Source organism: Mycolicibacterium nivoides, assembly GCF_003855255.1.
GTDB lineage: Bacteria > Actinomycetota > Actinomycetes > Mycobacteriales > Mycobacteriaceae > Mycobacterium > Mycobacterium nivoides.
In genome coordinates, this window is sequence record NZ_CP034072.1 from 5,808,366 (window position 1) to 5,866,036 (window position 57,671).

48 protein-coding genes (2 of these 48 cut by a window edge) are annotated in these 57,671 nt (G+C 64.9%); 23 read left to right on the forward strand and 25 right to left on the reverse strand.

What is annotated here, in order from left to right; genetic code table 11:
- Both EH231_RS28435 and EH231_RS28440 read left to right on the forward strand, forming a co-directional pair.
- Window positions 1-391, forward strand: the 3' portion of a protein-coding gene (locus tag EH231_RS28435) for a 2OG-Fe(II) oxygenase (protein WP_090423988.1). 329 nt of this gene lie to the left of the window's left edge; 391 of the gene's 720 nt are visible here — the last part of the coding sequence; the start codon falls outside the window, past its left edge; its stop codon occupies window positions 389-391.
- A complete protein-coding gene (locus EH231_RS28440; protein WP_124713786.1) occupies window positions 388-654 on the forward strand; it encodes an Ada metal-binding domain-containing protein in 267 nt (88 codons plus the stop codon). The genes EH231_RS28435 and EH231_RS28440 overlap by 4 nt, the downstream gene beginning before the upstream one ends.
- Here the strand turns inward: EH231_RS28440 and EH231_RS28445 are convergent.
- On the reverse strand, window positions 651-3,560 hold the full coding sequence (locus EH231_RS28445) for an MMPL/RND family transporter (RefSeq protein WP_164481051.1): 2,910 nt from the start codon (window positions 3,558-3,560) through the stop codon (window positions 651-653). The genes EH231_RS28440 and EH231_RS28445 overlap by 4 nt on opposite strands.
- Window positions 3,557-3,970 (reverse strand): MmpS family transport accessory protein, encoded by a 414-nt coding sequence (locus tag EH231_RS28450; protein WP_164481052.1) that lies wholly within the window; start codon window positions 3,968-3,970, stop codon window positions 3,557-3,559. Before EH231_RS28450 ends, EH231_RS28445 begins: the two co-directional genes overlap by 4 nt.
- Window positions 3,971-4,293: 323 nt before the next feature.
- Between EH231_RS28450 and EH231_RS28455 the strand changes: the two genes are divergently transcribed.
- On the forward strand, window positions 4,294-4,920 hold the full coding sequence (locus EH231_RS28455; protein WP_234927381.1) for a sigma-70 family RNA polymerase sigma factor: 627 nt from the start codon (window positions 4,294-4,296) through the stop codon (window positions 4,918-4,920).
- Here EH231_RS28455 and EH231_RS28460 read toward each other — a convergent pair.
- From EH231_RS28460 to EH231_RS28485, 6 genes are read right to left on the reverse strand one after another with little or no spacing between them, the layout of a single operon-like run.
- The gene (locus tag EH231_RS28460; protein ID WP_090423983.1) at window positions 4,868-6,247 is read right to left on the reverse strand and encodes an aspartate ammonia-lyase; all 1,380 of its coding nucleotides are present in this window, start codon (window positions 6,245-6,247) and stop codon (window positions 4,868-4,870) included. The two genes, EH231_RS28455 and EH231_RS28460, sit on opposite strands and share 53 nt — an antisense overlap.
- Window positions 6,244-7,386 carry a M20 family metallopeptidase gene (locus EH231_RS28465; protein WP_170856145.1) on the reverse strand — a complete coding sequence of 381 codons (1,143 nt, stop codon included), beginning with the start codon at window positions 7,384-7,386 and terminating at the stop codon, window positions 6,244-6,246. The genes EH231_RS28460 and EH231_RS28465 overlap by 4 nt, the downstream gene beginning before the upstream one ends.
- The gene (locus EH231_RS28470; protein ID WP_090423981.1) at window positions 7,376-8,050 is read right to left on the reverse strand and encodes a DUF1028 domain-containing protein; all 675 of its coding nucleotides are present in this window, start codon (window positions 8,048-8,050) and stop codon (window positions 7,376-7,378) included. The genes EH231_RS28465 and EH231_RS28470 overlap by 11 nt, the downstream gene beginning before the upstream one ends.
- Window positions 8,047-8,493 (reverse strand): RidA family protein, encoded by a 447-nt coding sequence (locus tag EH231_RS28475; RefSeq protein ID WP_124713787.1) that lies wholly within the window; start codon window positions 8,491-8,493, stop codon window positions 8,047-8,049. The genes EH231_RS28470 and EH231_RS28475 overlap by 4 nt, the downstream gene beginning before the upstream one ends.
- The gene (locus tag EH231_RS28480) at window positions 8,493-9,944 is read right to left on the reverse strand and encodes a 4-hydroxyphenylacetate 3-hydroxylase family protein (protein WP_090423979.1); all 1,452 of its coding nucleotides are present in this window, start codon (window positions 9,942-9,944) and stop codon (window positions 8,493-8,495) included. The genes EH231_RS28475 and EH231_RS28480 overlap by 1 nt, the downstream gene beginning before the upstream one ends.
- 27 nt (window positions 9,945-9,971) lie before the next feature.
- Window positions 9,972-11,378 carry an amino acid permease gene (locus EH231_RS28485; protein ID WP_234927379.1) on the reverse strand — a complete coding sequence of 469 codons (1,407 nt, stop codon included), beginning with the start codon at window positions 11,376-11,378 and terminating at the stop codon, window positions 9,972-9,974.
- A 147-nt stretch (window positions 11,379-11,525) separates the two neighbouring features.
- Here EH231_RS28485 and EH231_RS28490 point away from each other — a divergent pair, with 147 nt between their 5' ends.
- Entirely contained in the window at window positions 11,526-12,431 is a 906-nt protein-coding gene (locus tag EH231_RS28490; RefSeq protein WP_090423977.1) for a LysR family transcriptional regulator, read from the forward strand.
- A gap of 26 nt (window positions 12,432-12,457) precedes the next feature.
- Here the strand turns inward: EH231_RS28490 and EH231_RS28495 are convergent, their stop codons facing one another.
- Window positions 12,458-13,048, reverse strand: coding sequence for a sigma-70 family RNA polymerase sigma factor (locus EH231_RS28495; RefSeq protein ID WP_124713788.1), 591 nt, complete (start codon window positions 13,046-13,048; stop codon window positions 12,458-12,460).
- A gap of 407 nt (window positions 13,049-13,455) precedes the next feature.
- Here EH231_RS28495 and EH231_RS28500 point away from each other — a divergent pair, with 407 nt between their 5' ends.
- From EH231_RS28500 to EH231_RS28510, 3 genes are all read left to right on the forward strand, one after another.
- On the forward strand, window positions 13,456-14,868 hold the full coding sequence (locus tag EH231_RS28500) for an NCS2 family permease (protein ID WP_124713789.1): 1,413 nt from the start codon (window positions 13,456-13,458) through the stop codon (window positions 14,866-14,868).
- Between the two features lie 35 nt (window positions 14,869-14,903).
- Window positions 14,904-15,866, forward strand: a complete 963-nt coding sequence (locus EH231_RS28505; protein ID WP_090423974.1) for a DUF808 domain-containing protein — start codon at window positions 14,904-14,906, stop codon at window positions 15,864-15,866.
- Between the two features lie 280 nt (window positions 15,867-16,146).
- A complete protein-coding gene (locus tag EH231_RS28510) occupies window positions 16,147-16,350 on the forward strand; it encodes a cold-shock protein (RefSeq protein WP_044515104.1) in 204 nt (67 codons plus the stop codon).
- Between the two features lie 54 nt (window positions 16,351-16,404).
- On the opposite strand, the gene EH231_RS28515 is transcribed toward EH231_RS28510, so the two are convergent.
- From EH231_RS28515 to EH231_RS28535, 5 genes are all read right to left on the reverse strand, one after another.
- On the reverse strand, window positions 16,405-16,911 hold the full coding sequence (locus tag EH231_RS28515; protein ID WP_124713790.1) for a DUF5994 family protein: 507 nt from the start codon (window positions 16,909-16,911) through the stop codon (window positions 16,405-16,407).
- Window positions 16,912-17,248: 337 nt separating this feature from the next.
- Window positions 17,249-17,875, reverse strand: a complete 627-nt coding sequence (locus tag EH231_RS28520; RefSeq protein ID WP_090424784.1) for a TetR/AcrR family transcriptional regulator — start codon at window positions 17,873-17,875, stop codon at window positions 17,249-17,251.
- Between the two features lie 5 nt (window positions 17,876-17,880).
- Window positions 17,881-20,778 (reverse strand): MMPL/RND family transporter, encoded by a 2,898-nt coding sequence (locus EH231_RS28525; protein WP_124713791.1) that lies wholly within the window; start codon window positions 20,776-20,778, stop codon window positions 17,881-17,883.
- The gene (locus EH231_RS28530; RefSeq protein WP_090423971.1) at window positions 20,775-21,203 is read right to left on the reverse strand and encodes an MmpS family transport accessory protein; all 429 of its coding nucleotides are present in this window, start codon (window positions 21,201-21,203) and stop codon (window positions 20,775-20,777) included. The genes EH231_RS28525 and EH231_RS28530 overlap by 4 nt, the downstream gene beginning before the upstream one ends.
- Before the next feature lie 112 nt (window positions 21,204-21,315).
- A complete protein-coding gene (locus EH231_RS28535; protein ID WP_124713792.1) occupies window positions 21,316-21,984 on the reverse strand; it encodes a TetR/AcrR family transcriptional regulator C-terminal domain-containing protein in 669 nt (222 codons plus the stop codon).
- A 101-nt stretch (window positions 21,985-22,085) separates the two neighbouring features.
- Here EH231_RS28535 and EH231_RS28540 point away from each other — a divergent pair, with 101 nt between their 5' ends.
- The gene (locus tag EH231_RS28540; protein ID WP_124713793.1) at window positions 22,086-23,150 is read left to right on the forward strand and encodes an NAD(P)H-dependent amine dehydrogenase family protein; all 1,065 of its coding nucleotides are present in this window, start codon (window positions 22,086-22,088) and stop codon (window positions 23,148-23,150) included.
- Between the two features lie 316 nt (window positions 23,151-23,466).
- A complete protein-coding gene (locus tag EH231_RS28545; protein WP_478354272.1) occupies window positions 23,467-26,709 on the forward strand; it encodes an NAD-glutamate dehydrogenase domain-containing protein in 3,243 nt (1,080 codons plus the stop codon).
- Window positions 26,710-26,716: 7 nt separating this feature from the next.
- On the opposite strand, the gene EH231_RS28550 is transcribed toward EH231_RS28545, so the two are convergent.
- Window positions 26,717-27,199 carry an OsmC family protein gene (locus EH231_RS28550; protein WP_124713794.1) on the reverse strand — a complete coding sequence of 161 codons (483 nt, stop codon included), beginning with the start codon at window positions 27,197-27,199 and terminating at the stop codon, window positions 26,717-26,719.
- 81 nt (window positions 27,200-27,280) lie between these two features.
- Here EH231_RS28550 and EH231_RS28555 point away from each other — a divergent pair, with 81 nt between their 5' ends.
- Together EH231_RS28555 and EH231_RS28560 are read left to right on the forward strand one after the other, a co-directional pair.
- Complete coding sequence (locus tag EH231_RS28555; protein ID WP_124713795.1) at window positions 27,281-28,225, forward strand: oxygenase MpaB family protein; 945 nt, start codon at window positions 27,281-27,283, stop codon at window positions 28,223-28,225.
- A gap of 13 nt (window positions 28,226-28,238) precedes the next feature.
- Window positions 28,239-28,820: a TetR/AcrR family transcriptional regulator gene (locus tag EH231_RS28560; RefSeq protein ID WP_124713796.1), complete on the forward strand. Its 582-nt coding sequence runs from the start codon at window positions 28,239-28,241 to the stop codon at window positions 28,818-28,820.
- Window positions 28,821-28,827: 7 nt separating this feature from the next.
- On the opposite strand, the gene EH231_RS28565 is transcribed toward EH231_RS28560, so the two are convergent.
- Both EH231_RS28565 and EH231_RS28570 read right to left on the reverse strand, forming a co-directional pair.
- Window positions 28,828-29,697, reverse strand: coding sequence for a LysR family transcriptional regulator ArgP (locus EH231_RS28565; RefSeq protein WP_090423967.1), 870 nt, complete (start codon window positions 29,695-29,697; stop codon window positions 28,828-28,830).
- A 9-nt stretch (window positions 29,698-29,706) separates the two neighbouring features.
- Entirely contained in the window at window positions 29,707-30,372 is a 666-nt protein-coding gene (locus tag EH231_RS28570) for a TetR/AcrR family transcriptional regulator (RefSeq protein WP_124713797.1), read from the reverse strand.
- A 171-nt stretch (window positions 30,373-30,543) separates the two neighbouring features.
- Here EH231_RS28570 and EH231_RS28575 point away from each other — a divergent pair, with 171 nt between their 5' ends.
- The 3 genes from EH231_RS28575 (at window position 30,544) to EH231_RS28585 (ending at window position 32,736) form a co-directional block, all read left to right on the forward strand.
- A complete protein-coding gene (locus EH231_RS28575; RefSeq protein WP_090423965.1) occupies window positions 30,544-30,786 on the forward strand; it encodes a hypothetical protein in 243 nt (80 codons plus the stop codon).
- A 76-nt stretch (window positions 30,787-30,862) separates the two neighbouring features.
- A complete protein-coding gene (locus EH231_RS28580; RefSeq protein ID WP_090423964.1) occupies window positions 30,863-32,080 on the forward strand; it encodes a sensor histidine kinase in 1,218 nt (405 codons plus the stop codon).
- A complete protein-coding gene (locus EH231_RS28585; RefSeq protein ID WP_090423963.1) occupies window positions 32,077-32,736 on the forward strand; it encodes a response regulator transcription factor in 660 nt (219 codons plus the stop codon). The genes EH231_RS28580 and EH231_RS28585 overlap by 4 nt, the downstream gene beginning before the upstream one ends.
- Window positions 32,737-32,804: 68 nt before the next feature.
- Here EH231_RS28585 and ctaD read toward each other — a convergent pair whose 3' ends face one another.
- Window positions 32,805-34,538, reverse strand: coding sequence for an aa3-type cytochrome oxidase subunit I (gene ctaD / locus EH231_RS28590; protein ID WP_124713798.1), 1,734 nt, complete (start codon window positions 34,536-34,538; stop codon window positions 32,805-32,807).
- A 290-nt stretch (window positions 34,539-34,828) separates the two neighbouring features.
- On the opposite strand from ctaD, the gene EH231_RS28595 reads away from it, so the two are divergent.
- The 8 genes from EH231_RS28595 to EH231_RS28630 all read left to right on the forward strand — a co-directional run bounded on the left by EH231_RS28595 (window position 34,829) and on the right by EH231_RS28630 (window position 42,604).
- Window positions 34,829-36,289, forward strand: coding sequence for a bifunctional aminoglycoside phosphotransferase/ATP-binding protein (locus tag EH231_RS28595; protein WP_124713799.1), 1,461 nt, complete (start codon window positions 34,829-34,831; stop codon window positions 36,287-36,289).
- 161 nt (window positions 36,290-36,450) lie between these two features.
- Window positions 36,451-37,125 carry a cAMP-activated global transcriptional regulator CRP gene (gene crp, locus EH231_RS28600; protein ID WP_090423961.1) on the forward strand — a complete coding sequence of 225 codons (675 nt, stop codon included), beginning with the start codon at window positions 36,451-36,453 and terminating at the stop codon, window positions 37,123-37,125.
- Between the two features lie 63 nt (window positions 37,126-37,188).
- A complete protein-coding gene (locus EH231_RS28605) occupies window positions 37,189-37,689 on the forward strand; it encodes a MarR family winged helix-turn-helix transcriptional regulator (RefSeq protein WP_090423960.1) in 501 nt (166 codons plus the stop codon).
- Between the two features lie 15 nt (window positions 37,690-37,704).
- Window positions 37,705-38,121, forward strand: coding sequence for a DUF5313 domain-containing protein (locus tag EH231_RS28610; protein ID WP_044515079.1), 417 nt, complete (start codon window positions 37,705-37,707; stop codon window positions 38,119-38,121).
- A 62-nt stretch (window positions 38,122-38,183) separates the two neighbouring features.
- The gene (locus EH231_RS28615) at window positions 38,184-38,831 is read left to right on the forward strand and encodes a GntR family transcriptional regulator (RefSeq protein ID WP_241177820.1); all 648 of its coding nucleotides are present in this window, start codon (window positions 38,184-38,186) and stop codon (window positions 38,829-38,831) included.
- Window positions 38,828-40,087, forward strand: a complete 1,260-nt coding sequence (locus EH231_RS28620) for an MFS transporter (RefSeq protein WP_124713800.1) — start codon at window positions 38,828-38,830, stop codon at window positions 40,085-40,087. The genes EH231_RS28615 and EH231_RS28620 overlap by 4 nt, the downstream gene beginning before the upstream one ends.
- A gap of 483 nt (window positions 40,088-40,570) precedes the next feature.
- A complete protein-coding gene (locus tag EH231_RS34135) occupies window positions 40,571-41,026 on the forward strand; it encodes a hypothetical protein (RefSeq protein ID WP_206429619.1) in 456 nt (151 codons plus the stop codon).
- Window positions 41,027-41,083: 57 nt separating this feature from the next.
- Window positions 41,084-42,604 carry a serine hydrolase domain-containing protein gene (locus tag EH231_RS28630; protein ID WP_164481053.1) on the forward strand — a complete coding sequence of 507 codons (1,521 nt, stop codon included), beginning with the start codon at window positions 41,084-41,086 and terminating at the stop codon, window positions 42,602-42,604.
- Here EH231_RS28630 and EH231_RS28635 read toward each other — a convergent pair.
- Genes EH231_RS28635 through EH231_RS28650 form a run of 4 tightly spaced genes read right to left on the reverse strand, consistent with a single transcriptional unit; the run spans window position 42,601 to window position 44,977 of the window.
- On the reverse strand, window positions 42,601-42,897 hold the full coding sequence (locus EH231_RS28635; RefSeq protein ID WP_124713801.1) for a cytochrome C oxidase subunit IV family protein: 297 nt from the start codon (window positions 42,895-42,897) through the stop codon (window positions 42,601-42,603). The genes EH231_RS28630 and EH231_RS28635 overlap by 4 nt on opposite strands.
- Before the next feature lie 3 nt (window positions 42,898-42,900).
- Window positions 42,901-43,476 carry a cytochrome c oxidase subunit 3 gene (locus EH231_RS28640; RefSeq protein WP_090423956.1) on the reverse strand — a complete coding sequence of 192 codons (576 nt, stop codon included), beginning with the start codon at window positions 43,474-43,476 and terminating at the stop codon, window positions 42,901-42,903.
- A complete protein-coding gene (locus tag EH231_RS28645; protein WP_090423955.1) occupies window positions 43,473-44,273 on the reverse strand; it encodes a hypothetical protein in 801 nt (266 codons plus the stop codon). The genes EH231_RS28640 and EH231_RS28645 overlap by 4 nt, the downstream gene beginning before the upstream one ends.
- The gene (locus EH231_RS28650) at window positions 44,270-44,977 is read right to left on the reverse strand and encodes a hypothetical protein (RefSeq protein ID WP_124713802.1); all 708 of its coding nucleotides are present in this window, start codon (window positions 44,975-44,977) and stop codon (window positions 44,270-44,272) included. Before EH231_RS28650 ends, EH231_RS28645 begins: the two co-directional genes overlap by 4 nt.
- A gap of 165 nt (window positions 44,978-45,142) precedes the next feature.
- Here EH231_RS28650 and EH231_RS28655 point away from each other — a divergent pair, with 165 nt between their 5' ends.
- Window positions 45,143-45,661, forward strand: a complete 519-nt coding sequence (locus EH231_RS28655; protein WP_234941025.1) for a TetR/AcrR family transcriptional regulator — start codon at window positions 45,143-45,145, stop codon at window positions 45,659-45,661.
- Window positions 45,662-45,690: 29 nt separating this feature from the next.
- On the opposite strand, the gene EH231_RS28660 is transcribed toward EH231_RS28655, so the two are convergent.
- The 3 genes in view from EH231_RS28660 to EH231_RS28670 are tightly spaced (at most 8 nt apart) and all read right to left on the reverse strand, a layout consistent with a single transcriptional unit that may run on beyond the window.
- The gene (locus EH231_RS28660) at window positions 45,691-46,494 is read right to left on the reverse strand and encodes a GAP family protein (RefSeq protein ID WP_124713804.1); all 804 of its coding nucleotides are present in this window, start codon (window positions 46,492-46,494) and stop codon (window positions 45,691-45,693) included.
- Between the two features lie 8 nt (window positions 46,495-46,502).
- Window positions 46,503-54,239, reverse strand: a complete 7,737-nt coding sequence (locus EH231_RS28665) for a non-ribosomal peptide synthetase (protein WP_124713805.1) — start codon at window positions 54,237-54,239, stop codon at window positions 46,503-46,505.
- A protein-coding gene (locus EH231_RS28670; RefSeq protein ID WP_124713806.1) for a non-ribosomal peptide synthetase crosses the window boundary here: on the reverse strand, window positions 54,236-57,671 show its end. It continues 6,899 nt past the right edge of the window; the window shows 3,436 of its 10,335 coding nt (coding positions 6,900-10,335); its start codon lies off the right edge, out of view — the gene reads right to left on this strand; the stop codon is at window positions 54,236-54,238. Before EH231_RS28670 ends, EH231_RS28665 begins: the two co-directional genes overlap by 4 nt.

The following is a 57,671-nucleotide window of genomic DNA, read 5'->3' on the forward strand; positions in this document are numbered from 1 at the left end:
TGACTTCGACGACTGGCTGCACATGTGCCACGACGCCGGTCAGACCAAGACGACGGCGATCCTGCTGAAATACGGCGCCGGGGACTGGAATGCGCTACACCGCGACCTCTACGGCGAGTTGATCTTTCCGCTGCAGGTCGTGGTCAACCTGACCGACCCGGACGTCGACTACACCGGCGGCGAGTTCCTGCTCTACGAGCAACGAGCCCGCGCGCAATCGCGCGGTACCGCCACGGTCATCCCCCACGGGCACGGATTGGTTTTCACCACGCGCGACCGGCCGACCAAGTCGGTACGGGGTTGGTCGGCGGCACCCATCCGGCACGGTGTCTCCACAGTCCGTTCCGGGACCAGGTTCACCCTGGGCCTGGTGTTCCACGACGCCACATGAAGGCCTACACCCTGATCGGCGCCGACGGTCGCCCACATCGCAGCGGCACACCGGGAACCCTTGGGGGACACCACCGCAGCAAGATCTACGGCCGCCTCGACTGCCCGTCGGCCCAACGAGCCATCGCCGCCGGCGGCTATGTCGGCCACCGGGTGTTCTTCGCCGATGCGCAGACCGCCGTATCCGCGGGCTACCGACCGTGCGCGGTCTGCCTGCCCGCCGCCTACCGGGAGTGGAAGACCAGCCAGGGCGACGAGGCCTAACTCGTGGTCACCGGAAGGGCCGCGGTGTCGTCATCGTCCTCTCGGGGTACACGTGGCGGTGCAGGTTTGCGGAAGTGGTTGTCCCCGCGGGGATACACCACCTGCGGCCACCAGAACCACCGGCCCAGCAGCGTGGCGATCGACGGCATCAGCAGCGACCGCACGATCAATGTGTCCAGCAGCAGACCGATCGCGATCGTCGACCCCATCTGGGCCAGCACCACGAGGTCACTGCCCAGCATTGCCGCCATGGTCGCCGCGAACACCATGCCCGCCGAGGTCACCACGCCGCCGGTGCCACCCATCGAGCGGATGATGCCGGTCTTGAGGCCCGCGTGGATCTCTTCCTTGAACCGGGAGACCAGGAGCAGGTTGTAGTCCGACCCGACCGCCAACAGGATGATGACCGACATCAACATGACCAGCCAGTGCACGTGGATACCGAACAGGTCCTGCCACAACAACACCGAGATGCCGAAGGACGCCGCGATGGAACTCGCCGCGGTGCCGACGATCACGGCGGCAGCCACCATGCTGCGGGTGATGATCAGCATGATGATGAAGATCAGCGTCAACGCCGACACCACCGCGATCATCAGGTCGTACCGAGCGCCGTCACTCATGTCCTTGTAGGTCGCCGCGACGCCACCCAGGTAGATCTTGGCGTCGGACAACGAGGACATCTTCAGGCCCTCCTGCGCGGCGGTGCGCTCGGCGTTGACCCGCGCGATGCCTTCCGGTGTGGCCGGGTCAGTCTGGTGGGTGATGAACATGCGCGCCGACTTGCCGTCGGGAGAGAGGAACATCTTCAGACCACGTTCGAAGTCCGGGTTGGTGAATGCCTCCGGCGGCAGGTAGAAGAGATCGTCGTTCTTGGCGTCGTCGAAACTCTGCCCCATGGCCAGCGCAGTGTCATTCATCGCCTGCATCTGGTCGATGAGTGCCTTCTGCGAGTTGTACGACGCCAGCGACAGGTCCCGGCTGGTCTTCATCGACGCGATCGTCTGCGGAAGCAGAGCGGTCAATTTTGGTGCGAGATCCGCTAATTGGTCCGTATTGACCTGCACCGACGCTGTCTTGTCGGTCAGTTCGTCAATGCCGTCGAGGGCATCGAAGACTGACTTCAGCGCCGCGCACATCGGTATGTCGAAGCAGTGCGGTTCCCAGTAGAAGTAATTGCGCATCGGCCGGAACTGGTCATCGAAGTTCGCGATGTTGTCCCGCATCTTCTTGGTGACCTCGAGTAGCTCCTGCGACTTGGCCGCAGAGTCCTGCGTGAGCTTGGTCTGCCGGAGGGAGAGTTGGTACTGCTCTTCCAAGATGGAGATCGAGACATTGGTCGCGTCAACCATTTTCAGCTGGTTGGCCAACTGCTCCCGCTGGAACGGCAGGTTCAGATTGCTGGTCTGCCCTTGGATGGCGGTCTGAAACGGAATCGAGCTGTGCTGGATCGGGATACCCAACGGACGGGTGATGCTCTGCACCATCGCGATGCCCTCGGTGCGCAGCACGTTCTTCGCGACACGGTCCAGTACCAGCATGTCGGCCGGATTGCGCATGTCATGGGTGGATTCGACCATCAGGATGTCCGGGTTCATCCGGGCCTGGGTGAAATGCCGATCCGCCGAGGCGAATCCGATGTTCACCGGAGCCTCGGTGGGCAGGTACCAACGGTCGTTGTAGGCGGGTTTGTAGCCGGGGACGGCCACCACTCCGATCAGCACCACGAATGCGCTGGCCACCAGTACCGGTGCGGGCCAACGGACCACCGTGGTGCCGACCTTGTACCAGAACCGGCCCTTGGCCACCTTTTTCGGCTCGTACAGGCCAACTTTGCTCCCCAGGTACAGGACCGCGGGGCCCATCGTGACCGCGGACGCCACGACGACGATCATGCCGATCGCGACGGGGGCACCCATGGTGCTGAAGTAGGGAAGCCGGGCGAAGCTGAGGCAGTACGTAGCCCCGGCGATGGTCAGGCCCGACCCGATGATGACCGGGGCGACAGACTTGAACGTGGCGTAGTAGGCGTCTTCTCGGTCCAGCCCCTGACTCCGGTCCTCGCGGTAACGGCCGAAGATGAAGATGCCGTAGTCGGTCGCGGCCGCGATGGCCAGCATCGTGAGGATGTTGCCGGCGAAGGTCGTCAACCCGAACACGTCATGGCTGGCCAGAACCGACACCAAGCCGCGCGACGACAACAGCCCCACACCGGTCAATAGCAACTGCACCAACGTGGTTCGGATCGACCGGTAGACGATCAGCAGCATCACCGCGATGGCGATCAGCGTGTAGAGGGTGATCGTGGCCAAACTCGCGTTGCCGATGACGTGCAGATCGTCGGTCAGCGCCGCCGGACCCGCGACGTAGGCCTGCACGCCCGGCGGGGCCGGGGTTTCCTTGATGACCTCGCGGACCTTGTCCACGCCTTCGTTGGCGAGCGTCTGTCCCTGTTCGCCGGCGAGGTTCAGCATCACGTAGGACGCTTTGCCATCGGCGCTCTGCGCCCCGGCCGCGGTGAGCGTGTCACCCCAGAAGTCCTGAATGTGCTGGATGTGCTCGGGATCCTCGCGCAGTTTGCGGATGATCTCGTTGTAGTACTCGTGGGCATCCGGGCCGAGCGCCCGGTCCCCCTCCACCACGATCATCACCGTGCTGTTGGAGTTGAACTCACCGAAATTGGCGCCCATTCGCTTCATCGCGATCATCGACGGCGCGTCCTCGGGCGCCATCGGCGCCGAGTGGAGCTCGCCGACCACCTCAAGCTGCGGCGCGATGACGTTCACGACGACGGCGAAGGCGATCCAGAACAGCACCACCGGAATCGACAGGATTCGCAGCATGTGCGCGAAGTAGGGGCGGTGACCCCGATCATTCTTGGCGTGGGCGGCTGTGGAAGACGTCATGCGGACTTCACCAGGCAGTAGGTCTGGGGTTTGATCCCATTGGCTGATTGCTCCTCACGGACTGTGCCGTTCACGGTGACACGGCACCCGATTTCGCTGCCGTCGCCCAATGCCATGAGATTGGCGCTGACGGTCGGCAATGTGGTCGACAAGGTGACCGACCAGGGCAGCGGCGCCGTGACCTGGTGCACCTTCGCGTCTGGGTCGAAATAGCTGATCTGGGCGGTTGCGCCCGGCGGCCCGTACACGTCGTACACGAGGATCTTCGGATTGAACTGGACGATCTCGATGCCGGCGCCCGCATTCGCGTTGAGGTCTTCGGAGCCGAACATCCGATGCAGGCGCGAGACAACCAGACCCGACACCGCAAGCACGACCACCAGAACCAACGGAATCCAGGCATTCTTCATCAAGCGAGCTCCCCGACCAGGACTCACTGACACCTCCCGACGATTACCCGAACCCGCCGATGGCGATGACCCGCCCCGGCGACCGGCGAATTAGTTCGAATAACTATGTACAGCGTGGACAAACGTTACACCGGTCCACAACCCGCCGCAGTGGCGGCCTATTTCCTGTGAACTCGCTGAAAGAAAGCTTGGGACAGTGGCTTTGGTCATGCAGCTCAACGTTGGTCGACATCCGCGGCCGCCAGGCCATTTGATATCAGCTACCTAGATCAACTACTATTATTCATAGATATTCTATGTATAAGTCGGGAGGTTGCCTGAGGTTGAACAACAACACGGAACCACTGCCCGACAGCCAGGACGCCACTCGGTTCGTCAACACCGTGCTGCCCTGCATCGAGCAAATCCGGGGGCGCGCGCGGCGGCTGACCACCAACACATATGACGCCGAGGACCTGATCCAAGAGACAATGCTCAAGGCCTACAGCGGGTTTCACACCTTTCAGCCGGACTCGAATGCCCGCGCCTGGCTGTTCCGGATCATGTACAACAACTGGGTCAGCACCTATCGCACGCGTCAGCGGGGCGTGGCCGAGCAGCTCTGCGACGAATTCACCGATTGGCAGTTGTCCGCCGAAGCCCGCCACACCTCGTCGGGCCTGCGATCTGCCGAAGTGGAAGCCCTCGAGACCATGCGCGACGACGAGATCGCCGACGCGCTCCGTGCCATACCAGCGGTCAACCGCGTGACGGTATACCTCGCCGACGTGGAGGGCTATCCCTACCGCGAGATCGCCACCCTCATGGGCACTCCCATCGGAACGGTGATGTCGCGACTCGCACGTGGCCGCCGCCGGCTACGCGAGCTGCTCGATGACGTCGCGAAGGACCGGGGGATCATCCGTGTCCCAGCAGGCGGTCCAGGTCCGTCGCCGCAATCGACCCGGTAGCCAAGGCCAGATCGCGTACCCCACCTCGACCGTCCAACACAGCCGCTGCGACCTGACTGGCTCGCGCGTAACCCAGGACTGGAATCAATGCGGTGACCACGCTGACGCTGCGCGCCGAGATTTCCTGCAAGTGATCACGATTGACTTCGATCCCATCCACGCAGTGAGTTCGCAACGTGTCGAATGCCCGGCTCATCCAGCCCATCACCTGCAACAGACCGTGACAGATGATCGGCTCAAAAGCATTGAGCTGGAGTTGCCCTCCCTCAGCTGCCAAGGTGACGGTCAGGTCGTTACCGATCACAGCGAAAGCGACCTGGTTGACCATCTCCGGGATGACCGGATTCACCTTGCCCGGCATGATGCTCGACCCGGCTTGCCGCGCCGGTAGCCGCAGCTCACCCAAACCCGCTTGAGGACCCGACGAGAGCAACCGCAGGTCGTTGCAGATCTTGGAGACCTTCACCGCCGTCCGTCTGAGCGTCGCAGACAGATGTAGGAACGAGCCGGTATCCGACGTGGCTTCGACGAGGTCGGTCGCAGTCACCACCGGCACCCCGGTGATCTCCCGCAAGTGGTCCGCCGCGGCGTGCGGATAGCCGATGACGCTCGTTATCCCCGTGCCGATAGCTGTTGCTCCCAAATTGATTTCACACAACAGGCGGCGCGCCTCCGCTATCCGCGCGAGCTCTTCCTCCACGGTCGACCGCCACGCGCCGAATTCCTGCCCCACCGTCATCGGCACGGCATCCTGAAGTTGAGTGCGCCCGATCTTGGGCACATCCGCGAATTCCTCGGCTTTGACACCGAACGCATCGGCGAGCGCCCCGACCGCTTCCGCCAGCTCACCGAGTGCGGTGATGAGCGCAAGCTTGACCGCCGTCGGGTACACGTCGTTCGTCGACTGTCCCCTATTGACGTGATCATTGGGGTGTAGCTTGTCGTAGCTGCCCCGCGGATAGCCGAGCAGTTCGAGTGCCCGATTGGCGATGACCTCGTTTGCGTTCATGTTCGTCGAAGTACCTGCGCCGCCCTGAACTACGTCGACAACGAACTCCCCGTCCAAGTGACCGTCGATCACCTCCTGGCAGGCGCGGTCGATGACGGTCGCGCGTTCGCCGTCGAGGACTCCGAGATCACGATTTGCGCGAACTGCCGCCTGTTTGACCGCACCCAGCGCCGCGACAAGCGGCCGATGGCTGCCCACCGCGACACCACTGATCTGGAAGTTCTGCAGGGCCCGGGCAGTATGCACTCCCCAATAGACTGTTGCCGGAACATCCTGAGTACCAATCAGATCACGCTCGACACGCACTTGTGATGTCATCGCGGTAGACGATCGGCGAAGACGTCGACCGCGGTCCACGCCAAGGCGATGGCGCCATCGTGAATGGCACGTTCGGCCATTTCCCCGACGCAGTGGTCGGCAAATTGCCGCTGATGGTTGAGCGCGGGCAGTGAGCCGATTCCGATGTAGGGATGAATCGCGGGGACAACCTGAGAGACATTTCCCATGTCGGTCGATGCGCGGTTCATCCGAGCCGCCTCATCGCCGGCGGCAAAACTGCGCCCCAACGCCTCGGCGCTGCGTCGGTATGCCGTCAAAGCTCTCTCATCGGTGCGGAATTCGGCGTATGGCTTGCTTTCCGGCCGCACCGACAGATCGCATCCACTGGCCAACGCACCCGCTTCGAAGCACCGCCACACCTTGGACTCCAGATCAGTGAGCTCTGCCAGGGATTCGGCGCGCACGTACCACCTGCCGCGCGTGCGCTCGGGTATCGCGTTGGGGGCCTCCCCCCCGCTGGTTACCACGCCGTGCACCCGAACCGTTGCCGGGAGCTGCTGCCGGAGCAGCCCGAGGGCCACCTGCGCGATCGTGAACGCATCAGCAGCATTTCGACCGTGCTCAGGGTAGGCCGCGGCATGCGCGGCCTTGCCGGTGAAAGTGATCTCCGAGTGCGAGACAGCGAACGGTCGCGCCTCCGCGACGTCGACCGGGGCCGGGTGAGCCATCATGGCCAAATCGAGGCCATGGAACGCGCCACGCTCCAACATCTCGATCTTGCCGCCACCGCCCTCCTCGGCCGGCGTGCCAAACACCTCGACGGTGAAGCCCGCGTCATCTGCCACACTGGCCAGCGCCAGCGCCGCACCGGCCGACATCGCGGCGATCAAATTGTGCCCGCAGGCATGGCCAAGACCGGGGAGTGCGTCGTATTCGGCGCACAATCCGATCCGCACCCGACCCTGTCCGCTCCGCGCATGAAACGCGGTGTCTAGACCCAGATACGGTGTGGTGACTTCGAATCCACCGTCGGCAAGGTATCCGCTCACCCACCGGACCGCTTGATGCTCGTTCCAGGCGGTCTCCGGATTGGCGTGTAGCTTTTCGGACAACGCTACAAGCGAGGGGAACAACTCTTCGACGGCGCTTTCCACGCGGTCCTTGAGGTCATTCGTCACCGGGCACTCCGTAGGACGGTGCCAGATCGGGTCTGCGTGCCCGCAGTGTGTAGTCCTGGGCCTGCGGTTGCCATACCGACCAGATGTCCTCGAGTCGTGTGATCGGGTCGTCGTCCCAATCCACCCTCAGATCGGTCAGCGGCCACTCTGCGTCGAATACCACGAGCAGACCGCACGAGTGCACCGGTCCTTCTTCTCCGCCGGCAGCTTCTCCGGCCCGCAATCCGGCCAGCAACCGGTCACCGAGGTGCTCGTCGGGTGCGGCCTCGAACGCTTCGACCATCGCCTGAGGCACCTTGTCCGAGGACAGCAGGTTGCCTGCGGCGATCACGTCGAGGCCAGTCGCGACGGTGTGAGTTCCCAATGTGCAAGCACCTGAATGGAACCCCATGTTGCCGGCAGCATCGATAACCGTGAGCTGCCGGTACTCCGGATAGGCAGCGCTGGCCACTACCTGGTCCATCGCTCCACGCGCGTCCGCACCGGCAGCGAGCCGGTCCAGGAGCTTCGAACCCAATGTCGGGTCGGTGACATTCTGAGTACAGGCCACCCCCACACCGGAGCGGGCCCACACACAGCGGGCTGCCACCGCGGGGCTCGAAGAGGTTACGACCGCTCCGAACATCCCGGTGCGAGAGCAGCGCCCGGCCAGCGAGAAAGTCACGGAATCACCGCCGTCACAGTCACTTCGACGACCCATTCCGGTCGAGCGAGGGAATCGATCACCAATCCGGTCGAGGCATAGAACACGCCCTTGAGGCGTTCACCGAGGACACGGTAGACGTCCTCCCGGTACCGCACGTCAGTGAGATACACGTGGCACGAGACGATGTGTTCCAGCGATGCTCCGGCCTCGGACAGCAACATTTCGATGTTGTCCACTGTTTTGTGGGCCTGTCCCGCGGGGTCGCCCACGGCCACGCATTCACGCGTCTCGAGATCCTGGGCCACCTGCCCACGCAGGTATACCGTGTTGCCTGCGACCACGGCTTGGCACAGATCGTTGGACAGACTCTGTTCTGGATATGTGTCGGCGGTGTTGAACGGCCGGATGCGGCGGTGCCCGCCGACCTCGATGGAGTCCGGGGTGGTGGTGGTGTTCGTCATCAGTTTCTCCCGTCGATGTTCTTGATCCCGGCGGACTGGCACATGAGTTCGGTTGCCGGCTCGAAGTCGTAGTTGTTGTAAACCGCCAGCAGGTGCGAGAACGGTGGCGATTGCGCGAACAGCTGAAAGGTCAGCCGGTGGTTGGCGTAGTCGGAGTTCAGCAGGTCACGGCCGTAGGCGAGTAGTTTTCTCCGCTCCTCGGCGTCCACGTCACCGATGGCGAAGTACTTCGACAGCCATCCGGCCGCCTCCTTGTTTCCGAAGGTGGCTGCGCTGGGGGTCAGGCTGATCTGGCATCCGGCCAGATCACGCACGAGGTGCACGATCCGCGGCAGATTACTGCAGGCGAATACCCGGCCGGAGTACATCGTGGCTTGGTGTGGCATGAGATAGCCGCCGGGGCTCGGCTCGGCGAGTTCGATTGCCGCGGTGAGGAATGCATTGATGCCTTCGCGGTATGCGGCTACCTCGGCGATCTTCTCCCGGACGCCCTGATGCATCTTGACGCCCGTTTGTCGCGCACTCGCGTGTGCGAAGCCCAACAGCAGGTCCGCCCAGCGCAGGTGGCGCTGGATGAACGGGAAGATGCTGTACCGGTGCAGGGTAGCTCTGATGAAGCTGGCGGCCTCCGTGTGTCGGTAGAAGAACACGTCCTCCCACGGGATCTCCACGTCGTCGAACACGATCATCGTGTCGATCTCGTCCACCCGGTTGGTCAGCGGGTAATCCTCTGCCGACCGCATGCCCCGGAAGCCCGATCGGCAGATGTGCTTGATATCCGGATGTCCCATGTCAGCGCGGAACCCGACGGCATACTCGGAGTGCGTCTGGTTGTTCCAGTCGCCGATCGTTGGTTTGACGAACGCTTGATTCGAGTAAGCTGCGGCAGTCTCGAATTTGGCTCCCCGCACCACGATTCCGCGATCGTTCTCGCTGACGACGCGGAGGAGGACATCCGGGTCCTGCTCCTGCGGCCACTTGGACCGGTCACCTTTGGGGTCGGTGTTGGCGGAGACATGGAACGGGTCCGTCAGGGTGGCAGTGCGGACGTGACGCACGATGTTCTCGGAGAATGCCGGATTGATCTTGTTCAGGACGTCCTGGCCGTCCGCCAGCGACCACATTTCGCCCACTGTTTCGTCGCCGACCCTGGTGACGACGCCTCCGGCATGGTTGAGGATGGTGTCTACACCGCGACGTTTGGCGTGCCAGTCCTCCTTGGTCAGCGGAGGCTTTGATCCGATGGCGCAGATATCGCCGCTCTCGTCGTCGACGTAAGTCATGGTGTTCCGGGTCAGTTCGTCATGACCGAGGTCGTAGATCCGGGCCCGGATGTCGACGATCGGCTGGAACGCCGGATGCGTCGTGACGTCGTCGACACGCTCTCCGTCGATCCAGACGTTGCGTCCGTCGCGGATCGATTCCCGGTATTCCTCTCCGGTTCTGATCATTGATATTCCTTCTCTGTCGCGCGCCGCTCAGGCGCCGGTGGTGGGGTCGGGGGCAGGTTGAGCGCCGCGTGCGGCACGGAGGCGATAGGCGAGCAGGATCACGCCGAATGCGACAAGGCTCAGGAGGAACTGAGAGCGGGTCTCTTCAATCAGGGACATCATGGTCAGCACAACAACCATCCACGCGATGGAGAACCACGACAGGTACGGGAAGCACCACATTTTCAAGCGCAAAGCCTCCGGGTCGGTGGCTTCGAGTCGTCGGCGCAGCCGGATCTCGGCGGAGACCAAGATGATGTAGTAGATGAGCTGAATGGCCCCCGATGAGTTGATCAGGAAGATGAAGACCTGTTCGGGGAAGAAGTAGTTGGCCACTACGGCCGCGTATCCCATCGAGGTGCCGGCCAGGATCGCCCGCACCGGGACGCCACGTCGGTTGACCTTGACCAGGGCCTTCGGCGCATCACCCTTTTCGGCCAGCGCGAACAGCATTCGCGACGTGATGTACAGGCAGGAGTTCAGCGAGCTGAGTACCGCAGTGAGCACGATGGCTTCCATCACCACCGACATACCGGGAATCCCGATGTGCCCCAACACCACCGCGAATGGGCTCCGAATCGTCTCGCCGGTGAACGCGGTGTCCCAGGGCACCGCGGCAACGATCAGCAAGATGGATAGAACATAGAAGGCGAACACCCGCGCCATCACCTGCTTGGTCGCCCTGGCCGCGAACTCGACGGGTTTCTTGGACTCGGCCGCGGCGATCGTCGCGATTTCTGCGCCGCCCATCGAGAACAGCACCGTCACACTGCCCACGAGCGCGGCCACGATGCCGTACGGAAACATGCCGCCGTGCGAGAACAAGTTGGTCAAGCCGGGGCTGTCGGGTTTGCCTACGAGACCGAGCAAGAACAGGCCGGTAACGCAGATGAAAAAGATGATCGCGATGACTTTGATCGATGCGAACCAGAACTCCGCCTCACCATAAGCCTTGACCGACAACAGATTGACGGCTGTCAGGAGCAGGACCAGACCGAGGCATAACAACCAGGCTGGAACTCCCGGAAGATAATTGGCGAGGATTCCCGCGCCGGCGACTGCCTCGATCGCGGCAACGACCACCCAGAAGTACCAGTAGAGCCAGCCCACGCTGAACCCCGCCCAGTGGCCGAGGCCGTCACGGGCGAAGTTCGCTACCGATCCCGATGATGGTCGTGCCACTGCCATTTCGCCGATGGCGCGTATGACGAAGATCATCAGTACGCCGGACAACGCGTAGCTGAGTACAGCTGCGGGTCCGGTGCGATTGATCACCGCACCGCTGCCGACGAATAGACCCGCCCCGATGATGCCTCCGAGGGCGATCATCACAATGTGACGGTTGTCCAGGCTGCGCCGCAGCCCGTTCTCGGGGGAGGCACCGGCGTCGGACACTGGAAGCGGCTCCGTGGATGGTGCCGGCGCTCCACCGGACTGCTGCATAGGAACTCCTGCCGTCAGGATGATGTGTTCCGTCGACTATGACGCCGCTCACCTACCCTGTACAGTCGAAGTATTTGAAGTTACCGATTGGTTTTATTGATGTCTGATGCCACACTTCGCCAGCTCGAATACTTCATTGCGGCCGTTGAGGAAGGTTCGGTCACCGCTGCCGCCCAACGCCTGCATCTGTCACAGTCAGCGCTGTCAATGGCACTGGGCGAGTTGGAAAGAGCCCTCGGAGTGCAGGTACTGGTCCGGCATCGGCGCGGAGTGCGCCCCACCAGAATCGGCGAACAAGTCCTCGTCGACGCCCGCCGGCTCCTGGTGGATCTGGCCGACCTTCAGACCTCGGCGCGCGAGAGCCAGCACGGACTCACCGGGCGATTGATGGTGGGCTGCTACAGCACCTTGTCGCCAATGCTGCTCCCGCCGGTACTCAGCGAGTACGTCGTGCGCTTCCCCGGTGTCGACCTCACGTTCACCGAGGGCCCGCACGACGTGCTCATCGACAACCTGCGTAACGGCACCCTCGACCTGGCGCTGCTCTACGACTACGGATCAGATCTTTCGGCCCACCGTGACGACCTGGACACCGAAGTCATCGTGGCGGCGCCGCCGTATGTCCTACTACACGAAGAACATCCGCTCGCCGTACACGATTCGGTGGCACTGAAACAGTTGGTCGATCACCCGATGATCCTGTTCAGTCTGCCGCCGGGCGGAGACTACTTCTTGTCCTTGTTCAAGGCGGAGGGTCTGCAACCGCGGGTCCGGTACCGTGCGACGAACTTCGAGCTCGTCCGCTCGCTCGTCGCTCGACGCCTCGGCTACTCCATCCTCAGCCAACGCACCAAGATCTCCGTGAGTTACGAGGGCCGCGGCTTCACAACGAGACCGCTGAAAGGCGACCATCCCGGCCTTGCGATCAATGCGGTGACACTCGCGGGCGCCAAGCTCACCCGGCCGGCCGCCGCGTTCATCGAGACCTGCCGCGCGGTGAATTGACTGCACCAAGGCCCGCTGTCCGCGAATCAGGCTGCGGTGCAGGGCAGTCGGTTGCTGACATACCCGCCCGCCACGTCGGCGTCAACCAGCCGGGCACGAAGATTTCGCCGCCCCCGGTGCAGTCGCGACATCACCGTCCCCACCGGAATCTGCAGGATCTCCGCAATCTCCTTGTAGCGGAATCCTTCAACGTCGGCGTAGTACACGACGATGCCCTGCGATTCCGGCAACGCCCGCATGGCCTGACGCACGTCGTCATCGCCCATCGATTCCAGCGCCGCGAGTTCGGCCGAGACCACGCCGAGCGGGAACCGCTGCGCCACCTCCGCGAGTTGCCCATCCGTGAGTTCGTCGGCGAAGACCTCCTGTGGTCGCCGCTGCGCTGTGCGGTACGAGTTGATCCACGTGTTCGTCAGAATCCGGAACAGCCAGGCACGGATGTTCGTGCCGTCACGGTAAGTGTGAAAACTGCTGTACGCCTTGACCATTGTCTCCTGGACGAGGTCCTCGGCGTCCGGCACATTGCGCGTGTAGCGACGCGCGGCCGCGAAGAGCTGGTCCACCAGCGGCAATGCATCGCGCTCGAATCGTTCCGAAAGACAACCGTCAACACTCATGTGCGTATCCGTGCTCATCGGCATGGCCCCCGCTCCTGCCACTGCTCATATCGCTGGCCTCAAACACTTCGCGACTCGAAACTATCCGGCGCCGCGACCAACCCCCAGGGGGATTACCCCCAGGTTCGGGGCGGTTTTCCACACCCCCGTGCTCACGCCGAACTGTCATGCACGCAGCATGGCACCTCAACCCAAGTTGAGGTCAAACGATTTTTCGCCGCCAATCTCTTTGCGGCTGTTGCGTTTGCGCACCTCGATATTGACTGAAGTGCAAAAGGCTCCGACAGCGGTGGGCGCGACCGGCATGCCGCGCGACGGGATCGAACCGGCTCCTCGCGGCATGGGCTACGCCGGTCATCGGCGATACGCCGGGAAACCGGGCCGATCTCGCCTTAGGCTCATCGCTTATGAATCGAGTCGATCGCTTCTTCGAGATCTCGACCCGTGGCTCAACGGTTCTCTCCGAGATCCGCGGAGGCGTGGTCACCTTCATCGCGATGGCCTACATCATCGTGCTGAACCCGGTCGTCCTCTCCGGCTCCGCCGACGTCGCGGGAAACAAGCTGCAGTTCGCCCAAGTCTCGGCCACCACGTGTCTGGCGGCGGGCGTGATGACCATCCTGTTCGGGATCATCGCGCGGCTGCCGTTCGCTTTCGCCGCGGGGCTGGGCATCAACTCGTTCTTGGCCACCACGGTGGTGGGCACGGTCACCTGGCCCGAGGCCATGGGCCTGGTGGTCATCGATGGCCTGATCATCGTGGCGCTGGCGGCCAGTGGGTTCCGCCGCCTGGTGTTCGACGCTGTCCCCATGCAGCTGAAGCTCGCGATCACCGCGGGCATCGGCTTGTTCATCTTGTTCATCGGATTGGTCGACGCCGGATTCGTCGGCTCGACCGGCCTGCCCTCTCCCCCGGTTGGGCTGGGCACGGGCGGCGTCGGCTCGATCAACACCGTGCCGACGGTGGTCTTCGTATTCACCCTGCTGGTCACCGGCATCCTGGTGGCCCGCAAAGTCCGCGGCGGCATCCTGATCGGCCTTGTCACCGGCACTGTGGTGGCCGTCATCGTCGAAGCGATCTGGCACCTCGGATCGGCGCAGGACAAGCACGGCGGGTGGGGCTTGTCCGTACCGACCCTGTCCGGCTCACCGTTCGCACTGCCGGACCTGTCCCTCGTCGGCGACGTCAGCCTGGGCGCCTTCAGCCGGATCGGCGCGCTGGCCGCGATCATGCTGGTGTTCACCTTGGTGTTCGCCAACTTCTTCGACGCCATGGGGACCATGACCGGGCTGTCCCGAGAAGCCGGGTTGTCCGACTCACAGGGCAACTTTCCGCGGCTGAAATCGGCACTGATCGTCGAAGGCGCCGGTGCGGTCGTCGGCGGCACCTCATCGGCGTCGTCGAACACCGTCTTCATCGAATCCGGGGCCGGCATCGAGGAGGGCTCCCGCACCGGGTTCGCCAACCTCATCACCGGTGCGCTGTTCCTGGCAGCCATGTTCGTCGCCCCGCTGGCCTCGATCGTGCCGACCGAGGTCGCCGCCGCGGCCCTGGTGATCGTCGGCGCCATGATGGTGTCGCAACTACGCCACATCGATCTCTCCGAGTTCTCGGTGGCCCTGCCCGTGGTGCTCACCGTGGCCACCATGGCGTTCAGTTATTCGATCGCCAACGGCATCGGCGTCGGCTTCGTGGCCTGGGCGGTATTGCGGTCGGCCGCGGGCAAGGCCCGTGAGGTCAGCCCGCTGCTGTGGATCGTGGCAGCCGGGTTCATCCTCTACTTCGCCCGCGGCTGGATCGAGTCACTCATCGGCATGTAGCGGCCGGTAGCCTTCTCGGTCATGGGGATGAATCCGTGAGCGCCGGCCTGTTCGGTTTGCTCGACGACATTGCCGCCCTGGCGCGGCTGGCGGCGGCATCTATCGACGACATCGGTGCGGCCACCGGGAAGGCCACCGCCAAGGCCGCCGGTGTGGTGATCGACGACACCGCGGTGACGCCGCAGTACGTCCACGGCATCACCGCTGATCGTGAGCTGCCGGTCATCAAGCGCATCGCGATCGGCTCGCTCCGCAACAAGATCCTGTTCATCCTGCCCGCGGCGTTGCTGCTCAGTCAGTTCGCGCCGTTCTTGCTGACGCCGATCCTGATGCTGGGCGCGACGTACCTCTGTTTCGAAGGCGCCGAGAAGGTATGGGGACGGTTCATCGGCCACGGCGGACACGACGCCGACGGCCAGCCGACCACGGCGGTCGGCGGCGATGCCGAGAAGTACATGATCACCGGCGCGATCCGAACGGACTTCATCCTGTCGGCCGAGATCATGGTGATCGCGCTGAACGAAGTGGCCGATCAGACGTTCTGGCCACGACTGATCATCCTGGTGATCGTCGCGCTCGTGATCACCGCCGCGGTCTACGGCGTGGTGGCCGGCATCGTGAAGATGGACGACATCGGTCTGCTGCTGGCGCAGCGCTCGTCACAGGTGGCGCAGAAGATCGGTCGCGGCCTGGTCGCCGGGATGCCCAAGCTGCTGTCCGCCCTGTCCACCATCGGCACGGTCGCGATGCTGTGGGTCGGTGGGCACATCCTGCTCGTGGGCACTGACACCCTTGGCTGGCACACGCTCTACGGCCTGGTCCACCACGCCGAGGAGGCCGTGCGCCATGCGACCGGCAGCACGTTCGGCGGCCTGCTGGCCTGGCTGACGAACACCGCCGCGTCGGCCGTCATCGGTCTGGTGGTCGGCACCGTGGTCGTGGGGATCATGCACGTGCTGCCGTTCGGCAAGAAGGAGAAGCACGACGCTTCTGCGTGATACCCCGCCCGCGAGCGACAAAAGTGACACATGTGACTCACTGCCGGGAGGCCTCGACGACAACGGCGCACACCGGCGCAGTGAAAGTATCTGCAGTAGAGACGATTCGGCCACACTCGTTGTGGCGCAGCGCAGCAGCGGGCCACCCACCCGTGATCGGGCGCCGTATCGCTGAAAATTCGCCGGGGCAAATACTTTTTAGGTCAATACGTTTCGACGTGCCATACTGGGAGTGGACGCGTTTCGTACGTCCAGTTTGAACAATGAGAGAAGCAAAAATATGGCACAGGGAACTGTGAAATGGTTCAACGGCGAAAAGGGCTTCGGCTTCATCGCTCCTGACGGCGGCGCACCGGACGTTTTCGTCCACTACTCCGAAATCACCGGCGGTGGTTTCCGGTCGCTCGAAGAGAACCAGCGTGTGGAGTTCGAGATCACCCAGGGAGCCAAGGGCCCCCAGGCAGTGGGAGTCACCGCGATCTAATCGCCCCAGACCTGATGGTGGACCGGTACGGATGAATTCCGTACCGGTCCATTTTCATTTCACCTGGGCGTTTTCCGCGGGGTCCTGCAGATTGCCCAACCACCTCGCCGATTCGATCTGAGCGACCTGCAGCACACGATCTGCCGTGTCGAAGAGGGGGGTGAGCCGCGCCGCCTCTTCCACGGGCATCGCCGCGGCACAACGCATCACCAGCCCGCCGAGAGCGACCGACGTCTTGCACGGGACGACAAGGAGTTTCACGCACGCGTCGCGTCCCGCGACCATCATCAAGCGCGGCCGGCTGACCTTCATCCCAGCCGGTCCCCGAGTGCCGGTCACGATCGAGTCCAGGTCGAGCTGCCCCTCAGCGGCTGACCAATTGACACGAATATCAACGACTTCCCCGAGCGAGCGATGCAGGACCCCGACCAGTTCTGGCAGTTCGTTCGCTACCGAACCGGTGTGCGGCCACCAGGCTCCGTCAATATCGGCGCCCAGTTGCCTGGCGAGGGTGAGCCGGACGGGACTCGCCAGTCGCCGGGTCCCGTTGAGGCCGTTCACGACGACTGCGCATCGGCACGAGGCACAGGCCGATCCGAGGGCTGGTCCGAGAAAACCAACTCCGACGGCGGTTCAATCGGGCCCTCGGCATCCGGCATCGGTTCTTGCTGCTCAGGGTGTGAGAACAGTGCGGACGATTCCATGAGAGTGTCCTTGAGAGGTGCGGCACTACCGCACTGGTATTGGATAGCAAGCGATGGTTAATCACCGGCTGACGGTTCAACATCGCAAGTCGTGGCTGTCATACGCCACGGCTGACCAACTGATGTATCCGGCCTGGTACCAAATCTACACCCGATGAACGGCGTCCCGACGACCTAGTACCTCAGCGCAGTCGTCACTGGCCGCGCACCGCGGGCAGGATCAACGTGTCGATGACATCCCGGATGAACTTCGCGTCGATGCTCTGCCCGCTGATCACCCGCATCAGAGACATCCCGGTCATCACGTCGGCGACCAGCGACCAGTCCCGGTCAGGTGCCACCTCGCCGCGTGCGGCAGCCTGCTGCAGAATGGCATTCACCACCCGCCTGCCCTTGAGCAGCATCAGATCGTCGAGGGCCGAGGCCAAGTGCGGATCATGGGTGGCCTCGACCGCGGCCCGCAGCACCAGATCGTAGGAGAAGTGCTCTTCATCGTTGCGCACCGCACGACGCACGATTTCGTCGAAATCACCTTCCAGGCTGCCGGTGTCGGGCGCGTCATCATCGAGCAGGTCAGGCCGCCAGTACACCAGCGCATCGGTGATCAGCGCCGCTTTCGATGACCAGCGGCGGTAGATCGCCGCCTTCCCCACACCTGCTCGCGCGGCGATGTCGTTCATGTTGGTGTTGACGTAGCCGTTCTCGGCCAGCGCAGCCAGCGTCGCGTTGAGGATGGCCGCGTCCCGAGTCCGGTCCAGGCGACCATCGGTACGCCGGCGCAGCTTGGATCCTGCGTCGGGTGGATCGTCACACTCCGCCATCACGGTCAGACCGAAGTCGTCTGGATGGGCGCCGTTGTGTCAGTGTCCTTGCCGGTGTCGCCGCCCAGCTTCCGTTCGCGATCGAGGCGGCCCTGCCGGGTGATCTCAAAGGTGTTGAGCGGCCACCAGAACCAGCGGCCCAGCGCCGCGGCAATCGATGGGGTCATGAACGAGCGCACGATCAACGTATCGACGACCAGACCGATACCGATCGTCGTACCCAGTTGGCCGATCACCCGCAGGTCGCTGACGATCATCGACGCCATGGTGAAGGCGAACACGAGCCCGGCGGCGGTGACGACGCGTCCGGTGGCCCCCACGGCGCGGATGATGCCCGTGTTGAGCCCGGCGTGTATCTCCTCCCGGAGGCGGGAGACCACAAGCAGGTTGTAGTCCGAACCCACCGCCAGCAGGATCACCATCGACAACGGGATCACGATCCACTGCACGCCCAGGCCCAGGATGTCCTGCCACAGCAGCACCGACAGACCACATGCGGTGCCAAGAGATGCGGCCACCGTGCCGACGATCACCAAGGCGGCCACCACACTTCGCGTGATGATCAGCATGATCGCGAAGATCAGGATCATCGACGCGATGATCGCGATCATCAGGTCGGTCTTGACTCCGTCCTGCATGTCGGCGTACATCGATGCGGTGCCGGCCAGCGACACCTTCGCATTGGCCAGCGGAGTGCCCTTGACCGCGTCGGCCACAACGTCTTTGAGGTCGCGCACGTGGGCGATACCCTCGACCGAGGCCGGGTCACCCTGGTGGGTGATGATGTAGCGGACGGCGTGACCATCCGGCGACACGAACATCTTCAATCCCCGCTCGAAGTCGGGGTTCTGGAACACATCCGGTGGCAGGTAGAAGAAGTCGTCGTTCTTGGCCTGGTCGAAGTACAGACCGATCTCGGTGGCGCCCTTGGCCAGTTCCTGCTGCTGAGCCTGAGTACCGGCCATCGTGCTATGGGTGGCGATCATGAAGTCGCGCATCCTCGACATCGAGTCGATGGTGGACCTCAGCACCGGCAGCATCTGCGGCATCAGCTGATCCATGCGGTCCATATCGATTGTCAGACCCTGCATTTCGTCAGTGAGCTTGTCGATGCCGTCCAGGGTGTCGAAGATGGACCGCATCGACTGGCAGATCGGGATGTCGAAGCAGTGCGGCTCCCAGTACAGGTAGTTGCGCAGCGGCCGGAAGAAATCGTCGAAATTGGCCAGATTGTCGCGCATCTCCTGGGTGGCTTCCACCATGTCGTGCGTGCGCCCGACCATGCTGTGCGTGGTCGCGGTCAGCTCGGACATCAGGGTGTACATGCGTTCCATGCTGGCGACGGTCTGGCCCATCTCGTCGGCCTGCTCAAGCATCTGCGCCGAGTTGTCGTTGTTGAACTTGGCCCCCTGCAGCGTCCCGGCATTCTGCGCGCCGAGCAGGAACGGGATGGAGCTGTGCTCGATGGGCGAGCCCAGCGGACGGGTGATGGTTTGCACCCGCTCGATACCCCGCATGTGCACCACGCCCTTGGCGACCCGGTCGATGACCAGCATGTCGGCCGGGTTCCGGAGGTCATGGTCGGCTTCGAGCATCAACAGTTCGGGATTCATCCGGGCCTGCGAGAAGTGCCGGTCGGCGACTCCCATGGCGAGGTTGGCCGGCATGTCGGCCGGGGTGAACTTCTGATCGTTGTACTGCGGCACGTACGTCAGCAGGCTGACGAAGCCGATGATGGCAATCAGGCTGGTGACGAAGATGATCGGGATGGGCCAGCGCACGACGGACGTACCGACCTTGCGCCAGCCCCTCGTGGAGAGCTCCCGCTTGGGGTCGAGCAGACCGAACTTCGACGCGACGGTCAACACGGCCGGGGCCAGCGTCAGGGCGGCCGCGATGATCACCAGGATCGCGATCGCGCACGGCAGACCCATGGTCTGGAAATACGGCAGCGTAGTCATGGTGAGGCACATGCATGCACCCGCGATGGTCAACCCCGAACCCAGGATGACGTGGGAGACACCGTGGTACGCGACGTAGAACGCGTCTTCTCTCTCCAGGCCCTTCGATCTCTCCTCGTGATATCGGCCGAGCAGGAAGATCACGTAATCCGTTCCCGCGGCCAGGGACAGCATGGTCACCATGCTGACCGCATACGGGGTCAGGCCGATGATGTTCACATAACCCGCTGCTGCGGTAACACCCTGTGCGGCAAAGAGTTCCAGGCCGATGATCACCATCGACACCAGCATCGTCACGATGGACCGGTAGATGAACAGCAGCATCACGATGATGACGGCGACCGAGACCAACTCCATCGTCGCCATGCTTTGATGCCCGGCAACCTGGGTGTCGGCGTTGAGCACGGTGTTTCCGGCGACGTGCGCCTTGATACCCGGAGGTGAGGGCACCGAGGCGACGATGTCGCGCACCGCGGCCACCGACTCGTGGCTGGCGCTGGTGCCCTGGGAGCCGTTGAGGAAGATCTGCACATAGGCCGACTTGCCGTCGACGCTCTGCGATCCAGCCGCCGTCAGCGGATCGCTCCAGAAGTCCTGGACGTTCTGCACGTGCTCGCGATCGGCCTCGAGTTTGTCGACGATCTGGTCGTAGAACTTGTGCGCCTCGTCGCCGAGCTTGTCGTCACCCTCCAGCACGACCATTGCCGAGGAGTCGGAGTCGTATTGCTGAAACACCTTGCCGATGTTCAGCATCCCCTGATACGACGCGGAATTCGTCGGGCTGAGCGGCACCTGGCGGGCTTCCGCGACCTTGTCCAGCGATGGAACCAGCGTGCCCAGCGCGACCACCACAAGCACCCAGAACAGGACGATCGGCAGCGAGAAGATCCGGACCATGTGGCCGATGAACGGCCGATGGGGCTTCGAGTGCGAGTTGCTCATACGGATTTCACCAAGCAGTAGATGAACGGTTTGACGGTGTCGTTGCTCGCCCGGTCGTCGCGGACCTCGCCGTCGACGGTCACCCGGCACCGAAGACCACTGACATCACGATCTCCCTGGGCCATGATGTTGGCCGACATCGAGGGCAGCGTCGTCACAATCGTGAACGACCAAGGTAATGGGGTGTTCTCGATGAGATGGGGCTGACCGTTCTCATCGAGGTAGTTGAGGTTCGCGGTTCCACCGGAACCGGTGACCTCGTAGGTGATGTGCTTCGGATTGAAGTTCGCGGTGATACCGGAGCCATCTGCGGCCCTCGGTTCGTGATGGTTGGAGTCACGAATCCGAAGAATCGCGTACGCGCCCAGAGCGACGACCACCACCAGCACCAGCGGTATCCACGCTTTTTTGAGCAACCGGAACACCGTTGCGCCTCCCCGACGTGCTATTCGCCAATTTACCCAGACGGAACTCGAGTTCCGCCTAAGAGGATGCTGAGTACTGTACTCGAGCCGGACCCTGGCGACGACCCGGTGCCTATCTGGCCAGGAAACGCTCGAGCCCGGCGATCACGATGTCGAGGTTGAAGTCGAAGTCCTGGGCGGCGCTCGCGCCGATGTCACGATCGGCGACCACACCACTGAGCAGTGGGAAGTCACTGGACGGAAGGTCTTTCAGGGCGCGCACCACTTCAGGTGTCTGGTGGTGCAGCCGCGACTCCGCCGAACTCAGCACGTCGTGCGCGGCCGACATCGCGAGGCCGGAGACCAGGGTGAGCACCCGCCCGGCGTCGTCGGTACCGAATCCACCATCGGCCAGGGCCCGCAGCACCTGCTCGGCCAGCGCGAGACTGGCCGCCCCACTCGTCCCACGCAGCCGGAAGCTCGTCGCCGTCACACCGAGTTTGAGCACACCATTACGGATGGCGTTGCCATAGGCACGCAGGATCTCCTGCCAGCTTGCCCCCTCGGGCAGCTTGATCGAGCGCAGCTCCGTCTCGAACAGATCGGCCACCACCAGCTCGAGCAGACCGTCACGGTCGCCGACGTAGTAGTGCAGCGTGGTGCGGTCCACCCCGAGCTCATCGGCCACCGCCTGCATCGTCAACGCGCCCGGCGCAATGGCGCGCGCCGCGGCGACGATCCGCTTCTGATCGATGCGCGGTGGCCGGCCCCGCCCTCGGCGCGGCGCGTTTCCGGTGGTCACAACACAAATTCTAGTTGTTCCGACCGCCGTCTTCGGACCACTCTTCCTTTTTTCTCACGGTCGTGGAAAACTGCCCGGAACCGAGCAAGGGAGCCGCTGCGATGTCACAAACTTCTCCATACCGGGTTGTCCAGTGGACGACGGGAAACGTCGGAAAGAGTTCGGTGGCGGCCATCGCCCGTAACCCGACCCTGGAACTGGTCGGCTGCTATGCGTGGTCACCGGACAAAGCCGGCAAGGATGTCGGGGAGCTCGTCGGAATCGAGCCCCTCGGGGTCGCCGCCACCAACGACGTGCAGGCGCTGCTTGCTCTCAAACCGGACGTCGTGGTCTACAACCCGATGTGGATCGACGTTGACGAACTCGTCGAAATCCTTTCCGCCGGAGTCAATGTCGTCGCAACCGCATCATTTATCACCGGGCACAATCAAGGCGACGGCCGGGACCGGATCGCTGAGGCCTGCCGCAAGGGCGGGTCGACCATGTTCGGATCGGGCATCAGCCCGGGCTACGTCAACCAGCTGGCGATCGTGGCGGCCGGCATCTGCGACCGCGTGGACAAGATCACGGTCAACGAGGCCGCCGACACCACGTTCTACGATTCGCCGGAAACCGAGAAACCGGTCGGTTTCGGTCAGCCCATCGATCATCCCGACCTGCAGGCCATGACCGCTCACGGCACCGGGGTCTTCGGCGAGGCGGTGCGGATGATCGGTGACGCGCTCGGCATCGAGTTCGACGAGGTCCGCTGCGACGCCGAATACGCCCAGACCACAGAGGACCTCGACCTCGGCTCGTGGACGATCCCGGCGGGCGGCGTGGCTGGGGTGTTCGTCAGCTGGAAGGGCCTCGTCGGAGATACCACACGCGTCGAACTCACCCTGCGCTGGCGCAAAGGCCAGACGCTGCAACCGGATTGGCAGATCGATCAGGACGGCTGGGTGATCGAGGTGGCCGGTCGCCCGACGGTGACGATGAAGGTCGGCTTCCTGCCGCCACCGGACTTCGAGGCCACCACGCTCGAGGAGTTCATGGTGCTGGGACACATCATGACCGCGATTCCCCCGATCAACGCGATACCGGCGGTGGTCGACGCCGCACCCGGCATCGTCACCTACAACGATCTCCCGCTGGTCCTGCCGCGTGGAGTGGTGCCGAAGGACTAGGCACGAGCTACACATACCAGCAGTCACGGGGCATCTCTTTTCACTCGGGCCGGTCAGCATCACCGCTGGCCGGCCCGAGTCATTCCGCAGTACAGAAACCGTCGGCCGCCGCCGATTCCGGCTTACAGACTGTATTGATCACCACCGGATCGCTGACACTTTGCACCCTCCTCAATGGTGCGCCACACCACAAGATTAGGCCGTCCGTCGAACGCAACCGACGGCATCGATCAACGATGATTGAGGAGACCACACCGTGAACCCGTTGCGCGCCAACGCTATTACGTCCGATGTGCATGATCAGCAGGCCGGGGTTGTGGTACCCGGCCGATTGTTGGAGATCACGGCGCTCGACGATCTGGCGGGGGACGCGGTCGCGGTGAACCTGGACTGGGCCGGCACCGAGGACGGTCGGCTGACCTTCGCACTCGCCGCCCTCGAGCCGGTTCCGTTGCGCCGGATGCTGCCCGCGCTGCAGAGCATGGACCTGGAGGTGCTCGAGGAGCAGGCCGGCACCTGGACCAGGCCGGACGGGCGGATCTGCCATGTCTATCACCTGCTGTTGCAGCCCGGCCCCGATGTCGTCGACGCGCTGGCCGAGCAGCAGGACGGCACCATTGACCGCATCCGCGAAACTTTCCAGGCAATGTGGGCCGGCCGGGTCGAATCGGACGGTTTCAACGCGCTGCTCCTGCGAGCCGCATTGAGCTGGCGACAGGTCACCGTGCTACGCAGCTACAGCCGGTACCTGCGTCAGTTGCCTCTGCCGTACGGCCAGACACGCATCCAGCGGGTCCTGCTGGACAACCCGGATGCCACACGCGCACTGCTCGACCTGTTCGAGGCCCGGTTCGACCGCACCGAGCAACCCGCCGAAAGCCCCCACCGCATCGCCCGCGTCGCCGAGGCCGAGCAGCGGGTGGCCGCCGAGGTCGATCAGGTGCTGCACATTGACGCCGACCGGATCCTGCGCGCGTACCACAACCTGATCAACGCCACCGTGCGCACCAACGCGTTCGCTCCCGACGCCCTCACCGTCTGGGCGCCCTATCTGGTCCACAAGCTCGACGCTCAGGCCATCGATGAGCTGCCACAGCCCCGCCCGCTTTCCGAAATCTTCGTGTACTCACCAGAATTCGAAGGTCTGCATCTCCGCTTCGGGCTGGTCGCCCGCGGCGGCCTGCGTTGGTCAGACCGTCACGACGACTACCGCACCGAGGTCCTGGGACTGGTGAAGGCACAGGCGGTCAAGAACGCGATGATCGTTCCGGCCGGCGCCAAGGGCGTGTTCGTCGTCAAGGCCCGGCCCGCCGCGAGCGAATCCCCCCGCGTGCAGGGCCTGCGAAGCTACCGACAGTTCATCGCCGCATTGCTCGACGTGGTCGACAAGACCGCCTCCGATGACCGGCCCCGGTTCGGCGGCGTGGTCTGCCACGACGGACCCGACCCCTACCTGGTGGTGGCCGCCGACAAGGGGACCGCCACGTTCTCGGACTCGGCCAACGCGGTGGCACTGGACCGCGGCTACTGGATGGGCGACGCCTTCGCATCCGGCGGATCGGCCGGCTACGACCACAAGGCAATGGGGATCACCGCCCGCGGCGCCTGGGTCAGTGGCGACACCCACCTTGCCGAACTCGGCATCGATTCCGCCTCCGACGAGTTCACCGCCGTCGGCGTGGGCGACATGAGCGGGGACGTTTTCGGCAACGGGATGCTGCTGCGTCCGGGGCTGCGGCTGGTGGCCGCATTCGACCACCGCCACATCTTCATCGACCCGCAGCCCGACACCGTGCCGGCCCGCAAGGAACGGCAACGACTGTTCGAACTGCCTCAGTCATCGTGGGATGACTACGACCGTTCCGCGATCAGTCCGGGCGGCGGAGTATGGCCACGGACCGCCAAAACCATTGCCACCACACCGGAAATGCGTGCAGCGCTCGGCATCGCTGACGATGAGGACCGCCTGACTCCGACCCAGTTGATCAGCCATATCCTGCGGGCGCCGGTGGACCTGTTGTTCAACGGCGGAATCGGCACCTATATCAAGGCCGGCGACGAACAGCACTCCGACATCGCGGACAAGGTGAACGATCCGGTGCGGGTGGACGCCGGTGACGTCCGCGCGCGGGTGATCGTCGAGGGCGGGAACCTCGGGCTCTCCCAGCGCGCTCGCATCGAGTACGCCCGCCGGGGCGGCTTGGTGAACACCGACGCCATCGACAACGCGGCCGGAGTGGACTGCTCAGACCACGAGGTCAACATCAAGGTCCTACTGGACGCCGCCGCGCGGTCCGGAATGATCACCGGCAACGCGCGCAACCGACTGCTGGTCGACATGACCGACGAAGTGGCGCAGCTCGTGCTGGCCAACAACCAGGCGCACAATCGTCTGCTCAGCGACGCCCGCTCCAACGCAGCCCAGATGATCGACGTGCACGCCCGCATGACGGCAGATCTCGAGGCCCGGCGCGGGTTGCACCGGACTCGCGAGAACATGCCCAGCCCAGCGGAATTCGCTGACCTGGCCAAGGAGGGTTGTGGTCTGACCGCTCCGCAGTTGGCTACATTGATGGCGCACGTGAAGCTCGACCTCAAGGCCGAACTGCTCAGTGGCGCGATGTTCGACGACCCATACTTCGTCGCACTGCTCAACCGGTATTTCCCGCCGACGTTGCGCCGTCAGCTCGGCGAGCCACTTCCCGAGCATCCCCTGCGCCGGGAGATCATCACCACCTCGATCGTCAACCGCGTGCTGGCCACCTCGGGGCTGACCTTCACATTCCGGCTTTCCGAGGAAACCGGCTCTGCCCCAGCCGATATCGTGCGGGCTCACGCGGTGGCGTCCGAGGTTTTCGACCTCGACACACTCTGGTCGGACATCTATGCCGCCGATCTCTCGCCGGCACTGACGAATGCGATGATCATCGAAGGCCGTCGCCTCCTCGACCGGGCCGCCCGATGGTTTGTGCTCAACCGTCCGCAACCGCTCGACGTCGACGCCGAGATCACCCGATTCAGCAACCAGGTGGCGATGCTGCGCGGACAACTCGGATCGATGCTGCGGGGCCAGGAGCGCGATACCGTCTTGGCGGCGCACGACGACCTGGTGGCCCGCGGTGTACCGGCCGACATCGCCCGCCGGATCAGCGAATCCCTCTATGCGTTCAGCCTTCTGGACATCATCGAGGTCGCCCACGTTCACGGTGAGAACTCGGCCCAACTTGCCAGCATCTATTTCGAACTGTCGGACCGACTGGGAGTGGACCGGCTGTTGCTGGCGGTGTCGTCGCTTCCCCGAGGTGGCCGCTGGCATGCGCAGGCCCGGCTTGCCCTTCGGGAGGACCTGTACCGCTCGTTGCGTGATCTCACGATCGACGTCACCAAGCACGGGATCGAGGGCGCCCAGGCCGCAAGCAGCATCCTCGACTTCGAGGCCTACAACCGCCCGCGGTTGGACCGGGCCAAGCGCACGCTGGACGAGTTCCTCGATTCCGACGCGCCCGATCTGGCGGTCCTGTCGGTGGCCTCAGCCCAGCTGCGCCGGCTCCATCGGTGAGCCGGGATCAGCTCACAGTGACGGTGGGCTCAGTAGTCACCGGAAAGTTGACCGAGTTGGCGATGAAGCACATCCGGTGCGCTTCGTGATGTAGTTCGGTGGCATCACCGGCCCGCTCCGGGTCGGTGATGGTCACCTGCGGCCGTAGTGTCACATCGGTGAAAACACCACTGCCCTCGGCGTTCTCACTCATCGTGCCCTCCGGTCGATCACTGTAGGCAGTGACGACGATGGCCGCCTTGGCGCACAGGGCGAGATACCAGAGCATGTGGCACTGCGACAGGCTGACCACGAGCAGCTCTTCAGGGTTCCAGCGCTGTGGGTCTCCACGGAAGGCCGGATCGGCACTCCCCGGGATGGTCGGCTTACCGGACGCATCGACACCGGTCACGTCGTGATCGCGGGCGTAATCCCGGTAGCCACTGGTCCCAGAACCGGTGTTGCCGGTCCAGGTCACCTCGACCTCGTATCGATGCGTCCGGTTGGCCATGTGAGTGACCGTACCAACCAGCGGCGGCAGCCTCGACGAACCACCGTTGACACATTGGCACAGATAACTAGACTTTGTGCCATGTCGATTGGCAGCATGGCCGACGAAGACGTAGTGCGGCCGAACGTACTGGCAGATTTCCGCAGGCACTCGGGCAGCATCCTGGGAGGCGCCTTCGGCGCAGCGGCTTTCGATGAGGTGGCCCTGGTCCCGGTAGCCGCCGCCGTCGACCGCAGCGGCCGGTTCGAGCGCAACTTCCTCGATCGCGGCGTGCGCAGCGGGTTCTCCGCATTCCTGGCGATCTGGGGTGACGCCGAGGACCGGGAAGCCGAGGGTCACCGGCTACAGACCATGCACCGCGACGTCCGCGGGCACGGCAAAGACGATTTCGCCGAGGTCCGCTACAGCGCCCTGAACCCACGGCTGTGGAACTGGATCGCCATCAGCGGGATCTTCGTGGTCCTGCGCTCGTTCACTCCGGCGACCGGCATCACGATGAACACCGCCGAACAAGAGGCGGCCTATGCCCAGCTGCTCAAGGCCTTCCGCTCGATCGAGCTGCCGGGCGCATCCGCGAAGCTGCCGGGGACCTACTCCGAGGCGACGCGGTACTACGACGAAGTGGTGGAAAAACAACTGCAGGGCAACGAGTTTCTGACCAGGGTGACAACCGGCCTGACCCGGCTGCCGTTGCCAACGCTGCTCCTGCCCGGCCCGGTCCGCTTGGCGCTCACCCCGTCATGGTTGGCGGTCCGGCCGGTCGCGGGCCGGGTGATCAAGGTGTGCTCGTTCGGAATCATGCATCCAGGGGTCCGCGAGCTGACCGGATTCCGCTGGCAGGCCCGGCACGACCGGGAGTTCGCCGTATACACCCGGCTGCTTCAGCTGGCCTGGCGAACGCTGCCGGACCGGCTCCTCCTGGTGCCCCTGGCCTACAACCGGCTGCAGTACGAGAAGTTGGTGCGCCTGCACCGATCGGTGGCGCTCGATTCATTCGCGTCGCTGGGATGCCCGGCAGCGGGCTGACACACTGGTAGCGATGCCACGCAGCAACGCCAGCCAATCCGAACAGGAAGACGCCATCCTCAAGGCCACCGCCGAGGAGGTGGCGCTCGTCGGGCTGGGCCGGGCCAGTCTGGATGTCGTCGCCAAGCAAGCCGGCGTCAGCCGGCGCACGCTCTACCGTCGTTTTCCCACCCGCGACGCGCTCATCACCGAACTCGGGAGGCGCACCTTCGACGCGGCGATGCACCGGCTGCGCACCGTTGCAATCGATTCCGGTCCCAGCGAGGCTGCGGTGGCAGCGTTCTGTGAAGGTGTGCGGCTATTGACCACCGAACCAGTGATGCGCCGGTTCCTGCGACTGGACACCGATTTCACCGCAGTGGCCGGTGCCTACGACCAGGCTCCGGCTTTTCTCCACCATGCGTCGTCAGCGATGGCAAAGGCACTGCGCGCCGCAGGCGCGACCATGCCCGACGCCGACCTGCTGGCCGTGGCCGAGTTGCACATCAGGCTGGCGTGCTCGCTGGCCCAGATGCCCACTGCGGTGCTGGACGTCAACGATGGCGACGCGGTTCGCGAATACGCGCGGAAACACCTGGCGCCGCTGGTGCACTAGCGGCGCCTCAAAACCGCGTCGACCCGCGCAGCGTCCCCGCCGCGTTGCGGACAGCCGCCGTGATGGTCTCGACGGTGCGACTGTCGAGCTTCCAGCACTGCCAGTACAACGGCACGTCCAGATATTGCTCGGTGATCCGGACGAAGTCGTCGTCGACGAGTTCCTCGGGGTACATCCCCCAGCCCAACCCCGCCCGCACCGCGGCACCGAACCCCTCGGCGGTCGGGATGTAATGCACCGGTCTAAGGATATCCTTGCGGAATTCCTTGCGCACCAATTGATCCTGCAGTGCATCGTCACGGTTCCAGGACAGCGACGGTGCCGCCTGCGCGGCGTCGCGGGTGAATCCCTCGGGCAGGTACCGCTGCACGTAGTCCGCGCTCGCCACCGGCACGTAGCGCATCGCTCCCAGCGGATGCACCCGGCAGCCCGGGACCGCGCTCCGCTCGGTGGTCACCGCACCCATCACCACGCCCTCACGCAGCAGACGCGCCGAGAGGTCTTGGTCCTCGATCCTGATGTCGAACAGGAACTCGGCCGCCTGGGCGAACACACCGGTGAACCAGGTCGCCATCGAATCGGCGTTGACCGCCAGCGCGATCCTGGTGCGGCGCGCCGAGCCGCCACCCATCTCGGCCAGGGTCTCGGACTCCAACAGTGCCGTCTGAGCCGCGAGCCTCAGCAGCGGAACACCGGCAGATGTTGCTGTGCAGGGCTTTTCGCGGACCACAAGCACCTGACCGACGCGTTGCTCCAGCGACTTGATGCGCTGGCTGATCGCCGACGGGGTCACATGCAGACGCTGCGCGGCCGCGTCGAAGCTCCCCAGCTCGACCACCGCGGCGAAGGCAGCGAGCTGCTGGCCGTCGATCTGCACGCAACGATCCTAGTCGGGCAGACTCTCGGCGCCGCGCAAACCGCCGCCCGTGAACCGGACGAGCTGGTCGACCCAACCGCGGTCCAGGCCGGCGGGACCGAGGGGGCGTCCGTAGAGCGCGAGGTCGGAGCTGGCGAGCGCACCGATCATCGAAAAGATGGCAATTGTGCTGCGCTGCTGACCTTCTCTGGTCTGAATATCGGGCACCGCACGACCCGCCGCAGCGAAGAACAACTCCGGCAGACTCGGTGTACCCGCCAACTGGTCGAGCCAGATCTGGTCTTCGTCCAGGGCCAGCTGATTCATCACCTTGAGCCAGCGCAATCCACCGACCGGATCGTCGTCGAGCAGGCGGACGTACGGTGCGATCAGCGCCTCCACGACATCGCGGACACCGATCTCGTTGCCCGACTGGGCTACTCGCACGAGCTCCTGGACAACGGCCTCGAACACGATCGGGGCGCGCCGCCGGGCCACCTCCAGCACCAGGTCCCGCTTGGCGGGGAAATGGTAGGCCACTGCGCGGCTGGCCACGCCGGCCTCGCGGGCCACCGCGCGTGCCGCCACCGCACCGATCGACGTCTCGGCGAACATTCGCTCTGCGGTGTCGACGATCAGTGTTCGGGTGTCGACATCACGTCGGGGACCACGTCTGCGGGTCGGACTCTGGACCACGGTACGAGCGTAATCACTCGCGGCCTGATCGTCCTGTGGTCGGTGCAGATCTCCTACTACGGTCGTAGTTCAAGATCGGACACCAGCGCGATGTGGGCTGACCTGCATTCTTCGTAGCGTCGAGCCATGACACGAGCACAGCGTTCCCCAGCTATCTCGATAGCGAATTCCATGACTGGTGTCGCCCGCGGATGGACGGCGAAAGACGCCGTATTCACCCCACCGGTGACCGCCCCGGCGATCCCGGCCGGCCTGCAACCCCGGGAGGGCCGCCGCTGGCGGCGCGCCCTGGCCGCGGTGCGTGCGGCACTGGCCGCCGTGCCCCGACCCGATCTGAAGCAGCCCTACTACCCGCCGCTGCGTGAAGGCTTCGTGGAGGACGCCGCCATGGCACGCGAGATGTGGCGACTCTGAATTGCTGAAATCCGCCCCCCGAAAATCCAACCGTAGTAGGAGGCGCGACAGCGCTCTGACCTTCTACGATCACAACATGCTCGGTAGCATCGCGCGCGGCTTCCGTGCGCACGTGCGCCGGCGGGGGTACGCCCTCCCGGTGGGCTACAACTGGGCCATCGTGTTGGCGTTCGACACCACGGTGATCGGCGCCGGTGTGGTGGCCGTGTTGCAGCGCCCGACAGCCGACCTCCCGGCGAGCCTCCTCGCGCTCGTCGTCTGCACAGCCCCGTTCGCGCTGTTCTACCTGTCCGGCGTCGACTTCAAGGCACCGATCGTCTGGGCGACATGGACCACCTCGACCGCCGTGTTGCTGTTCGCGACGGCCACACCTGTATCCAATGATTTCGCTCCGCTGATCGCGGTACTGATGGTCGGCGAGGTCGCCTCCCTTACCGGGGTCTGGGGTGGATTTCTGGCCTCGCTGACCGCGGCCACCCTGCTGCTGACCGCCGCCTCGCAACACCGCCTCGACGCCCTGCCGCTCTACCTGGGGATCCTCGGAATGGGTTGGCTGGTGGGTTATCTCGTATTCACCCAGCAGCAACTCATGCGACAGCAACAGGAGTCCCAGGCCGCGCAGTCCCGGCACGCCGCGGCCGATGAACGGCGCCGCATCGCCCGCGAGGTCCATGACGTGATCGCGCATTCGCTGAGCGTGACCCTGCTGCATGTGACGGGGGCGCGGCGCGGGTTGCAGCAGGACCGTGATGTGGACGACGCCGTCGAGGCACTGGAGCAGGCTGAACGCCTGGGCCGTCAGGCCATGGCAGATATTCGCCGCACGGTCGGATTACTCGACGGCGCCCCGATGAGCATGGCTCCCGAGCCCGGAGTCGACGACATCAGCTGCCTGGTCGACGATTTCGTGCGGGCCGGGCTCAATGTACGATTCGACGCCACCGGCCACACCGAGGTGGTCTCCGCCGCGGTGGGCTTGGCGTTGTATCGCATCGCCCAGGAGTCTCTGGCCAACATCGCCAAACACGCACCTGACGCGGAAGCGACCGTGTTACTGCGAATTTCACGGACCTCGGCGACGCTGACCGTCGCCAACCGGCTCCCGGTCCCCGCGTTGGCCGTCAGGAACGGCCGCGATGTGGAGGGCCGCGGTGTGAGCGGCATGCGCCAACGCGTCGAGTTGCTCGGCGGGATCATCAGCGTCGGCCCGGCCGATGACGCGTGGTCGGTGCGCACGAACATTCCGTTGGACGACACTGACCGGGCGCCCCGCCGGTGCCCCGTGGTGTCATGACGGACCCCGTGTCCGAGGTCTCGGTCCTCCTGGTCGACGATCAGGATCTGGTGCGCTCCGGACTGCGACGCATTCTGCGGCGCAAAGACGGGTTCGTGATCGTCGCCGAATGCGCCGACGGCGATGAGGTGCCCGATGCCGTCACCCGATACCGCCCCGACGTGGTGGTGATGGATCTGCGGATGAAGCGCGTCGACGGGATCGAAGCCACCCGGCAGGTGACCGCGGCCGGTGGACCCCCGGTGCTGGCGCTGACCACGTTCAACGACGACGAGTTGCTCTCCGGGGCGCTGCGCGCCGGCGCCAGTGGATTCGTGCTGAAGGACTCCTCGGCCGAGGAACTGATCCGGGCGGTCCGCGCGGTGGCACAGGGCGACAGCTACCTCGACCCGGCGGTGACGTCACGGGTGCTCACCACCTACCGCAAGTCGGCAGAGCCACGTCGCGCCGCCGTCGGCGAGCTCACGGCCCGCGAACTCGATGTGCTGACACTGATCGCCAAGGGGCACTCCAACGCCGAGATCGCCGATGAACTCAGCATCTCCGGACTCACCGTCAAGAGCCACATCGGCCACATCTTCATCAAGCTCGACCTGCGTGACCGCGCTGCCGCGATCATCCACGCGTACGACACCGGGCTCGTCAGTCCCCAGTGACCCGATCCGGGCGTACCCCGCCTCAGGGGGATGGGAGGAGGCGGGGTACGCGGCTCTCGGCGAGCAGATCACGGGACTTTGCTCAGGGCACCACTCTCAAGTTCCGGATGGTGGTTGCGGCCGACGTGGGCCTCGGCACGCATCCGCTCGACCATGTGCGGGTAGTGCAGCTCGAACGCCGGGCGCTCCGAACGGATCCGGGGCAGCTCGGTGAAGTTGTGCCGCGGCGGCGGGCACGAGGTCGCCCACTCCAGCGAGTTCCCGTGGCCCCACGGATCATCGACGGTCACGGGCTCGCCGTAGCGCCAGCTTCGGAACACGTTCCACACGAACGGCAGGATCGAGATCCCCAGGATGAACGAACCGATCGTGGAGATCACGTTGAGCGTGGTGAACCCGTCGGTGGGCAGATAGTCCGCGTAGCGGCGCGGCATGCCCTCGTCACCGACCCAGTGCTGCACCAGGAACGTGAGGTGGAAGCCGATGAAGGTCAGCCAGAAGTGCACCTTGCCCAGCCGTTCATCGAGCAGACGTCCGGTCATCTTCGGGAACCAGAAGTACACACCGGCGTAGGTGGCGAACACGATCGTTCCGAACAGCGTGTAGTGGAAATGCGCGACGACGAAATAACTCTCGGTGACCTGGAAGTCGATCGGCGGGCTGGCCAGCAGCACGCCGGACAGGCCACCCAGCAGGAAGGTGATCAGGAAGCCGACCGAGAACAGCATCGGTGTCTCGAATGTCAGCTGGCCCTTCCACATCGTGCCGATCCAGTTGAAGAACTTGATGCCGGTCGGGACCGCGATCAGGAACGTCATGAAGGAGAAGAACGGCAGCAGGACCGCACCGGTGGCGTACATGTGGTGCGCCCACACCGCGACCGACAGGGCCGCGATGCTGATGGTGGCGTAGACCAGCGTGGTGTAACCGAAGATCGGCTTGCGGCTGAACACCGGAATGATCTCGGATACGACGCCGAAGAACGGCAGCGCGAGCACGTACACCTCGGGATGGCCGAAAAACCAGAACAGGTGCTGGAAGAGCAACACGCCACCGTTGGCCGGGTCGTAGATGTGCGCGCCGAGTCGCCGGTCGGCGGCCAACCCGAACAGCGCCGCGGTCAGCAGCGGAAACACGATCACCACCAACATCGAGGTCACCAGGATGTTCCAGGTGAAGATCGGCATCCGGAACATCGTCATGCCGGGCGCACGCATGCACACCACGGTCGTGATCATGTTGACCGCGCCGAGAATCGTGCCAAGACCACCGACGGCCAGGCCCAGGATCCACAGATCCGCGCCCGCTCCCGGCGAATGGATGGCATCGGTCAGCGGGGTATAGGCGGTCCAGCCGAAGTCGGCGGCGCCGCCGGGGGTGATGAACCCGCCGAGCGCGATGAGCGCGCCGAACAGGAACAGCCAGTAGGAGAGCGCATTGAGGCGCGGGAACGCCACGTCGGGCGCGCCGATCTGCAACGGCAGCACCAGGTTGGCGAAGCCGAACACGATCGGGGTGGCGTAGAACAGCAGCATCACCGTGCCGTGCATGGTGAACAGCTGGTTGAACTGTTCGTTGGAGAGGAACTGCAGCCCGGGTTCGGCCAGTTCGGTACGCATGAACAACGCCATCAGCCCGCCGATGGCGAAGAACGTGAAACACGTGACGCAGTACATGATGCCGATCAGCTTGTGATCGGTCGTGGTGATGAGCTTGTAGATCAGGTTGCCCTTGGGGCCCATCCGTTCCGGAAAAGGACGGCCTGCCTCGAGTTCTCCGATTGGAGGGGCTTCGGCAGTCAAAACAGAACCTCTCTTCTATCCCCCTGTGAACATGTCCGTTCCGAGCAATGACCTGCAATCAAGATCACCAAGAGAAGACTCGCGGGCGCACGCCGGCAGGAGAAGGGTCTTTGGTCCTCAATGTCGGATCCGGTGAGCTTGTCGGAGCCCGATCGAGATTGACTGTGCGGCAACATGAATCACCACCGACGTAAATAAGTGCGTTCAGCAGTGGCACTCGGCGCCCGGGAAGGACAGAAAGGGACCAAAGACCCCTGCCGCCATGCGCCCGCGGGCAGCCATCATGAGGTATGGACGCTTCAGCTTTACCGGCCCCGGAGATCCATGAGACGCATACCGGGATCGTCGCCTTGATCGGCGACCGGGCATACAAGGTCAAGAAACCCGTCGTCACGGATTTCCTCGACTTCAGCTCGGTAGAGCAGCGCGAACAAGTATGTGCACGTGAGGTTCAGCTGAACCGGCGACTCGCGGCCGACAGTTATCTGGGAGTCGCCCACCTCTCGGATCCGCAAGGTGGTCCGCCCGAGCCCGTGATCGTGATGCGCAGATACCCCGACGCGCGCCGGCTGACGTCGATCGTCCTCCACGGTGAGCCGGTGGTTGAGCATCTGTCGGCGGTCGCCGAGGCGTTGGCGCGGTTCCACGCGGACGCCGAAAGGTCTGCGGATATCGACGCCGCAGCCGAGGTCCCCGCGATTGCAGGCCGTTGGCATGACAACATCTCTGAACTCCACCGGCGGGCGGGAACCGTGGTACCCGCGGAGTCGGTGGCCGAGGTCGGCCGGTTGGCCGACCAGTTCATGAACGGTCGCGCCGCGCTGTTCGCCGACCGGATCGCCAACCGGCGCATCGTCGACGGCCACGGCGACCTGCTGACCGGCGACATCTTCTGCATGGCGGACGGTCCGGTGATCCTCGACTGTCTCGAGTTCGATGACAGCCTGCGTCATGTCGACTGCGCCGACGATGCCGCATTTCTGGCGATGGACCTGGAGTTTCTCGGCCGCAAGGACTTGGCCGACTACTTCATCGCCGAGTATCAGCGGCTCTCCGGGGACGTCGCGCCGACATCCTTGATGGACTTCCTGATCGCCTACCGGGCCGTGGTCCGCGCGAAGACCGACTGCATCAGGGTCGAGCAGGGCATCGAGACCGCGGGGGCCGACGCACGGCGCCACCTGGCTGTCGCCCTCGATCACCTCCGCAGGGGCGCAGTCCGGCTGATCCTTATCGGCGGTGGCCCGGGCACCGGCAAGACGACACTGGCGTACGCGTTGGCAGAACAGATATCGGCGCAGGTCATTTCCACCGACGATGTGCGCCGCCAGTTGCGGGAGCAGGGTCTCGTAGCGGGCGATGTGGGGATCTTGAACGAGGGCCTCTACAGCAGCGACAACGTGGCAGCTGTGTACGACGCGGTGCTTCAGAAGGCCGACAGCGCCCTCGCCGAGGGCCGCTCGGTGATCCTCGACGGTACGTGGCGCGACCCGGAACTTCGGCGGCGGGCACGTCACATCGCCTCCGAAAGAGGCTGCCCTACAACCGAATTGGCATGTACAGCGCCCATCGACGAAGCCAAGAAGCGGATAGCGCAGCGACAGACCACCACGTCAGATGCCACACCACAGATCGCCGAGGGTTTCGCGGCCGGCGGCGCCGAATGGTCTGACGCCCATCTCATCAACACGCGCCGCCCGCTGGCGGACTCCGTCGCCGAAGCTCAACGGATCTGTTGCTCGACGATCTGAACCCGGCGGTCACCGCCATTACGAAATGAGGTGGCGGTGTAAAACCCGCAGCCAGCGCAGGCCGACAGCCCTTGTAAAGTAGAAAGGCAGCCACGTTCCCGGCTGCGACCTGCACAAAAACACCGTATCGCCGCGTTTGGCGCATCCACCGAGGGGGATTCATGAACGAAGTGCTGGCCCGCGCCGGCATCTTCCAAGGTGTGTCGCCAGATGCCGTGGCCGCCCTGGTCCGACAGTTGGAGCCCGTGACCTTCCGTCGCGGAGAGGTGGTGTTCGCCGAGGGCGAGCCCGGCGACACGCTGTACATCATCACCGCGGGCAAGGTGAAGATCGGCCGCAAGTCGGTGGACGGCCGCGACAGCCTGATCACGCTGATGGGCCCCTCGGACATGTTCGGTGAGCTCGCCATCTTCGATCCGGGGCCGCGAACCTCGACCGTGACAGCGCTGACCGAGCTGAAAACGGTCGTGATGAGCCGCAGCGTGCTGCGGAGTTGGATCGCCGATCGGCCCGAGATCGCCGAGCAGCTCCTGCGCGTGCTGGCGCGTCGGTTGCGCCGCACCAACGACAACCTGTCGGATCTGATCTTCACCGACGTGCCGGGCCGGGTGGCCAAGCAGCTGCTCTACCTGGCGCAACGGTTCGGCAGCCGTGACGGCTCCGCGCTGCGCGTGGATCACGAGCTGACCCAGGAAGAGATCGCCCAGCTCGTGGGGTCCTCGCGGGAGACGGTCAACAAAGCGCTGTCGGACTTCGCGCAGCGAGGCTGGATCCGCGTGCAGGGACGAAGCATCCTGATCGACAACGCCGAGCGCCTGGCCAAACGCGCGCACTGACCGAGTGACCGTGTGACGGTCGAGACATTGTTAGTACCCTAACTATTAGGGTACGTTTATTTTGTGTCCGCAGTATCCGAAGCGCCAAAGCTCAGCTCCGATCCATTGGCCCTCGAACGGCAGGTCTGTTTCGCACTGGCCGTCAGTAACCGCGCGGTGCTCGCCGTCTACCGGCCCCTGCTCGAACCGTTGGGCCTGACCCATCCGCAGTACCTGGTGATGCTGGCACTGTGGGATCACCAGCGGTCCAGCTCGGGTGGCAATCCCCCGCTCTCGGTCAAGGAGATCGCTTCCGCGCTGCAACTCGATTCCGCGACGCTGTCGCCGATGCTCAAACGGCTGGAAGCGCTGGGCCTACTGACCCGCAGCCGCCGGGCCGGCGATGAACGCGCGACCGATGTCGAGCTCACCCAGGCCGGGGTCGCCCTGCGTGAACGGGCACTGGCCATCCCACCCGCGGTGGTGGAACGCCTGGGCGTCGACATCGCCGAGCTCGAGGAACTGCATCGGGTGTTGACCCGTATCAATGTGGCTGCACTGGCGGCCAATTCACTCACCGATTGACACCAGGAGCCCCTCATGGCCAAGGACCGTCCCAACTTCTTCCAGTACATCGCTTACTGCTACGGCAAGCGGTTGCCCGACTCCATGCGCGAGTGGGTGGCCCATGACCTGGCCGACCACGGGGCCGTGCGCCGGCACCTGATCCGGATGGCGATCCCGCCGCTGTTCGTACTGGCGCCGCTCTGGCTGCTGCCGGCCTCGCTGTACGTGCACATGGAGATGACCGTGCCGATCTACATCTGGGCCATCTTGATGGCACTCGCGCTGAACAAGATCTGGCGCCGGCACCGGCTGGCGCAGCACGGCCTCGACCCCAACCTGGTCGACGAGATCCAGTACAAGAAAGACCAGAAGAAGCACGAGGACTACATCCGGCGGTTCGGACCACGCCCGGAATCCTCCAAGTACCAGGCCAACAGCAGCCCGTTCTAGGCATTCCCCCTGGATAGACCCCTTGCATGCAAGCTTGCATGCAAGGGGTATCGTGGTCTCTCGTGGTCACGGACGAGAAATCGAGCAACAGCCAGCGCGTCTACCGGATGACCAAGGATCAGATCCTCTCCGGTGAGTTTCGAGGCGGGCAGCTGCTCAGTGAGGTAGAGGTGGCGACGCAACTCGGCGTCAGCCGCACACCCGTGCACGAAGCGTTTCTGCGCCTGGCCGCCGAGGACTTCCTCGATCTGATGCCGCGTCGCGGTGCCGTCGTCGTCCCGGTCTCCCCGCAGGAGGCCACCGACCTGCTGGAGATGCGCCTGGCGCTGGAGACCGCGGCCGTGCGCCGGTTGTGCCGGTCACCGGAATCCATCGACACACTGTTCGGCGAGCTCACCGAGTTGGTGGAGCGCCAGCGCCACGGCGCGGCCATCGGCGACGCCGATCAGTTCGCGGCGGCCGACGACGCCTTTCACCGCCGAATTGTGGAGGTCGCCGGGAACACGATCGCCGGCCGCTTCTACGGTTCACTCAGCGACCGGCAGCGCCGCATGATGGCCGACGCCGCCCGCTCGGACTCTGCCCGGCTGACCGAGTTGATCGGCGAGCACGCGGAATTGGCCGATGCGATCGGCCGACGCGATGTGCAGGCCTTCGAGGGCGCCCTGCTGGCACATCTGGAAGCGACCTACCGGGTGGTGCTGGCATGACCGCCGTCGCAATTGAATCCCGAGAGGCGCCGGAACGGACTCGGCACCACATGCCGCCCTGGCTCGCGGTGGCCATCGCGGTCTTCTGCATCGGTTGGGGCGGAAACCAATTCACCCCGCTGCTGATCGCCTACGCCCAGCACTCCGGATACACACGAGTGGACGTGGACATCCTGTTGGGCGCCTACGTGCTCGGCCTGATCCCGGGCCTGCTGATCGCCTCGACGTTGTCGGACCGCCACGGTCGGCGCACCGTCATGGCCGCCGGCGTCATCAGTGCCGCCCTGGGCAGTCTCGTCCTGGCGATCGGTGACGGCTGGGGCTTCCCGGCCCTGTTCGTCGGCCGCTTGTTCAGCGGCGTGGCCGTCGGTATCGCGATGGCCGTCGGTTCGGCATGGATCGCCGAGCTCTCTCGGCCACCCTTCGACAATGCGCCTGCCGGTGCCGGGGCGCGCCGCGCCTCCATCTGCCTGTCGTTGGGCTTCGGGGTCGGGCCGCTGTGCGCCGGACTGCTCACCGTGTACGCACCGCTGCCGCTGGTGTTGACATATCTGGTCCATGCCGCCCTGTGCGTGCCGGTGCTGTGGGCGGTGTGGACTCGGACCGCCGAGACGCGTGAGCGCATGACCTCGCGGCCCTTCCTGGATGGATTGAAGGTGCCCGCGGCCGGACACCGCCGGTTCCTTCATGTCATTGTTCCCATGGCGCCGTGGATCTTTGGTTCGGCAGCCATCGCGTACGCGGTGGTGCCGGCACTCGTCGCCGACCAGCTCGGCTCCTGGGCTCTGCTCTACACCGTCGGGTTGACGGTGCTGACGCTGGGCTGCGGTGTCGCGATCCAGCCGGTCGCGCGGCGCCTCGACGACGTGTCCAGCTCGCGTGCCGTGGTGGTGTCGATGGCGTTGATGGCGTTGGGCATCTTCGCCGCGGTGGCCACCGCCGTCACCCGTTCGGCGCTCGTCGCGCCGCTGGTCGCGATGCTGCTCGGCAGCGCGTACGGAATCGCTATCGTGTCGGGTCTCCTTGAGATCCAACGCATTGCGCCGCCCGACGAGCTCGCCGGTATCTCCGGGGTCTACTACTCCCTGGCCTACCTCGGGTTCCTGCTGCCCGCGGCACTGGCCGCGTTGGCGCACTGGTTCAGCTATCCGGTGATGCTGAGCGCTGTGGGGCTGTTGGCGATTGTCTGCACGGCGGTGTGTGCGTCGGGGTGGGCGAAGCATCTGGAGCCGCAGACTCACCCGCAACCTGCGTGAGAGCGGCTGTCACTCAACCAAACTCGGCCAAGTGCCTGGATGCTTGGACGCACAAGGCCGTGGAGAGCGCGCTCGTAGCGTTGGGACTGGGCGCCAATCCGCCGGACTACCACATCGGGTCGCCTTGTGTACCTGCGTTTGGGAGATCCCGTACACACCCGCACGCCTCGTGAGATACCGTTCAGCACGTTAATTGACGCGAACGAAAGGGGTACGGCAGTGCGGGCACACAAGCTTTGTACGGGCGGGACGCAGTTGATGCAGGTCGAACCGAGCGACGTCGCGGTATACCTTTTTGACGTCTCTGTGACGCGAGTCGAGTAAAACGCTGTGCCATCGTCGACCGCCGGTGCAAAAGGGCAAGCAGCGGGGGTTGACGCCCGGCAGCAGAGCCCTACTGGACGCACAGAAATCCGGCTAGCAACTCACGCCCGGTCCGCGCTGGCGGTAGCCTCACCACACCGGAAAAGCTAGGGGGCAGCAATGAGCCAGGCCGACGAGAACCATCTGCCGACAGAGCCACCGCCAGGGGCCCCGACAACTCCGCCGCCACTGCTGCAACCCAACCTGAACCCGCCGCCCGGCTACCTGGGAAGCGCTGGCACACAGCCCTACCCGTACCCGTACCCGTCCCCGGTGCCCGCGGTCCACGTCACCATGTACGCCCCGCCCGTAGCCGCGAAAAACCCCGGGCTCGCAGCCTTGCTGGCTGCGCTGTTCGGCTGCCTGGGCATGCTCTACGCGACCGTGCCTGGAGCCTTCATCATGTTCGGCATCAACGTGCTGCTGTTCTTGATCGGGTTCTTCACCCTCGGCATGACCTGGTTCCTCTGGTTGTTCACCTGGATCGGTGGTATCGCGTGGGCCTACATGGCCGCCGACACGCACAACAAGAAGTTGTTGCCCGCGCCGCCGTATTACCCTCCGTCACCACATTGATCCAAAGTCGGGTCGGTCCCGTACCGTCGCATCCCCGGCCCGACTACCGTCGATCAGGTGGCAGTGTCGCGATCTCTTACCCGGCTGTGCGCCGCGGGAACGGTCCTGCTCACGGTCGCCGCCACGGCTTCTTGCGGACAGCCGGCGCTCCCACCGGCGGCCACCAGCACGCCGACCACGACCGCACCGTCATCCACCGTCCCGGTTCCCACTCTCGCCGCCGTCGTACCTACCGGTGACTTCTCCCCGGTTTCGAAACTCGTCAACGACAACATCGCGGCCCATCGTCTGCCCGGCGCCGTGGTCCAGGTCGGGCACAACGGCAACGTCGTCTTCCGCCAGGCATACGGTTCGCGCAAGCTCGACGGTGAGCCGGGACTGGACGGAGTGCCTGCCCCCGCCGAGCCGATGACCGAGGACACGATCTTCGACCTGGCCTCGTTGTCGAAGAGCATCGCGACGACGACGGCCTTCATGCAGCTCTACGAACAGGGCAAGGTCAACTTCGACGACCAGGTGCAGACCTACCTGCCCGACTTCAACCCCACCAACGACCCACGCCGCGCACAGGTGACCGTTCGCATGTTGCTCACCCATACGTCGGGCATCGCCGGCGACCTGAGCTTGGACGGTCCGTGGGGTTTGGACAAGGCCGACAAGGCCGAAGGCATCCACCGCGCGCTGGGCGCGTGGGTGGTGTACGAACCCGGAGCGCTCTTTCACTACTCCGACATCAACTTCATTCTCGTCGGCACGATCATCGAACGGATCACCGGCCAGGCCCTGGATAGATACGTGCACGACAACGTCTTCGCACCGCTCGGGTTGTCAGATACCCACTATCTTCCAGCTACCAAAGCCTGTGGCCCGCACCAGGTTCGGGGAACCGCGATCGCCTTCGACCCGAGCGCACCCAAAGTGAACGACTGCCCGGCAGGTACCTGGAGCACCGACTTGCTGCCACGCATCGCACCGACAGCGCTTGATGAAGACACTCCGGGTATCAACCCGGACTTCGGCCACCCGTTGCGAGGTACCGTGCACGACCCGACGGCACGCCGGATGGGTGGTGTGGCCGGGAGTGCCGGGGTGTTCTCGACCGTGAACGATGTCGGCCGCTTCGCGCAGGCCCTGCTCGATCGTCTCGCCGGCCGCCCGAGCACGTTTCCGCTGAAACAATCAACCGTTGAATTGATGACGACTCCGCAGCAGCCCGGGCACACCGCTGAACAACTCGACGCAGCCAACAATGCAACCCGGCGCGCCATCGAAAAAACCTCCAACACAACCGATCCCCTGCTGGCTCCGCACTACCCGGCAATCGATGGGCAGGACCTCCGCGGCTTCGGATGGGATATCGATACCCCGCATTCTCGACCGCGCGGGCTGATCTTTCCCGTCGGCAGCTTCGGCCACACCGGGTTCACGGGCGTGACGCTGTGGATGGATCCCGGATCAGACACCTACGTCGCCGTCCTCGCCAACGTCATCCATCAACGCGGCGGTCCGCCGATCGCGAAGCTGAGCGGCGAGGTCGCCACCGAGACCGCCCGGGCGCTCCATCTGTACGGGACCTAGCCGGCCACCGCCGAGCCGACGAAGTAGCTGCCCAACAGGCAGATTCCGATGAGGACGACCCATCCGTCGGTGAGGCGGCAGAGCAAGGGCGGCGCGTGGCGCACCTCCATGAATTCCCGGAAGATGATGCGCACCTTGACAAGTGCGATGGTGATCGCGCTGACGGTCACGACGGTGCTGGCCTTCAGCGTCCCGTTCTGGTCGACGGCTTCGTCGAGCCACACGTAGACGAGTGTCATCGCCGTCAGGATCGCCCAGACGATCAGCAGTCTTGTATTGCCTTTCGTGCGCACCGCTCACCTCACCACGTAGATCAACGCGAAAATCAGGACCCATAGGAAATCGACGGTGTGCCAGTAGGTGGCACCGGTTTCGATGAGCTGTTGGGATCGCCGCTGCGGACTCCGCAACTGGTAGACGACGACACCCAACACGACGAAGCCGATCAGGACGTGGATGCAGTGTATCGACGTCAGGAAGAAATAGTGCTGGAAGAACTCGTCACTGGTGAACGTGTTCCCCATGCGAATCTGGGTGCCCCACTCGATGATCTTGCCCACCAGGAAGATGACGCCGAACGAGATGGTCAGGAGAACATTCGTCAACGCGGACCGATAGTTGCCCTCGCGGGAGGCCTGGACGCACCGGGCGATGGCCCACGAACTCAGCAGCAGGGCAATGGTATTGACCACCCCGATCCGCAGGTCCAGGTGGGACTGCGACTGCAGGAAGAGTTCTGGATTCTGGGTTCGCGACACCAGGTACACCGAGAAGTACGCGGTGAACAACAACGATTCGAACAGTACGAACATCCACATGTCGGGCTGCCCGGGCACGGACTTCACGCGGGCACCTTCGACTTGATCGGTCATCGCACCGCCTCCACCGAATCCGCGCGCTGCTCGTCGGCATGCTTGTCCGGAAGCTCCGGTAGCGGACCGGTGCCGAAGTCCTCACGCTCGATCATCCTGCGCAGCAGAACGATGAAAACTCCGGTGTACGTGACGAACACGACCATGTTGACCCACCATGCGATCGCGCCGTTCCAGGCGAACGCGCCGCGCTGGAAGATCCATGCGGGCGCGACGACCACTTCGGTCAGGGCGTTGCAGAGATTGAGATAGCCGAACCATTTCGGGAACACCCGGTTCTTGTCGAGCAGGATCGCGGCCATCCACACCAGGGACCCGATCAGGAACACACCCATGGTCCCGCTGAACGACAGGAACGCGAATTCGTAGAGCCAGTGGATGATCTCAGGGTCGCGGTTGGGCCGCAGCGCGGCCGCGGTCATCGCGATGGCCATGACCAGCATGCCCGGAATTGCGCTCAGCGAGTACATGATCAGATACGAGTAGGCGAACACCGGGCTGACCGACATTCGTCGCATCGAGTACGCGAGAAGGGCGTTCATCGGCGCGCACAACCCGGTGATGAGGAAGACGACACCGAACCCGGCGAGGACGCCGAATCTGTGGTCGGTGACCCAGTGCACGACAGTGGGGGTGTCCCACGCCGGGCTTGGCGGAGGCTGCACGCGAGTGACGAAGAAGAAGAGCACACCGTAGAGCTGGTAGAAGAACACCATGACGTACCAGGCGAACCAGAGTTCGCGTTTGGGGTGGTAACGCAGGTTCCACATGAACCTGCTCAGCCGTGAGCCGCTCATGCGAGCACCTTGTCCTGCGTTCGCTGCCGCTTGATCGACTGGGCGAGAACGACTCCCATCACCAAGATCCAGACGGCGATCGCAATGTTCTTGAGCCAGAAGGACAACGCCCCGTCCCACGCGAACGGCCCGTCGAACGACAAAGCGGTGAACGTCGCGGGGACCAGCGCCGCTGCGACGACGAGGTTGAAGTAAGCCACCCATGGTTTGAACACCGGCCGTTGCTGCTGATCCCAGTAGATCGCCAGCGCCAGCAACAGGCATTGCGCAATCAGATACGGCACCAGCAGCGTGAAGGTCAGCCACGCGAGGTCGTTGAGCACCTGGGTCAACTCGGGGGCACGGTCCGGACGGAATGAGCCGAGCAGCCAGAACATGTTGGCGATGAGGAACAGCGTCGGTGGGCCTCCGGCCGCGGCGATCAAGCTGTAAGACAGGATCGGCGTGCGGTGGGCCATCCGCCGGACTTGCATCGCCAACAAGATGACGATCGGGATGAGGCCGACGCCGAACCAGTTGAACAGGATCATGCTGTACCGGATCCGCGCGGTTTCGTCCTGATAGAAGCTCGCGACCTGTTCGGCAGACATGTTGGGCGACATCGGATGTACGAACCCGGGGAACAGGAGGAACGCGGAGATCCAGATGATTGCCACCACCGGCAACGTCCCCAAGAGGGTCAACTCACCATCAGGTCGTCTCATCGTCGGACTCTCTTCATGCGTGACGTTAGTTGCCGATCGGCAACTTGGACGGTAGCCGGTCGGCTACTAGACGGTCAATCGTCGGTTACCGTTGACGCTGTGACGTCCACACAGGAGGCCCGCACCTTCGGCGCGATCACGCGCACCGCCGCTCAAACACGCGTGATGGACGCGGCCCTCAAACTCATTGCCAATCACGGGGTCAGCGGGACGTCGCTGCAGATGATCGCCGACGAGATGGGTGTCACCAAGGCTGCCGTGTATCGGCAGTTCAAGACCAAGGAAGAGATCGTCATCGCGATCACCGAGCGGGAGATGAGCCGCCTGGAGGAAGCGCTCGGGGAGGTCGAGGCCGAGGGGTCTCCCCCGCAGGCGCGTGAGGCGCTGCTGGACCGGATGATCGAGCAGGCCATCGACCGCCGCGGAGCGTTCAGCATTCCGATGTTCGACCCGGTCATCATTCGCCTACAGGCCGAGTACGAACCGTTTCAGCGGTTCATCGAACGTCTCTACGCCGCCCTGCTGGGCACCGAAGCCGGCGTGGAGGCCCGGCTCCACGCCGCGATGCTCTCAAGCGCGATCAGTGTCGCAGTCATGCATCCGCTGCTGGCCGATATCGACGGCGAGACCCTCCGCGTCCAGCTGACACAGATGACCCGCCGGATGCTCGGGCTCGACGGCTGACTGCGTCGCCGCCGAGATCGGTTCGGCGTTCAGAGGAGGCCGGCGCCGGTGACGACCTGCCAGAGCCCGACCACCGCGAAGAGCACCAGCAGCACCAACTGCCGGTGGTGCTTGGTCCACTCGTGCAGGGGATGCAGCACCGCCTGCGTCCTGGCCGGGGCGATGGCGTAACTGAGCAGCGCGAGCTCGAACACCGCGAGCATCCCGAACACGAACGCGATGCTGATGAGGATCTGCACACCGATCGGCTCACCCGAGCCGACGACCATGGTGGCCACCATCAGTACCAGCGGCGGCGGCGCGATGTAGCAGAGGCCGAACACCAACGCGACCCACAATGCGCCGCCCTCCCAGGCGTCATGTGCACGTTCGACGAGCCTCCGGGCCGCGGCGCCCAGATCTGACACCGTTTTACGGACGCGCCCCGCCGGCGGGACCGGCGCGACCGGCTGGTCCGGTTCCATGACAAGCACCGGTGAGTCACCACCGACGTTCACCGACGCGGCCGAATCGACCCGCTTCCGCATCCTCATCCGAACAGCGAGCAGTCCCGCGATCACCACACAGACCAACCCCGAAACGAACTGGAACGGCTTGACCGTTGAACCGGGTTCCGGGGTCACCAGATCGTGTGCAACCGAGCTGAACGACGGAACCGAGGCCATTACCAATGTCGAGATCACGAAGGCCGGAATGTTCACGATCAAACTTCCGACCCAGAACGCGATGAGGTTCTGCACCGGCCGCGGCCGGGAAATCACCAGCAGGATGAAGCCGAGTAGCACCGGATTGAGTGACACCAGAAGTGCCATTCCCAAAATATCGCCCCACATAGCGCTGCCTAGAGCATCCCGAGCAGCTGCAGGTCCGTCACATACTTCACGATGACCTCCGGTGTCACACGCGGAATATCATTTGCTGCGCCGACTTTCGCCCGTCGGACCGCGGCGCGGAACCGGTCGGCCGGCGCGTAGGAGCCCAGCGTCGGCTCGGGGGCGCGGAGAACGCCGCCTTGCTGTTGAAGCAGAGTCAGCATCTGCAGGACCGAGTTCTGCCGCTGCCGATCCGGCAATCCCCTCATGCCGGATTCGAACCGCCGCAACCACTCGCCGAAATCGGCGACACGTTCGATCGGGTAGCCGGCCTCGATCAGCCAGTCGATGTAGGTGTCGATCCCGATACCGTCGTCGTGCGGATTCATCACGTGATAGGTCTCGAAGCCGGCTGACGCACGGGCCACCTCCCAGCCCAATGTGGTGATCGCTTCCGCGACGAAGTCCACGGGCAGTCCGTCGAAATGCGCGCGTTGCCGTTGGCCGTCGTCTCCGAGCCGGTAGAACGATTCGGGCGCAACACCGGTGGCCACGATGCTCAGCACCATTCGGCTCACCGTGTCGGTGAGGTTCAACTGTCCCGCATAAGTCGGGTCGGCCATGATCATGCCGGAGCGGAACACCGCGATCGGCAGGTGGCAGAGATCATGTGCCTCACGCAGCAGAACCTCGCCGGCCCACTTGCTGTTGCCATAGCCGTTGGCGTACCCGGCGTCGAGGGTGCGGAGCGGGCTGGTGAACCGAATGTCGGCGTCCTCGGTGAACTTCGACGGCTCGATCTGGCGACCCACATCGGAGGTCGAGACGAAGTTGTAGGGCTTGAGCTTGTTGGTCAGCGCGAAGCGGATCAACTCGGCCGTCCCGACGACGTTGGGCCCGAACAGTTCTCGGTAGGGCAGCACGCTGTTGACGAAGGCAGCGGAGTCGACGATCAGGTCGACGCGCTCAGCCAGATGTCGCCAGCGCTGATCGTCGAGTCCGAGGTTTGGTTCGCCCTTGTCTCCGGCGATCACCTCGAGGCGTTCGGCGGCGAGCTCCTGGAAGTGCCTGCGCAGGACCGGGTCGGTGTCGAAGGTGGCTTCCAGACGCCGGCGTGCCTCTTCGTCGGAGTCGGCCCGCACCAGGCAGATCACGGCGTCGTCGACCCGGCGTAGTCGCTTGAGCCAGTCCAGCAGCAGATAGCGTCCAAGAAATCCGGTGGCGCCGGTAAGCAGAACTGTCTGCACCTGCCCGTTGGGTCGCGGCAGGGCCCGCGCGGTCCTCAAGGTGGCCGCGTCGATGAACTTGTCCAGGGTCAGGTCACGGGCGTAGAGCTCATTGACCACAGTGCCGTGCACCGACGCGAAGCTGACTCCGGTTGGGGTGGCCACCGCCTCGGATCCGGCCTCGGTGGTCAACTGGAGGCCCAATGCCGCCACCGACGGTTTCTCGAACAGCGAGCGCACCGAGAGCTGGGCGTCGAATGCGGTGTTGACTGCGGCGATCACCCGCATCGCGGAGATCGAATCGCCGCCGAGGTCGAAGAACGAATCGTCGATACCGACCCGGTCCAAGCCCAGCACCTGGGCGTAGATGCCGGCGAGCGTCTGTTCGGCCGGGGTGGCCGGGGCGCGGTAACGGGCGGCGTCCCGATACTCGGGCGCGGGCAGGGCACGGCGATCGAGCTTGCCGTTGACGGTCAGAGGCAGTGCCTCCAGGACAACGATCGCCGTCGGCACCATGTAGGCGGGCAGCCGTTCGCCGAGTTCCTTGCGCAACTGGGTCGGATCGGCGTTGCCGGTGATGTAGCCGACCAGACGCTTGTCGCCGGGGCGGTCCTCGCGCGCGACGACCGCGGCCTGAGTCACTCCGTCAAGCTCGGCGAGGGCGGCTTGGATCTCGCCGAGTTCGATGCGGTAGCCGCGGATCTTGACCTGCTCATCGGCACGGCCCAGGTATTGCAGCTGTCCGTCGTCACCCCACTTGACCAGATCGCCGGTTCGGTACATGACCTGTCCGGGAGCGTCGGCGCCGCCGAACGGGCAGGCGACGAAACGTGATGCGGTCAGCGCGGACCGGTTGAGATACCCGACGCCGACGCCGCGGCCAGCGAGGTAGAGCTCGCCGACCACACCGGCGGACACCGGACGCAACCACTCATCCAGGACGAACGTGGCACCGGAGGGGACGGGTGACCCGATCGGAACGGCACCACCGGCAGTGCCTGCGATCAGGGGTGCGCTCATCGCGCCGTAGATCGTGGCCTCGGTCGGTCCGTACGCGTTGATCATCACCCGGCCCGGCGCCCAGCGATCCACCACGTCGCTGGGGCAGGCTTCTCCGGCCACCACCAGAGCGGTGTTCTCCAGACCCTCCGGCGACAGCATCCCCACAGCGGACGGCGTCTGGTAAAGCACGCTGACCCCTTCGGCGACCAGCAGATCGTGCAGATCATTCGGTGAACCGGCCACCGACTCCGGCACGATCACCAGTCTGGCCCCGTGCAGCAACGCGCCCCAGATCTCCCACACCGAGACGTCGAACACCAGTGAATGCCATTGCGACCAAACCTGTCCCGATCCCGCGGGCAGATCCGGATGCAGATGTTCCAGCACCTGGGTCACGTTGCCGTGTGAGATGGCCACGCCCTTGGGAGTCCCGGTGGTTCCCGACGTGTAGATCAGGTAGGCGGTGTCATCGGCAGATGGCGGTAGCAGGTTTGTCGTGGGGTAGATCAGGCCCGCGGATTCCACGGCGGGATCATCGACCTCGACGATCTGCACGTCCGCCCCATCCAGCCGGGATCGCAGCTCGCCCGTCGTGATCGCGATGATCGGTGCGGCGTCGGCCAGCATGAACTCCAGTCTGGTGGCCGGCACCGCCGGGTCGATCGGCAGGTAGGCCGCCCCGGTCTTGAGCACTGCCAGGATGGCCACGATCGCCAGGTCGGACCGCGGCGCCAGCAGCGCCACGGTTTCGCCCGGACCGGCACCCATGAGCGCCAACAGATTTGCCAACCTGCGGGCGTCCTCGTCGAGCTCGTCATAGGTCAGCACGCGATCCTCGAAAGTCAGCGCCGGCGCACCGGGATCACGTTCCACCTGCCGGCTGAACATCTCCGGGATCGAGACCGGTGCACTCACCGGTCGGGCCAGGATCTCGCGGTTGCTCCACGTGTCCAGCCGGTCATGCTCGGCGCTCTCAAGTACGTCCATCGCAGAGAGCCGGCGAGCCGGATCGTCGATCATGTCCACCAGCAGTCGCTGGAACCGTTCGACCAGCGCTTCGATCTGACGGGCATCGAACACGTCGCTGTCGAATTCGAGGCGCAGGCCCAGTTCGTGCCCAGGCAAGGCCATCATCGAAAGCGGGTAGTGGTTGTACTCGCGGTTGTTGAACTCGGTGACGGTCAACTCCTGCACACCCATGAACGCAGCGGTGTCGATCGGGTAGCTCTCGTACAGGAACAAGGTGTCGAACAGTCGCTCGTGGCCGGCGAGGTGGTGAATCTCGGTGAGCGCCAAGTGTTCGTGCTCGAGGGTGTCGTTGTGGGCGCGTTGCAGCTGGTCCAGCAGCTCGGCCACCGTGGTGGCCGCGGTGGTGCGGGCTCGCACCGGGACGGTGTTGATCAGCAGGCCCACCATGGAATCCGCACCGGCCAGGTCCGTGGGCCGGCCCGACACCGCGGTACCGAAGGCGACATCGTGCTGTCCGGTCAGCCAGATCAGCAGTTGCGCCCAGGCGGCCTGCAGCACGGTGGCCACCGTGGTGCGCTGCGCGCGTGCGAGCTCACCGAGCGCCGCGGTCGTCTCGGCTGACACTCGGTAGGTCTCGATGCCTCGGGGGCCCGGCTCGGCCGGAGGCGCGACCAGGGTCGGAGTCTCGAAGCCGTCCAACAGGTTTCGCCAGGCTTCTCGGGAGGCGTCAAGATCCTGGCCGGCCAGCCAGCTGACGTAGTTGCGGTAGGACGCCGGAGCGGGAAGCCGCTGCCCGAAGTAGCTGGCGAAGACCTCCTTCAACAGGATCGGCAGCGACCAGCCGTCGATCACGATGTGGTGAAAGGTCAGGACGAAGCGGTGCTCGTTGCCCGCGGTGCGGATGAGCGCGGCCCGGAATGTCGGCCGTTCGGAGAGGTCGCAGACCGCGTCCCGCTCTGCGTCGCAGAGCGCACGGACCTCCTCGTCGGATGTCAGGTCGTCCCCGCGAAGATCCAGGTACCGCCACGCCATAACCGGGTCGGCAAGAATGACCTGCACTGGATCACCGAACTGCCCGCAGAATCGCGCCGCCAGATTCGGATGCCGGGCGACCACAGTGTGCAGTGCGTCCCGCAGCCGGTGCTGGTCGACGATCCCGGCGATGGTGATGTCGAGCTGCACCGCATACACGTCATCGTGGGCGCCGCGGCCTCGGGCGAACGTGGAATGGAACAGCAACCCCTGTTGCACCGGAGTCAGCGGCAGCACGTCGGCGACGGTGTATTCCTGTGCCAGCTCATCGATCTGACTCTGAGTCAGTTGCGCCGGAAGGACATCCGATGGGGTCAACCCGCCGCCACCGGAGTGCACGTGGGCGCAGATGCCCTTCAACGCCTCGAACCACAACCGGCTGAGCCGGTCCACCTGATCCCGGCTGACGACAGAGGGGGCCCATGTCCACGCGGCCTGCAGGCTCGGGCCGGCATCGGTGTCCGTGGTGCCGGCATTGAGTTCCACCGTGTGCATCAACGGCATGGGTACCTCTGACACAACACCGGTGGTCGACAACGCGTCCTGGTCGATGCGCCACAGGTCCTCGCCGAGGTCGGCCATCCCAACGGCGAGGCGGCCCAGATAGTTGAACCCGATCGTCGGGTCCGGTCCATCCAGTGCCACATCGGGGTTGAGGTAGCGGAGCATCCCGTAGGTCAGGTCATCGGGCAGGGCCCGCAGTTGCTCCTTGGCCTCCTTGATGACCGAACCCAGCTCGACGTCCCCCGAAATCACCTGAGCCCAGGGCAGTTCCGGCGTTGCCAACGCGACCGGATACTTGGTGGTGAACCAGCCCACGGTACGCGAGAGATCGACATCGGAGTCAGGACACGCTCCCCCGATGTCCTCACTGCGGCCATGACCCTCGACGTCGAAATTGATCGGCAGGCTGCCGGTGCCGAGGTACTCGGCCCATGCCAGGCCGAATGCGATCAACAGAATGTCCTGCACCCCTGCGTGAAATGCCGCAGGAACCGGCCCGAGCAGCTGGCGGGTGGTCTCGACATCCAGCTCCACCGACAGCTGGCCGGCGTTGGCGTAGGTATCCACGTCCGGCCGCACCGGCGGCAGAGGAGCGGGAACTTCGAGCACCCTGCGCCACTCATCGGCATGCGCGACAACCTTCGCGTCGCCGGCATGCTCGGCCAGCAGGTGCGACCAACGGGCGAACGACGTCCCGCCCTGCGGCAGCCGAACCGGCTGCCCTCCGTGGTGCAGCGCCCAGGCGATGTTCAAGTCTTCCAGCAAGATTCGCCAGGACACCCCGTCAACAGCCAGGTGGTGGATCATCAGCACAAGCTGGCTGGTGGCAGGCACCCAAAGCGCTCGCAGGACCGACCCGCCGGCCGGGTCCAGCTGCGTCAACGCCATGATCAGCGCGTCGTCGGACAACTCCGCGACGATGGACATGCGGTCGCGCGCGTCGACCGCACCCTTTTCGGGCACGCTCAGCGCCCATTCGCCATCGGCATCGGTTTCAGCGAGCATTCTCAGGGTGGCGTGTCGATCGAGCAGCTCCTGCACCATGACCACCACATCGTCCTCGGTCACCCCATCGGGCGCCTGCAGCACGACTGTCTGGTTGAACTGATCGACGGGGCCCTGCACGTCGCGCAGCCAACGCATGATCGGTGTGGCCGACACCGGGCCGATGCCCTCGTCGACGACCGCATGCTCCGGATCGGCGAACACCGAGACCTCGGCGACCCCGGCCACGGTCTGCTCGACGAAGATGTCGCGCGGCCGGCATCGCACGCCCGCCGCCCGGGCCCGGGCGACCACCTGCATCGACAGGATGCTGTCACCACCCAGGTCCAGAAATGAGTCGTCGACACCGACCTGGTCCAGGCCCAGCACCTGGGCATAGATGTCGGCCAGGATCTCCTCGACCGGGTTGCTCGGTGCCCGGTATCCGGCTCCGGCAGTGCGATATTCGGGCGCCGGCAGCGCCCGCTTGTCGAGCTTGCCGTTCACCGTCAGAGGGAAGGCGTCGACCACCACCACCGCGGCGGGCACCATGTAGGCGGGCAGCCGCTTGGCCAGCGCCGCACGCATCTGGGCCGGGTCGGCCGTTCCGGTGATGTAACCGACAAGCCGTTTGTCGCCGGGGCGGTCCTCGCGGGCGATCACCACGGCCTGGGTCACCCCATCGAGCCCGGCAAGTGCGGCCTGCACCTCTCCCAGTTCGATGCGGTAGCCGCGGATCTTGACCTGCTCGTCGGCGCGGCCCAGGTATTGCAGCTGCCCGTCATCGCTCCACTTGACCAGATCGCCGGTTCGGTACATGACGCTTCCGGGAGCGTCGGCGCCGCCGAACGGGCACGCGACAAATCGCGATGCGGTGAGCCCGGCCCGACGCGCATATCCGACTGCCACCCCGGCACCCGCAACGTACAGCTCACCGACCACGCCCTCCGGCGCCGGGCGGAGCCACTGGTCGAGCACGAACAACGCCGCACCCGGGACCGGGGAGCCGATGGGCACGATCGCACCGGCCGTCTCCGACGTCATCAACGGCGCACTCATCGCGGCGTAAACGGTTGCCTCCGTGGGCCCGTACGCGTTGATCATGACCCGGCCAGGGGCCCACCTCTCCACCAATTCGGAGGGGCAGGCTTCGCCCGCCACCACCAGGGTGGTCGATTCCAGCCGCTCCGGCGACAGCATGCCCGCCGCCGAGGGCGTCAGGCACAACACGCTCACCTTTTCGGCGAGCACCAGATTCTGCAGGTCATCCGGCGAGCTCGCGGCAGCCTCCGGGACGATCACCAGTCGTCCGCCGTGCAGCAGGGCACCCCAGATCTCCCACACCGAGACGTCGAACACCAGCGAATGCCATTGCGACCACGCCTGTCCCGGCTCCGAAGGCAGATCAGCATGCAGGCGCTCCACCAACTGAGTCACGTTACGGTGAGTCACCGCTACCGCTTTCGGCACACCGGTGGTGCCCGACGTGTAGGTCATGTAGGCCAGGTCGTCTGGTTGCGGGCCCGGCAGCGCGGTGCACGGCTGACGCTCGACGGCAGGATCGTCGACGTCGACTACCGGCACCTCCCCGCCGTCCAGCCGGGTACGCAGTTCCGCGGTGCTGACGGCGATGCCGGGTGCCGCATCGGTGAGCATGAAGCCGATCCGGTCATCCGGATGTGCGGGGTCGATAGGCAGGTAGGCGGCTCCGGTCTTGAGCACGGCCAGGATCGACACGATCGCCTCAGCGGAACGGGAGATCAGCAATGCAACGGTTTCACCCGGCCCGACTCCGTGATCGGCCAACAGGTTCGCCAGCCGATTCGACTTCTCATCGAGCTCGCGATAACTCCACGATCGGTCGCCGCTGACCAGCGCCACGGACTCCGGGCTGCGGGCCACCTGGGCGGCGAACAGGACGGGTACGGTGACGGGTTCGGAAGACGGACGGCTCAACGCCGACCGGTTGCCCCAGTCGTCGAGGCGGCTGTGCTCACCGTCGTCGAGAAGGTCGAACGACAACAGCGTCCGGCTGGAACCGTTGCTCATGACTGCTCCCTCGTGTCTGCGGTCATCGCATCCAGTACCCGCCTGAACCGTGCGACCAATCTCCCAATGCGCACCGAATCGAAGGCATCAGAATCGAATTCGACGCGAAATCCCAGTTCATGCCCTGGAACCGCCTGCACTGAAAGTGGATAATGGTTGTATTCGCGATTGGTGAAACCAGTGATCGTCAGGTCGCCGACCCCGGACAGCGCGGCTGTGTCGATCGGGTAGTTCTCGTAGACGAACATGCTGTCGAACAACTGGTCGTGACCGGCGACGCGATGAATTTCGCTCAGCGCCAAGTGCTGATGATCCAAGGTGTCGTTGTAGACGCCCTGCAGCTCTTCGAGCAGGCTGGCAACAGTGGTCGCCGGCGTGATCCTCGCGCGCACCGGCACCGTGTTGATCAACAGCCCGACCATCGACTCGGCGCCGGCCAGATCTGCCGGCCGGCCGGCCACCGCGGTGCCGAATGCGACGTCGTACTGGCCGGTCAGCCACGTCAGGAGCTGCGCCCACGCGGCCTGCAACACCGTGCTGACCGTCGTGTGGCAGGTACGCGCCAGCTCGCCGATGGCCTGCGTGGTCTCGGCCGACAGCTGAAAGGATTCGACACCGCGTCGGCCGAGGGTCACCCGCCCCGGGGTGCTGACAAGCGCGGGATTGTCAAACCCATCAAAAACCTTGCTCCACACGGCCTGTGCGGCGCTGGTGTCCTGCTCGGCCAACCAGGTGACGAATCGCCGGTAGGGAACGGGGGCCGGTAGCCGGCCGCCGAGATAGCCGGCGAAGATCTCCCGCAACAGGATCGGCTTCGACCAGCCGTCCAGCACGATGTGGTGGTTGGTGAGTACGAACCGGTGCTGGTCGTCCCCGGTCCGGAGCACTGCGGCCCGGAACGGCGGCTGGTCGCCCAACCCCGCGACAGCGGCGCGCTCGGCGGCGCAGAACTGCTGAATCCGCTGTTCGACGACCTGTTCTGGGGTATCGCTGAGATCCAGGTACTGCCAGGCGAGCTCCGGCTCTGCCGGGAGGATCTGCACCGGTACGCCGAAGTCCTCGCAGAAGCGCGCGACCACGTTGGGGCGCCTGGTGATCACGCCCTGCACAGCGGCACGAAGGCGGTCCTGATCCAGCGGACCTGCCACGGTGATGTCCAGCTGCACCGCGTACAGATCGTCGCCCGCCTGCCCCTCTTCGGTGTGGAACAGCAGGCCCTGCTGCAACGGGGTTAGCGGTAACACGTCGGCGATCGCGGATTCGCCTTGCAGCTCATCGATCTGAGGCTGGGTCAGACTCGCCGGGGCGATGTCCGACGGGGTCAGTCCGCCGCCGCCGTTCCGGACATGGGCACAGATGCCGGCCAGCGCCTCGAACCACAGCCGGCTCAACGTCTCGACCCGCTCGTGGTCCAGCGCGGACGAAGCCCACGTCCACGTCGCATGCAGCCGAGGACCGCCATCGGCGCCGGCGTCCAACGTGCCGGCGTTGAGCTCCAAGGTATGGCCCAGCGGGGTGTCCACCGCCGTGGCCGACGCGGTGATCGACACCGCTTGCTGATCGATCCGCCACAGCTCGTCGGACAGCTCACCGGCGCCCGCCCCGAGCCGGCCGAGGTAGTTGAAGCCGAAGGCCGGATCCGGACCGTCCAGCTCCACATCGGGATTCAGGTAGCGCAACAGTCCGTAGGTCAGGCCGTCGGGCAGAGCACGCAACTGTTCCTTCGCGGCCTTGATGACCGCACCCAGCGCGTCCTCACCCGAAGTCACCTGCTCCCAGGACAATTCGTCCAGAGCCAACGCCACCGGATACTTGCTGGTGAACCAGCCCACGGTGCGGGACAGGTCGACGCTATCGGCCAGGTCCTCGTCTCGGCCGTGACCCTCGACATCGATTCCGATCGGTTGAGCACCGGCGCCCAGGAATTCCGCCGCCGCCAGCCCGAAGGCGATCAGCAGGATGTCCTGTACACCGGCGTGGAACGCGGCCGGGACCGCAGCGAGCAGCTGGCCGGTCGTGTCGGCATCCAGCTCCACGGACAGTTGCCCGGCGGCGGCGTAGGTGTCCACCGCCGGTTGCACCGCCGGCAGTGCGGCTGGGGTGGCGGCCACCTGCTGCCAGACCGGCGCCAGTTCGACCACCTCCGGGCTGTGGGCGTGTTCGTTCAGCACCGACGACCAGCGGGCAAAGGACGTGCCCGGGGCGGGCAATTCCACCGCTTGGCCGCTGCGATGCTGAGCCCAGGCGATATTCAAGTCTTCCAACAGGATTCGCCAGGACACCGCATCCACGGCGAGGTGATGAATCATCAACGCCAGGGTTGCGGTACCGGGCACCCACAGTGCCGTCAGCATCGCCCCGGTCGTGGGGTTCAATCGTGACCGCGCAGCGCGCAGCGCCTCGTCGGACAATTCGCCGACGACATGCACACAGGCGCCGGAGTTCACCGCGCCCGGTTCGGGCACGGTCAGCGACCACGCGCCGTCCGCGGCCGTCTGCACCCGCAGGCGCAGCATGGCGTGCCGGTCCAGCAGGGCCTGCAGCACCATCACCACGTCGCCCTCGGTGACGCCATCGGGCGCCTGCAGCACCACGGTCTGGTTGAACTCGGCTACCGGCCCGTCGATTTCGTGCAGCCACCGCATGATCGGGGTGGCCACGACCGGGCCGATGCCCTCGTCGACCACCACGGTCTGGCCGTCCGCGGCTGCCACCACCTGGGCCAACCGGGCCACCGTCTGTTCGACCAGCACGTCACGCGGTCGGCAGACCAGACCCGCGGCCCGGGCGCGGGCCACCACCTGCATCGACGAGATGCTGTCCCCGCCGAGGTCGAAGAACGAATCGTCCACACCCACCCGTTCGACGCCCAGCACCTGGGCGTAGATGCCGGCCAGAATCTGCTCGACGGCGTCGTGCGGTGCCCGGTACCGATCGGCATCCTGATACTCCGGCGCAGGCAGCGCCCGGGTGTCGAGCTTGCCGTTCACCGTGAGCGGCAATGCGTCCAACGCCACCACCGCGGTCGGGACCATGTACGCCGGAAGGCGTTCGGCCAGCAGGGCTCGGGCCGTTGCCGGGTCGGCCGATCCGGTCACGTAGCCGACGAGACGCTTGTCGCCGGGACGGTCCTCCCGGGCGATCACCGCCGCCTGCTGCACTCCGTCCACGCCGGCCAGCGCGGCCTGGACCTCACCGAGTTCGATGCGGTAGCCGCGGATCTTCACCTGCTTGTCGGCGCGGCCTTCGTAGCGCAACTGCCCGTCCGCGCCCCACCGCACCAGGTCACCGGTGCGATACATCCGTTGTCCGGGAGCTCCGAACGGGCACGCCACGAATCGCTTCGACGACAGATCCGGACGGCCCACATAACCCGCGGCGAGACCGGCACCGGCCACGTACAACTCGCCGACCACGCCTACCGGGACCTGC

Coding starts and splice junctions, on each gene's coding strand:
- EH231_RS28440 (WP_124713786.1), top strand. CDS start 388: ATGAAGGCCTACACCCTGATCGGCGCCGACGGTCGCCCACATCGCAGC.
- EH231_RS28445 (WP_164481051.1), bottom strand. CDS start 3,560: ATGACGTCTTCCACAGCCGCCCACGCCAAGAATGATCGGGGTCACCGC.
- EH231_RS28450 (WP_164481052.1), bottom strand. CDS start 3,970: ATGAAGAATGCCTGGATTCCGTTGGTTCTGGTGGTCGTGCTTGCGGTG.
- EH231_RS28460 (WP_090423983.1), bottom strand. CDS start 6,247: ATGACATCACAAGTGCGTGTCGAGCGTGATCTGATTGGTACTCAGGAT.
- EH231_RS28475 (WP_124713787.1), bottom strand. CDS start 8,493: ATGACGAACACCACCACCACCCCGGACTCCATCGAGGTCGGCGGGCAC.
- EH231_RS28480 (WP_090423979.1), bottom strand. CDS start 9,944: ATGATCAGAACCGGAGAGGAATACCGGGAATCGATCCGCGACGGACGC.
- EH231_RS28490 (WP_090423977.1), top strand. CDS start 11,526: ATGTCTGATGCCACACTTCGCCAGCTCGAATACTTCATTGCGGCCGTT.
- EH231_RS28495 (WP_124713788.1), bottom strand. CDS start 13,048: ATGAGTGTTGACGGTTGTCTTTCGGAACGATTCGAGCGCGATGCATTG.
- EH231_RS28500 (WP_124713789.1), top strand. CDS start 13,456: ATGAATCGAGTCGATCGCTTCTTCGAGATCTCGACCCGTGGCTCAACG.
- EH231_RS28510 (WP_044515104.1), top strand. CDS start 16,147: ATGGCACAGGGAACTGTGAAATGGTTCAACGGCGAAAAGGGCTTCGGC.
- EH231_RS28520 (WP_090424784.1), bottom strand. CDS start 17,875: ATGGCGGAGTGTGACGATCCACCCGACGCAGGATCCAAGCTGCGCCGG.
- EH231_RS28525 (WP_124713791.1), bottom strand. CDS start 20,778: ATGAGCAACTCGCACTCGAAGCCCCATCGGCCGTTCATCGGCCACATG.
- EH231_RS28540 (WP_124713793.1), top strand. CDS start 22,086: ATGTCACAAACTTCTCCATACCGGGTTGTCCAGTGGACGACGGGAAAC.
- EH231_RS28550 (WP_124713794.1), bottom strand. CDS start 27,199: ATGGCCAACCGGACGCATCGATACGAGGTCGAGGTGACCTGGACCGGC.
- EH231_RS28555 (WP_124713795.1), top strand. CDS start 27,281: ATGTCGATTGGCAGCATGGCCGACGAAGACGTAGTGCGGCCGAACGTA.
- EH231_RS28560 (WP_124713796.1), top strand. CDS start 28,239: ATGCCACGCAGCAACGCCAGCCAATCCGAACAGGAAGACGCCATCCTC.
- EH231_RS28575 (WP_090423965.1), top strand. CDS start 30,544: ATGACTGGTGTCGCCCGCGGATGGACGGCGAAAGACGCCGTATTCACC.
- EH231_RS28580 (WP_090423964.1), top strand. CDS start 30,863: ATGCTCGGTAGCATCGCGCGCGGCTTCCGTGCGCACGTGCGCCGGCGG.
- EH231_RS28585 (WP_090423963.1), top strand. CDS start 32,077: ATGACGGACCCCGTGTCCGAGGTCTCGGTCCTCCTGGTCGACGATCAG.
- EH231_RS28595 (WP_124713799.1), top strand. CDS start 34,829: ATGGACGCTTCAGCTTTACCGGCCCCGGAGATCCATGAGACGCATACC.
- crp (WP_090423961.1), top strand. CDS start 36,451: ATGAACGAAGTGCTGGCCCGCGCCGGCATCTTCCAAGGTGTGTCGCCA.
- EH231_RS28610 (WP_044515079.1), top strand. CDS start 37,705: ATGGCCAAGGACCGTCCCAACTTCTTCCAGTACATCGCTTACTGCTAC.
- EH231_RS28620 (WP_124713800.1), top strand. CDS start 38,828: ATGACCGCCGTCGCAATTGAATCCCGAGAGGCGCCGGAACGGACTCGG.
- EH231_RS34135 (WP_206429619.1), top strand. CDS start 40,571: ATGAGCCAGGCCGACGAGAACCATCTGCCGACAGAGCCACCGCCAGGG.
- EH231_RS28640 (WP_090423956.1), bottom strand. CDS start 43,476: ATGACCGATCAAGTCGAAGGTGCCCGCGTGAAGTCCGTGCCCGGGCAG.
- EH231_RS28645 (WP_090423955.1), bottom strand. CDS start 44,273: ATGAGCGGCTCACGGCTGAGCAGGTTCATGTGGAACCTGCGTTACCAC.
- EH231_RS28650 (WP_124713802.1), bottom strand. CDS start 44,977: ATGAGACGACCTGATGGTGAGTTGACCCTCTTGGGGACGTTGCCGGTG.
- EH231_RS28655 (WP_234941025.1), top strand. CDS start 45,143: ATGGACGCGGCCCTCAAACTCATTGCCAATCACGGGGTCAGCGGGACG.
- EH231_RS28660 (WP_124713804.1), bottom strand. CDS start 46,494: ATGTGGGGCGATATTTTGGGAATGGCACTTCTGGTGTCACTCAATCCG.
- EH231_RS28665 (WP_124713805.1), bottom strand. CDS start 54,239: ATGAGCAACGGTTCCAGCCGGACGCTGTTGTCGTTCGACCTTCTCGAC.